Origin of the sequence: Mesorhizobium sp. YL-MeA3-2017, assembly GCF_030814575.1 — a bacterium.
Classification (GTDB): domain Bacteria; phylum Pseudomonadota; class Alphaproteobacteria; order Rhizobiales; family Rhizobiaceae; genus Mesorhizobium; species Mesorhizobium terrae.
On sequence record NZ_JAUSVH010000001.1, the window covers coordinates 1,879,870 to 1,937,540 of the forward strand.

General features: G+C 59.9%; 43 protein-coding genes (2 of these 43 only partly in view). 20 read left to right on the forward strand and 23 right to left on the reverse strand.

Annotation, left to right across the window (positions count from 1 at the left end; all coding sequences use genetic code 11):
* From QFZ88_RS08820 to QFZ88_RS08845, 6 genes are all read right to left on the reverse strand, one after another.
* A protein-coding gene (locus QFZ88_RS08820; protein ID WP_139116421.1) for a hypothetical protein crosses the window boundary here: on the reverse strand, positions 1 to 9,741 show its 5' portion. It extends 480 nt beyond the left edge of the window; the window shows 9,741 of its 10,221 coding nt (coding positions 1-9,741); its start codon is at positions 9,739 to 9,741; its stop codon lies beyond the left edge, outside the window.
* Positions 9,742 to 10,308: 567 nt separating this feature from the next.
* Positions 10,309 to 11,754, reverse strand: coding sequence for an HlyD family type I secretion periplasmic adaptor subunit (locus tag QFZ88_RS08825; RefSeq protein WP_150978955.1), 1,446 nt, complete (start codon positions 11,752 to 11,754; stop codon positions 10,309 to 10,311).
* Positions 11,755 to 11,759: 5 nt separating this feature from the next.
* Positions 11,760 to 13,913, reverse strand: coding sequence for a type I secretion system permease/ATPase (locus tag QFZ88_RS08830; protein ID WP_024926953.1), 2,154 nt, complete (start codon positions 13,911 to 13,913; stop codon positions 11,760 to 11,762).
* 959 nt (positions 13,914 to 14,872) lie between these two features.
* Entirely contained in the window at positions 14,873 to 15,691 is an 819-nt protein-coding gene (locus QFZ88_RS08835) for an IclR family transcriptional regulator (protein ID WP_024926954.1), read from the reverse strand.
* Between the two features lie 161 nt (positions 15,692 to 15,852).
* A complete protein-coding gene (locus QFZ88_RS08840) occupies positions 15,853 to 16,923 on the reverse strand; it encodes a Gfo/Idh/MocA family protein (protein WP_024926955.1) in 1,071 nt (356 codons plus the stop codon).
* Positions 16,920 to 17,369: a MaoC family dehydratase gene (locus QFZ88_RS08845; protein WP_024926956.1), complete on the reverse strand. Its 450-nt coding sequence runs from the start codon at positions 17,367 to 17,369 to the stop codon at positions 16,920 to 16,922. The genes QFZ88_RS08840 and QFZ88_RS08845 overlap by 4 nt, the downstream gene beginning before the upstream one ends.
* 139 nt (positions 17,370 to 17,508) lie before the next feature.
* Here QFZ88_RS08845 and QFZ88_RS08850 point away from each other — a divergent pair, with 139 nt between their 5' ends.
* From QFZ88_RS08850 to QFZ88_RS08925, 16 genes are all read left to right on the forward strand, one after another.
* Positions 17,509 to 18,078 (forward strand): MaoC family dehydratase, encoded by a 570-nt coding sequence (locus QFZ88_RS08850; protein ID WP_024926957.1) that lies wholly within the window; start codon positions 17,509 to 17,511, stop codon positions 18,076 to 18,078.
* Positions 18,071 to 19,198 carry an extracellular solute-binding protein gene (locus QFZ88_RS08855; protein ID WP_024926958.1) on the forward strand — a complete coding sequence of 376 codons (1,128 nt, stop codon included), beginning with the start codon at positions 18,071 to 18,073 and terminating at the stop codon, positions 19,196 to 19,198. Before QFZ88_RS08850 ends, QFZ88_RS08855 begins: the two co-directional genes overlap by 8 nt.
* Positions 19,195 to 20,379 (forward strand): CaiB/BaiF CoA transferase family protein, encoded by a 1,185-nt coding sequence (locus QFZ88_RS08860; RefSeq protein WP_036255099.1) that lies wholly within the window; start codon positions 19,195 to 19,197, stop codon positions 20,377 to 20,379. The genes QFZ88_RS08855 and QFZ88_RS08860 overlap by 4 nt, the downstream gene beginning before the upstream one ends.
* A 30-nt stretch (positions 20,380 to 20,409) precedes the next feature.
* Positions 20,410 to 21,735 (forward strand): ABC transporter substrate-binding protein, encoded by a 1,326-nt coding sequence (locus tag QFZ88_RS08865; protein ID WP_024926960.1) that lies wholly within the window; start codon positions 20,410 to 20,412, stop codon positions 21,733 to 21,735.
* Positions 21,736 to 21,891: 156 nt separating this feature from the next.
* The gene (locus tag QFZ88_RS08870; RefSeq protein ID WP_051504896.1) at positions 21,892 to 22,731 is read left to right on the forward strand and encodes a carbohydrate ABC transporter permease; all 840 of its coding nucleotides are present in this window, start codon (positions 21,892 to 21,894) and stop codon (positions 22,729 to 22,731) included.
* Positions 22,732 to 22,808: 77 nt separating this feature from the next.
* Positions 22,809 to 23,603, forward strand: a complete 795-nt coding sequence (locus QFZ88_RS08875) for a carbohydrate ABC transporter permease (RefSeq protein WP_081766986.1) — start codon at positions 22,809 to 22,811, stop codon at positions 23,601 to 23,603.
* Between the two features lie 4 nt (positions 23,604 to 23,607).
* Complete coding sequence (locus QFZ88_RS08880) at positions 23,608 to 24,702, forward strand: ABC transporter ATP-binding protein (RefSeq protein ID WP_024926963.1); 1,095 nt, start codon at positions 23,608 to 23,610, stop codon at positions 24,700 to 24,702.
* Positions 24,702 to 25,814 (forward strand): mandelate racemase/muconate lactonizing enzyme family protein, encoded by a 1,113-nt coding sequence (locus QFZ88_RS08885; protein WP_024926964.1) that lies wholly within the window; start codon positions 24,702 to 24,704, stop codon positions 25,812 to 25,814. Before QFZ88_RS08880 ends, QFZ88_RS08885 begins: the two co-directional genes overlap by 1 nt.
* A gap of 1 nt (position 25,815) precedes the next feature.
* Complete coding sequence (locus QFZ88_RS08890) at positions 25,816 to 26,145, forward strand: L-rhamnose mutarotase (protein WP_024926965.1); 330 nt, start codon at positions 25,816 to 25,818, stop codon at positions 26,143 to 26,145.
* Complete coding sequence (locus tag QFZ88_RS08895; protein WP_024926966.1) at positions 26,138 to 26,785, forward strand: RraA family protein; 648 nt, start codon at positions 26,138 to 26,140, stop codon at positions 26,783 to 26,785. The genes QFZ88_RS08890 and QFZ88_RS08895 overlap by 8 nt, the downstream gene beginning before the upstream one ends.
* Positions 26,785 to 27,897 carry an enolase C-terminal domain-like protein gene (locus QFZ88_RS08900; RefSeq protein ID WP_024926967.1) on the forward strand — a complete coding sequence of 371 codons (1,113 nt, stop codon included), beginning with the start codon at positions 26,785 to 26,787 and terminating at the stop codon, positions 27,895 to 27,897. Before QFZ88_RS08895 ends, QFZ88_RS08900 begins: the two co-directional genes overlap by 1 nt.
* 2 nt (positions 27,898 to 27,899) lie before the next feature.
* Positions 27,900 to 28,214: a UxaA family hydrolase gene (locus QFZ88_RS08905; RefSeq protein ID WP_024926968.1), complete on the forward strand. Its 315-nt coding sequence runs from the start codon at positions 27,900 to 27,902 to the stop codon at positions 28,212 to 28,214.
* Positions 28,211 to 29,395: a UxaA family hydrolase gene (locus QFZ88_RS08910; RefSeq protein WP_024926969.1), complete on the forward strand. Its 1,185-nt coding sequence runs from the start codon at positions 28,211 to 28,213 to the stop codon at positions 29,393 to 29,395. Before QFZ88_RS08905 ends, QFZ88_RS08910 begins: the two co-directional genes overlap by 4 nt.
* Before the next feature lie 10 nt (positions 29,396 to 29,405).
* Positions 29,406 to 30,143, forward strand: a complete 738-nt coding sequence (locus QFZ88_RS08915; RefSeq protein WP_024926970.1) for an SDR family oxidoreductase — start codon at positions 29,406 to 29,408, stop codon at positions 30,141 to 30,143.
* Between the two features lie 15 nt (positions 30,144 to 30,158).
* Complete coding sequence (locus QFZ88_RS08920; protein WP_024926971.1) at positions 30,159 to 31,001, forward strand: fumarylacetoacetate hydrolase family protein; 843 nt, start codon at positions 30,159 to 30,161, stop codon at positions 30,999 to 31,001.
* A 24-nt stretch (positions 31,002 to 31,025) separates the two neighbouring features.
* Complete coding sequence (locus QFZ88_RS08925) at positions 31,026 to 31,865, forward strand: amidohydrolase family protein (RefSeq protein ID WP_024926972.1); 840 nt, start codon at positions 31,026 to 31,028, stop codon at positions 31,863 to 31,865.
* A gap of 316 nt (positions 31,866 to 32,181) precedes the next feature.
* Here QFZ88_RS08925 and QFZ88_RS08930 read toward each other — a convergent pair whose 3' ends face one another.
* The 3 genes from QFZ88_RS08930 to QFZ88_RS08940 all read right to left on the reverse strand — a co-directional run bounded on the left by QFZ88_RS08930 (position 32,182) and on the right by QFZ88_RS08940 (position 38,525).
* Positions 32,182 to 36,723 carry an autotransporter domain-containing protein gene (locus QFZ88_RS08930; RefSeq protein ID WP_024926973.1) on the reverse strand — a complete coding sequence of 1,514 codons (4,542 nt, stop codon included), beginning with the start codon at positions 36,721 to 36,723 and terminating at the stop codon, positions 32,182 to 32,184.
* A gap of 468 nt (positions 36,724 to 37,191) precedes the next feature.
* Positions 37,192 to 37,590, reverse strand: a complete 399-nt coding sequence (locus QFZ88_RS08935) for a hypothetical protein (RefSeq protein WP_024926974.1) — start codon at positions 37,588 to 37,590, stop codon at positions 37,192 to 37,194.
* A 158-nt stretch (positions 37,591 to 37,748) separates the two neighbouring features.
* Positions 37,749 to 38,525 (reverse strand): helix-turn-helix transcriptional regulator, encoded by a 777-nt coding sequence (locus tag QFZ88_RS08940; RefSeq protein WP_373426381.1) that lies wholly within the window; start codon positions 38,523 to 38,525, stop codon positions 37,749 to 37,751.
* Positions 38,526 to 39,061: 536 nt separating this feature from the next.
* Between QFZ88_RS08940 and QFZ88_RS08945 the strand changes: the two genes are divergently transcribed.
* A complete protein-coding gene (locus QFZ88_RS08945; protein WP_139116405.1) occupies positions 39,062 to 40,033 on the forward strand; it encodes a helix-turn-helix domain-containing protein in 972 nt (323 codons plus the stop codon).
* A 389-nt stretch (positions 40,034 to 40,422) separates the two neighbouring features.
* Here QFZ88_RS08945 and QFZ88_RS08950 read toward each other — a convergent pair whose 3' ends face one another.
* Positions 40,423 to 41,286: a class I SAM-dependent methyltransferase gene (locus QFZ88_RS08950; RefSeq protein ID WP_024926977.1), complete on the reverse strand. Its 864-nt coding sequence runs from the start codon at positions 41,284 to 41,286 to the stop codon at positions 40,423 to 40,425.
* 109 nt (positions 41,287 to 41,395) lie between these two features.
* Positions 41,396 to 42,280, reverse strand: coding sequence for a class I SAM-dependent methyltransferase (locus QFZ88_RS08955; protein WP_024926978.1), 885 nt, complete (start codon positions 42,278 to 42,280; stop codon positions 41,396 to 41,398).
* A 266-nt stretch (positions 42,281 to 42,546) separates the two neighbouring features.
* Between QFZ88_RS08955 and QFZ88_RS08960 the strand changes: the two genes are divergently transcribed.
* The gene (locus QFZ88_RS08960; RefSeq protein ID WP_024926979.1) at positions 42,547 to 43,437 is read left to right on the forward strand and encodes a LysR family transcriptional regulator; all 891 of its coding nucleotides are present in this window, start codon (positions 42,547 to 42,549) and stop codon (positions 43,435 to 43,437) included.
* Positions 43,438 to 43,848: 411 nt separating this feature from the next.
* On the opposite strand, the gene QFZ88_RS08965 is transcribed toward QFZ88_RS08960, so the two are convergent.
* The 8 genes from QFZ88_RS08965 to QFZ88_RS09000 form a co-directional block, all read right to left on the reverse strand.
* Complete coding sequence (locus QFZ88_RS08965; protein ID WP_051504893.1) at positions 43,849 to 44,679, reverse strand: ABC transporter ATP-binding protein; 831 nt, start codon at positions 44,677 to 44,679, stop codon at positions 43,849 to 43,851.
* The gene (locus QFZ88_RS08970) at positions 44,630 to 45,406 is read right to left on the reverse strand and encodes an ABC transporter permease (protein ID WP_024926981.1); all 777 of its coding nucleotides are present in this window, start codon (positions 45,404 to 45,406) and stop codon (positions 44,630 to 44,632) included. Before QFZ88_RS08970 ends, QFZ88_RS08965 begins: the two co-directional genes overlap by 50 nt.
* The gene (locus tag QFZ88_RS08975) at positions 45,399 to 46,253 is read right to left on the reverse strand and encodes an ABC transporter permease (RefSeq protein ID WP_024926982.1); all 855 of its coding nucleotides are present in this window, start codon (positions 46,251 to 46,253) and stop codon (positions 45,399 to 45,401) included. Before QFZ88_RS08975 ends, QFZ88_RS08970 begins: the two co-directional genes overlap by 8 nt.
* A 14-nt stretch (positions 46,254 to 46,267) precedes the next feature.
* The gene (locus QFZ88_RS08980; protein ID WP_024926983.1) at positions 46,268 to 47,323 is read right to left on the reverse strand and encodes an ABC transporter substrate-binding protein; all 1,056 of its coding nucleotides are present in this window, start codon (positions 47,321 to 47,323) and stop codon (positions 46,268 to 46,270) included.
* A gap of 35 nt (positions 47,324 to 47,358) precedes the next feature.
* Positions 47,359 to 47,697 (reverse strand): 4Fe-4S dicluster domain-containing protein, encoded by a 339-nt coding sequence (locus QFZ88_RS08985; protein ID WP_024926984.1) that lies wholly within the window; start codon positions 47,695 to 47,697, stop codon positions 47,359 to 47,361.
* On the reverse strand, positions 47,694 to 49,280 hold the full coding sequence (locus QFZ88_RS08990) for an FAD-binding protein (protein WP_024926985.1): 1,587 nt from the start codon (positions 49,278 to 49,280) through the stop codon (positions 47,694 to 47,696). Before QFZ88_RS08990 ends, QFZ88_RS08985 begins: the two co-directional genes overlap by 4 nt.
* Positions 49,281 to 49,624: 344 nt before the next feature.
* The gene (locus QFZ88_RS08995; RefSeq protein ID WP_024926986.1) at positions 49,625 to 50,215 is read right to left on the reverse strand and encodes a hypothetical protein; all 591 of its coding nucleotides are present in this window, start codon (positions 50,213 to 50,215) and stop codon (positions 49,625 to 49,627) included.
* An 83-nt stretch (positions 50,216 to 50,298) separates the two neighbouring features.
* Positions 50,299 to 52,638: a YadA family autotransporter adhesin gene (locus QFZ88_RS09000; protein ID WP_051512163.1), complete on the reverse strand. Its 2,340-nt coding sequence runs from the start codon at positions 52,636 to 52,638 to the stop codon at positions 50,299 to 50,301.
* A gap of 374 nt (positions 52,639 to 53,012) precedes the next feature.
* Between QFZ88_RS09000 and QFZ88_RS09005 the strand changes: the two genes are divergently transcribed.
* Together QFZ88_RS09005 and QFZ88_RS09010 are read left to right on the forward strand one after the other, a co-directional pair.
* On the forward strand, positions 53,013 to 53,486 hold the full coding sequence (locus tag QFZ88_RS09005) for a pyridoxamine 5'-phosphate oxidase (RefSeq protein ID WP_024926988.1): 474 nt from the start codon (positions 53,013 to 53,015) through the stop codon (positions 53,484 to 53,486).
* Positions 53,483 to 54,814, forward strand: a complete 1,332-nt coding sequence (locus QFZ88_RS09010) for a GAF domain-containing protein (protein WP_024926989.1) — start codon at positions 53,483 to 53,485, stop codon at positions 54,812 to 54,814. Before QFZ88_RS09005 ends, QFZ88_RS09010 begins: the two co-directional genes overlap by 4 nt.
* A gap of 180 nt (positions 54,815 to 54,994) precedes the next feature.
* Here QFZ88_RS09010 and QFZ88_RS09015 read toward each other — a convergent pair whose 3' ends face one another.
* The 4 genes from QFZ88_RS09015 to QFZ88_RS09030 all read right to left on the reverse strand — a co-directional run.
* Positions 54,995 to 55,246 (reverse strand): conjugal transfer protein TraD, encoded by a 252-nt coding sequence (locus QFZ88_RS09015; RefSeq protein WP_139116408.1) that lies wholly within the window; start codon positions 55,244 to 55,246, stop codon positions 54,995 to 54,997.
* 703 nt (positions 55,247 to 55,949) lie between these two features.
* Complete coding sequence (locus tag QFZ88_RS09020) at positions 55,950 to 56,573, reverse strand: cupin domain-containing protein (protein WP_024926990.1); 624 nt, start codon at positions 56,571 to 56,573, stop codon at positions 55,950 to 55,952.
* A 126-nt stretch (positions 56,574 to 56,699) separates the two neighbouring features.
* Positions 56,700 to 57,458 carry an SDR family NAD(P)-dependent oxidoreductase gene (locus tag QFZ88_RS09025; RefSeq protein WP_024926991.1) on the reverse strand — a complete coding sequence of 253 codons (759 nt, stop codon included), beginning with the start codon at positions 57,456 to 57,458 and terminating at the stop codon, positions 56,700 to 56,702.
* A 42-nt stretch (positions 57,459 to 57,500) separates the two neighbouring features.
* A protein-coding gene (locus QFZ88_RS09030; RefSeq protein WP_024926992.1) for a M20 aminoacylase family protein crosses the window boundary here: on the reverse strand, positions 57,501 to 57,671 show its end. 1,002 nt of this gene lie beyond the right edge of the window; the window shows 171 of its 1,173 coding nt (coding positions 1,003-1,173); the start codon falls outside the window, past its right edge; its stop codon occupies positions 57,501 to 57,503.

Sequence of the window (57,671 nt, forward strand, 5' to 3'; positions counted from 1 at the left end):
TTGCCAGATCCGGAATTCACCCCAACGCGCATCGTTGCTGTCAAAGACGTTGTCATGGTTGGTATCGAAAGCGAGCCTGAGTGCTTCCAGATCGGAGATGCCTGCGGACGCACCAGATCCGTCGCCGATCCAAAGATTGAAGGCAAGTTCCTTGGCTTGGTCGATGACACCATCAGCTCCAGCCGAGCCATCGGCGGCAAGATCGATGACAAGGAAGCCATCTTTCGGGCCTGCCCAGGATGTTTGGTCACGCAATCCGTCGCCATTCCAATCGAACCGTGGACCAGATTGCTCTGTCGGCGGCGCCAAGGCACGGATATCGGTATGACCATCGCCGTCGAGGTCCAGGACGACAGGCCGATGTCCACCGCCGCCGCCAGAGGAAGGGGGCTGGTAGCCCGTGTAAACAGTTCCGTTGTCGTAAGTAATTCTGTAAAATGTCGTTCTGTTTTGCCCGCCACCGGAATTGGTAACCGACCACACCTTCCATGTCTGAAGATTGTCAACATCGTAGTCCACTATCGTGGAATCGGTTCCATTCGCAGAGGTGTCGACTGTCCTATAAAGCGCTCCAGACGAGTTCCTATACTCATAATACAAGTTTACATATCTTTGCGGCGGATTTCGGTAATAGACCGCCATCTGCGTCCCGTTGTCGTAGTTAAACACTTCGGCCGTGTTTTGCCCCGATGCGTTGTAGTAAGCGATATAGCTCGCCCAGTTTTGAGCATTGGCGATGTCGTAAGAGGTCGTGACGTAAGAACCATCATCATTGTTTTGCGTCTGATCAGTCTGCTGCTCGGCTGCATTGAAATGCTGGACAATTGACGTCCAGGCATAGGCATTGGTCGGGTCGTAGTAATCTCGATATCTGGAGCTATCATCGTAGATGATGTTGGTCCCAATTCGACGCCCGGCAGTATCGTAGTAGCACGTATAAGTAGACCAGTTTTGTGTGTTCGTCGGATCGTAAGTGACGGAATAAGACGATCCATCATCTTCAGTTCGAGCCATGTATGTCATGGCGCCTGCAGAGTTGTATTTCTCCAATATCGTCGACCAGGGATTGGCATTTGTCGGATCGTAATAGTCCCGATATCTGGTGCCGTCGTCGTAGATGATGTTTGTCCCAATTCGACGCCCTGCGGCATCGTAGTAGCACGTATAGGTAGACCAGGTCTCAGTATTCGCTGGATCGTAAGTGATAGAGTAAGATGAGCCGTCATCTGCGGTTACGACGGTGTATGTCGCAGATCCGGCAGAATTATATTTTTCGACTATGGTTGACCATGATTGTGCATTGCTCGCATCCAAGAAGGTTTCCGTCCGCGTGCCATCGTCGTTATTAAACGTTTTATGCGTAAGCCGCGACGACGTATCATAATATTCAACTGTGGACGACCAGGCTTGAGTGCCAGCTGCATCGTAAACCGTTACAACGTACGAACCGTCGTCATTATATTGCGTCTGGTCGGTTTGCTTATTTGCCGTATTGAAATGCTGGATAATCAGGCGCCATGATTGAAGGTTCGCGGGATCTCTAAAGTCGTGATATCGGGTTCCGTCGCGATAATCATAGCCGACTTCAACTTCTTGACCGGCCACATTGCGCCATGACGTGTAGGTGGACCAAGTCTGGGCATTGGCCACGTCATAGGTGATGTAGATGCCGGTGCCATCGTCCATGAACTGCTTTTCGAGTGTTTTCTTGGTGCCATCCGCACTGAAGGTCTGCTCGACCCGTTGCCATGGCTTAGCGTTAGCCGGGTCATAGAGGATGTTCGTGGAAAGCAGGCCATTCGCATAGGTCGCCAGTGCGATCATACGATTGGCTGTGTCGTAGGTGGTAGCTTGCGTCTGCTTGGCCGTGGCGACATCGAAGGTGATGTCGACGCGGGTATTGTCATCCATGAACTGCTTTTCGAGCGTTTTTTGGCCAGCGGCATTGTAGCTCTGCTCGATGCGGGTCCAGGGATCGGTGTTCTTGGGATCGTAGAACGTGCCTGCGGTCAGCTTGCCGTCCTTGTTGATGCTGTGAACTGAACGAACCACTTCATCGGTACCAACGAAGGTGGTTTGCTGGGCCGTCCCGTCGATGCTGAGGATATATTGCTCCGTCTTGTTGCCAGCGCCGTTTCTCGTGGTGCGAGTGGTCAGTTTGCCGGTGCCGGTTATGTTTTCAAGCGTGGACTGTTTCAGGGTCCCATTAGCGTTGTAGTCGGTCGTTGTACGAACAACGGTGCCGTTGATGTAGAGTTCGGTCTTCTCGCCATGGTCGTAGACACCGTCATTGTCCGTATCCTTTGACAGGATCTTCGTGCGTCCATCGTTGCTGACGGTAAGCGTGCCCTTGGCGGCGACGCCACCGCTGGCATTCAACTCGGTGAATGTGGTGACCACAGAGCCGTCAATACGCGTTTGTGAAACTGCTGTGGTTTCCAGCGTTCCATTGCCGTCATAGTCGGATTGTTCGATGGCGGTGAGGCCGTCGCTCGAGACCGTCGTAACCACCTTGGCCGCGATCGCCTGTTTCCAGTAGATCTCCCCAAGTATGAGGTTTTCGGCTTTCTGTGCCTCGGCATTGTTGGTTGTCGTTGTGACGGTACCACCGCTGGCGTCCAGTACGGTTGATGATACCTGGTCGAAGACGCCGTCGCCGTTGGTGTCGAGCGAAAAGGTTTTGGTCCGACCGTCAGCGCTTGCCGAGGTTGAAGTCACCTTGACGCGCGTGTCAGCGACGCCGGCAGCTATCTTGTAATCAGTCGCGATGCTGGACTGGCTGCCATCGGCCTTGATGTTGTTGGTGACGATGCGGCGCCTGTCGACCGTGCCATCGAGATCCATATCCCACTCAGTGGTCGAAGAGCGGCCGTCCGCGCTGGTCGTGATCGTTGTCCGGTCAATACTGCTGATGCCCGTGACGACGGTCTTGGTCGAACCATCGACATATTTGATCCGTTGCTCGACCTGATCGATGGTGCCATTGCCATCGATGTCACGCTGAATGGTCACTTCACGGCCATCGGCGCTGGTGGTGGTGAACTGCTTTTCAATAACAGAATTGGTCGAGTTGTTGAGTATCTTGGTCTCGACGGTCGAACCATCGGCCAGAACCGCTGTTGAACTGGTGATCGTGCGATTGGAGAATCCGGCCTGGGGGCGCTCCTCGACCGTAGTTACGGTGCGCCCGTCATTGGACGTGGTGATCGTCGTTCCGGAGATTTTTGTCCCACTGGCATAAGCCGAGATGGTGCGTACCGTGCCCCCGTCGGTGATGGCCGTCGTGTCCGTGGCGGTTTGATCGACCGTCCCGTTGCCGTCGACATCCCATTCCTTGGTGGTCGATCGGCCGTTGGCACTTGTCGTGGTCTGGTAACGCGATTTCAGCGTCGATCCGACCGCTGTCTCGATCGTATCGGTTCGTGCATCGGCATAACCGGAATGCGGCCCGAACCCCGTCGACGACGTTTGTTTGTTGTCGACGGTTCCGTCCGCATTGAGGTCAAAACTCTCGGTGCGCGTTTTGCCATCTGCGGAGAGCACCACAACAGTACGCTCGATCGCCTGAGACGCTCCGCTGTAACGGGTCGTCGTGGTCTTCGACCCGTCCGTATTGAGGACGGTTTCTGCAACGGCGCGGTTGTCCACCACGCCGTCGCCATTGGTATCGTAGTCGGTTGTGACGATCAGGCCATTGGCGCTTTCCGTGACGATCTTCTTGGCTGTCACAGCGACACCGTCGGCGCCGAGATCGACATAAGTGGTGGTCACGCTGCCGTCTGGGTTCACGACGCTCGTCGATTTCTGGTCGATCACGCCATTGCCATCGATATCGACAGTCATCGTCACGCTCTTCTTGTCGGCACTCGTCGTGGTGACAGTTGCGCTCTCGAGAGCACCGCCGGCCTTGGTGGTGGTCACGGTTTTGGTGCTACCGCCATCGGTAGCTAAGGTCGTCACCTCGCTCATCGCACGGGTAACCGCACCGCCGGCCCCCATCCAGGTCGTGGTGACAGCCAGGCCATTGGCCGAGGTGGTGACAGCGGTCTTTTCCGTTAAAGCGCCTTGAGCATCAAAGGCCTCCCAGGTCTCGGTCTTCGATCCGTCGGCACCGTGGACGATTTTCTGCACGATCCTGCGATCAGTCATGCCATTGCCGTCGGCGTCCGTGATGACGGTCGTCGTCAAGCCATCGGCGCTGACTGTCGTCAGGGAACTCGAGGCCACCCGGCTTGCGTCCGCCTGGAACGCATAAGTATTGGTGGTCGTGGTGACCGATCCGTCGGCATTGACAGCCTTGACGATCTTTTCGTCATCCGAGCCATTGCCGTCATAGTCACTTCTCACCTCGACCGAGCGCCGGTTGGCCGCGGTCGTGGTAACGGTGTTGTCGACGGTGGTGCCGCTGCCGTTCTTTGTCGTGTTGCGTTCGACGATAGAGCCATCAGCGATATACTGCTTGCCCACCGTCGTCGTGCGATCGACTGTGCCATTGCCATCAAGATCAGCCGCAATCGTGGTCACCAGGCCATTGGCGCTGACCGTAGTTGTGCTCTTGCCAACCAAGGTCGGCGAGGAGCCTGCAGAAGTGGTTACGGTTTTGGTGGTCGAACCGTCAGCATTCAGCACAGTCTTTTCGATCGATTGTTCCTGCAACCAGCCGCGATCGAACGTGTCCGTCGTCTTCTCATAACCGTTGGCACTGATCGTCGCGCTGCTGACCAACACCGCGGCCGACGTACCAGTCTGTTCGGTTATGCGCCTAGTCCGCACGCCATCCAAACCGATAGTGGTTTGATCGACCGTCACTTTGTCAAACGTACCGTTGCCATCAAAATCTTCGCGCAGTGTGGTGGTCAGGCCATCCGCGCTGACCTCGGTCACGGTCCTTGCAATCACGGTTCCGTTGGTGGCCAGATTGGTCACGGTCTTCGAGGTGCTGCCATCGGCGTTGAGCACGGTGGTCACTGTCTGGTCGACTGCACCATCGCCATTGTCGTCAAAGGTTGAGGACCGCGTCCTGGTATCGGCGCTGGTCGTCTCGACCGACCTTGCGAGCAATGTTCCGTTGCCAGATTTCGTCTCGATCGTCAGGGTTTGGGAACCGTCAGATCCAAAAGCCTTGATGGTTGTTGTTATACGGTCGATGACGCCGTCGCCGTCGAGATCAACCTGTTCGGTTTTCGAGAGTCCGCTGGCCGATGTCGTGACAATCGTCTTGCCCGCAATCAGACTGCCATTGGCACTCGTAGTCGTTTTGGTTTCCGTGCGACTACCGTCGGCATTGATCGTCACGCTCGACGTCGTGGCCCGGTCAAAAGTGCCGTCGCCGTTCCAGTCCTCCTTGACCGTCGTCGACAAGCCGTTGGCCGTGATGGAAATCTCCCGCACCGCCGTCAGCGCGCCGTTTGCGGCAAATGACTTTTCGGTGGTGGTCGTGATGCCGTTGATACCTACGACGATCGCCTTGGTCGTATCCGCAGCACCATCGCCATCGCTGTCCGTACTGGTTACGATGCTGTTCTTGTCGGCACTGACGGCAATCGTTGTCTTCGATAGTCGGGCGTTCGTACCGCTCCACTCTTCGATCGTTTCAAACGTCGATCCGTCCGCGCCTAGCTGCTTTACGTCGGTGGTAACCCGATCGTAGTTGCCATCGCCGTCGATATCGTCCACGACCTTCGTATACAGCCCATTGGCACTGGTCGTGATGGTTTTGCGATTGGCTATCGTGGCGATACCGGCCGTATCCGTAATGGTTCGCGTCTTCGATCCGTCGGAATTGTAGACTGTGGAATCCTCTTCCTTCGTGTCGTAAGTGCCATCCCCATCAAGGTCTTTTAGCGTCGTCTTGTTGAGCCCATTGGCGCTGGTGCCCACAACAGCGCGCGACACCTGCGTCGTACCAGCCCATTCGGCTGAAGTCTGGGTTCGGCTGCCATCGGCATTGATGGTCGTGTAATCCATCAATGTCTGTTCATTGTAGCCATCTCCGCCGAGATCAACTTTGGTCGTTTTGGTCAGCCCGTCGGCAGAGATATCGGTACTGGTTTTGCGAATGACGGATACGCCATCCGGCGCGAGCTCCGTCATCGTTGCTGACTTTGAGCCGTTGACATTGGTGGCCGTCACTGTCGAACGATCGACACTGCCGTTGCCGTCAGTATCTTCCATCAGCGTCGTGGTCTTGCGGTCGGCGCTAACCGTGGTGATCGTTTGCGACAGCCTGGTGCTGTTGCCGCTCGACGTCGTCACCGTCTCGGTGCGACTGCCGTCGCTGTTCAAAACGATCACATCGTTCACGATGCGATCGACGGCGCCATCGCCATTGATGTCGCTCGAAACCGTCTTGGTCAGGCTGTCCTGCGAGATCGTGGTGGTGGTTTTGTCGACGAGTGCGCCGCTGGCGGCACCGCCTCGGCTAAAATGCTGCACCGTCTCAGTGCGGCTGCCATCGCCGTTCAAGACAGTGACGTCGCTGGTAGTGCGGTCGAACGTGCCATCGCCGTCGAGATCGTCGTCCGTGGTCTGGGTAAAACCATCCGCAGAGGAAACCGCACGGGTTTTACCGACCAGCGAACCATCCGCATTAAATTTCGAAACCGTGCTTGTGGTTACGCCGTCGGCGTCAACGATGATGGATGTCGTTTGATCGACCGCCCCATCGCCATTCGCGTCCGCTGTGGCTGTGATCGTCTTGCGATCCGCGCTGGTCGATGTCACCTGTTTTGACAGCAGCGCGCCATTGCCGCTGCGCTGTTCGACCGTCTGCGTACGCGAACTATCGGCCGCAACCACCGTCACATTCGACGTCGTCCTGTCAGCAATACCGTCGCTGTCCTGATCCTCAGCCAGAGTATGGGCGAGACCATCGGCGCTGGTCGTGGCGATGGTCTTACTGCGGAGCGTGCCGTCGCCGTTGTAGGAAGTGACCGTGTTGGTCACTGCCCCGTCCGTTCCGGTCGCGGTGACGGACACTTCACGCTCATCCACCAGGCCATAACCGGCACGATCGTAGTCAATCGTCTCGGATCGGCCGTCGGCTGCAGTCGCTGTGACAATTTTGCTGATCAACGTGCCGTTGGCACTCTTTTGGGTGACCGTTTTGGTGCGCGAACCATCGCCTGCGACAACCGTCACCTCGGTTGTTTCGAGATTGAAGGTGCCACCGCCGGTCTCGTCCAGTTTGGTCACCTTGGTCAGACCGTCGGCACTCGACGTGACCATCGTCTGCTTCAAGAGCGTGCCGTCGACGGCAAACTGCTTCACCGTGGTCGTCGTCGACGAGGTCGACGGAGTGGCGCCGTCGGCATTGATGACAAAGATCTGGCTCTGGTCGTCGCGTCCGTCGCCATCCTGATCGACCAGGGCCGTAACCGTTTTGCGGTCAGCGCTGGTGATCGTCGTGGTCTTGTTCAACAACGAACCGTCGGCGTTAAAATTGGCGACAACACGCGTGCGTACGCCATCGGCGGCAATGACTAGATCAACGGTCTGCGAGCGATCGAACGTGCCGTTGCCGTCATCGTCGAATTTGGTCTGCTTGTGCGAACCGTCGGCGTTAGTCGTGATCAGATTGCGGAAGGCAAGGCTGCCGTCTATGTTGTAGGCGAGCAAGTCTTCCGTCGTCGAACCATCGGCATTGGTGGTCTTGGTGCGCTTGACCGTATAGCCGTTCTCGTCTCCCGAGAGCACCGCATCGCCAACCTGCCCGGTCGTGCCATCGGCCTTGGTGTAGGTCGTCGTGCCGGTGATCGCCGAACCATCCTCGAAACTCTGCCCGCTGCCTTTCGGCGTCAGATCGATCGAGGTGATGCCGAGCTGATCCAGCGACACAAGCTGATCGCCGACCATCACCTTGAAATCCGCCCAGCGCGCGTCGCCGACGTCCAGCTTGCCATTGCCGTTGGTGTCGAACACCTTCTTCAGCGCGCGAAGATCGCTGGTCTCACTCTTGTCCCATTCGGTGAAGATGAACTCGCTCGATCGGCTGATTTTGCCATCGCCGTCGGCGTCAAAGACCAACACACCATTGCCATCGCCTGCCCAGGCCGTGCGGTGCTCGTAACCATCGCCATTGAGGTCGACAAAACGCGACGACGAGCCAAGCCCATCAACGTTCAATCCATTGCCGGTGAGGTCGAGAAGAACGGGATGGCCGCCCCAACCGTTGTTCGAGCTGTGGTCATTGCCACGATTGTTGCCCGCGTGATCTCCAACGGCACCAACGCTTCCGCCCCTCCCGGAAGACCCGCTGCCCGTATTGCCGGAGCCGCGCGTGCCGCCGCCGTTTCCTGATGGATAGCCCGCCTTACGATCCATGAGAGCGGAAAATCCGGCGTCATCGGTGTTGACGCCCAACGCTTGCGCCTTGTTGTAGCCAATGGCTTTCGCCTGGGTTGGAGTGGCTCCCCTTGAGAGTGCCTCACTAACAGCCTTTGCTGCCCGCTCGGAGCCGCTGGGGGAAGAGTTGGCGCCGCTAAACCAATCGCCAATCTGGTCCCAAATACTGCGCGGCGCCGGCGTCGGAACGGGTGCGTATTGAGGCAGATCCAGTTGCTTCGGAGGTTCATACTTAGCGACAGGCGCTTTCGTCGGCTTGTTTGGATTGATGCTTGGCGATGGGGTGGCAGCGGTCGAGGGAAGTCCCACGCCGAGATCATCCTTGACCTTGCCCGGGAAGCTCGGCGTCGCTCCTATTCCGAGATCATCTTTGACCTTGCCAGGGAAACTGGGCGTTGCGCCGATGCCCAAGTCATCCTTGGTCTTGCCGGGAAAATTGGGGCTACGTGTCGTAGTTACGCCGCCACCAAAATAGCCAGGAGCACTGCGATTGTCGGGATTGTTACCAGTATTGGTATATCCGCCGCCCGGTGTGCCATAGCCCGTATTGTGACCACTGCGATTACCGCTCTGCGTAGCGCCGTTCGTACTGAAGCCATCGCGTGGCGAACTCGAACCGGGCGCTCCAACTCCGCCCATGTCGCGGCGGCTGGCTTCTGTTGTCGCAGCGTCTGTCCTGTAGCCGCGATATCCCGAAACATTTGTTGTGTTCTGAACGGAAGCCGCGCGATCATCGCGTGCGTCAAGCGCATGACTCCACTGAGCATCAACTTTCGCGATATTCGCAGCGCGATCCGCCAACTGAGCGTTGTATTTTTGGGTCGCCGCCACAGCATCCGGCGAGCCGGCCCACTTGTCGTTGAATGTGGTTTCATATCCCGGTTTGATGGACGGATGAAGGCTATCTTGTGCAGACGACGTAAATGGGTTGTTACCAAACGGCGCCCCAGGAAATGCGTTGGGATTTATTGTAGGCAAATCCCTTATGGTGTCGACCAAAGCCCCTCCGCCTAGGGCTGTGACAAATGAAACGCCACTACCGATCACGAACGAACCTAGGGTTCCATAGAGAGGTCCTGCAACCGACACCGTATAGCCAAGTGACGCGTTAAAAGCCCAAGCTCCAGCTTGCAGGCTAGCATATCCAACAGCGACATTGGTGGCCGCCCCAGGGATGCCGCCACTCTCGTAGCCCAACCCCGCAGAAAGAGCGAGGCTGAACCGACCGGCGACCTTTCCAAACATACTAACCGCAGCATGGACATCATTGACCGACACCCCATACTTGGCAGCAACCCCCAAGATTGCAGCATGTTCGATGTCGAGAGCGAGGCCAATGTAACCATAGTATTTGTCAGCCCTATCCGCGATTTTGCTTCCACTTGAAGTATCAACCATCACGACCTCCCGCGAACGTTCGAATTAAACATATTTGTCTTTACGTAAAGAATAACTCTTTCGATGAATATTCTCAGGAAGAGATAGAAAAATATTATCAATAGCACAGATTTTACGTAAATATGAAAATACCCTATTCTTACATTCAGAGTGAATATAGATTCACCATTGGTTATTTTGAATGCGAAAAAAATATCAAAAATGCAAACCATAAGCGCAAAAAACGAAACCTTCATAAGTCCAGTTATGTACACATACGATTCGCTTCTAGCATCTTGCAAGATGTTCCATAGAAACCATAAAAACCAAATGGCGCCAATCGACGATGTTATTTGAGTTAATTTTGAACCCATACCAGGTGGTAGTGAATTAAATTGCTCAGAGTCTATCAATATTAAATTTGGTGGCCAAGCTGAGACAAAAATAGATTTTTCAAAACCATCACAATGCCAGTAATTTATTAATGCGATAGTTGACATCGTCAACAATAATGCGACAGCCATGGATCTGACAGTCCTGACAAACATTTTCCGATCAAGTTTTATTTGAACATCTTTTTTGCTTTGATCATCTTTCATGGAATGCCTCATCTTTCATCTCCATGAGTGGATCGAGCAGGAATTCGATGACACGGCGATCGCCGGTCTTGATCTCGGCGGTGACCGACATGCCGGGCGTTAGTGGGACGTCCTGGCCATCGGCGCGGATGCTGGTATCCGCCATGGCGATGCGCACCGGGAAGACGAGCGGTCCGGCTGTTTGTTGAGCAGTGTCTGGGGCGGCTTCCTTGGTGCCCGCTGTCGGCTTGGCGGGAATCGCATCGTTGGAGACCGACTGCACCGAGCCATCGAGCGTGCCGTAGCGGGTGAAGGGGAATGCCTCGAGCTTGATGCGGGCACTCTGGCCCTCGCGCACAAAACCCTTGTCCTTGTTGAGCAGCATCGCTTCCACTTCGAGTGCCGTGCCGTCGGGCACCACCACCATCAGGCGCTGGCCGGTCTGCACGACCTCGCCAAAGGTGGTGATTTCCACCTGTTGCACGCGGCCGGAAACCGGGGCTTTCAGCGTGCTCGCCCGCTCGAACAGTTCCGCCTTGGTGAGATCCTGCCGCAGCGTGCCGATCTCCTTGTCCGTATCGGTCAGTTCCGTCATCAGCTTGTCGAGATAGGCTTCGTGGCGTTCGCGCTTGCGCGCTTCGAGCGCGGATTTGGTTGCTCCGAGTTCGGCGATGTGGCCTTCGTCGGTGACAACCGCCAGCAATTGATCCTGCTTGCTCTGGCGCGCGTCGATGGTGCGCGACTTGATGCCGAGGCCACGGCCTTCGAGCTCCTCGAAGACATCGAGCCGGTCGCCGGTCAGATTGACCAGCTTCTGGCGCTCGGCCAGCGTTTTGGCGCCGCGCTCGATCTCGACTTTTTTCGCGGCAATGTCGGCGGCGAGACTGAGCTGTTCCGCCTCATATGCGGCCAGCGACTGGCGCATGCGCTGCTGCTGCAGGTCGATGAGCGAGCTCGGCGCATTCGAAGGCGCGGTGAAGCGCGCTTCGATCAGTGGCATTCTTTCGTCAACCGCCTTGATCATCGACCGCAAGCGGGCCGCCGAGACTTCGGCGATCGCCAGATTGCCGGCGAGTTTTTGGCGTTCCGCCATCTGCTCGGCGGGGTCGAGTTCGACAAGTGTTTGCCCAGCCTGGACATGGTCGCCGGACTTCGCGTGGATGGCTTTCACACGCCCGGTGATCAGCGGTTCGATCACCTGCACCTTGCCGATCGGAATGATCTTGCCCTGCACCGTGGCGAAGGTGTCGATGCGGCCGAACCACGACCAGGCCACCGCCCCACAGGCAAAGACGATGATCAGTCCGGCAAAGACGCGCGCCGTCGGCGAGGCCGGCGTTTCGAGGATTTCGATGCTTGCCGCCTGGAACTGCCGTTCATCGGCATTGAGACGCGGGCGTTTTTCTTGTCGCTCCCTGGCGATCCCATGTCGAACGGCTTGCCAGATGCGTCCCATCGCCCCTACTCCGCCGCTTCTGATAGCGTCCCGCCTTGCAGGCGGTAGAGTTGAGCGTAGCGGCCGTTCCTGGCGAGAAGCTCGCTATGGGTTCCCTGTTCGGTCAGGCGGCCAGCCTCGATGGTGATGATCCGGGTCGCATCCCTCAACGCCGCCAGCCGATGTGCTATTATGAAGACGGTGCGGCCTTGCGCCATCTTCTTCATGTTCTGTTGGATGACATATTCCGATTCATAGTCGAGCGCGCTGGTCGCCTCGTCGAAGATAAGGATGCGCGGATTGGTGACGAGCGCGCGGGCAATGGCGATGCGCTGGCGCTGGCCGCCGGAAAGGTTGGCGCCACGCTCTTCCAGCACCGTGTCGTAGCCGGACTTCAATTTGACGATGAACTCATGCGCGCCGGACAGCTTTGCCGCCTCGATGACCCGGTCAAGCGGCAGCGAGGGATCGGACAACGCGATGTTCTCGCGCACCGTGCGCCTGAACAGCACGTTCTCCTGCAAGACCACGCCGATCTGCCGGCGCAGGCTGCGCGGGTCGATGAGAGCCAGATCGACACCGTCGATCATGACACGACCGCGTTCGGGCACATGCAGGCGCTGCAACAATTTCGCGACCGTGCTCTTGCCGGAGCCGGATGGGCCAACAATGCCGACGATCTCGCCCGGCTCGACGGAGAACGACACGTCGCTCAGGATCTCGCGCTCGCCCGGCCGGTAGCGGAAGGAGACATGGTCGAAATTGGCCTGGCCGACGATCTTGCGCAGCGATCCCTGGCCGGCGCTGCCGGTGAGTTCCGCCGGCGCATTGAGGATATCGCCCAGCCGGTCAACGGAGATACGCACCTGCTGCAGGTCTTGCCACAGCTGCGCCAGCCGCAGCACCGGCCCGGAGACGCGCCCGGCCATGATGTTGAAGGCGACCAGCTGTCCAACCGTCATGTCACCCGCCAACACCGCCTTGGCACCGAACCACATCGTCAAGACGATGACGGCCTTGGAGATGAACTGGGCTGTGTTCGAGGCGATGTTGCCGAGGTTCGAGGTACGGAAACCGGACTGCACATAGCCGGCAAGCTGATCCTCCCAGCGCCGCTGCATCTGCGGCTCGACGGCCATAGCTTTCAGCGTTTCGACACCGACGATGGATTCAACCAGAAAGGTCTGGTTCTCAGCGCCGCGGTTGAAACGCTCTTCGATCCGCCTCCTGAACTCGGGCGTGACCAGAACCGACAAAAGCACATAGGCCGGGATCGAGCAGACGACGATCAAGGTCAGCCATGGGCTGTAGAGATACATCACAGCCAGGAACACAAAGAGAAAGAACACGTCGAGCAGCACGGTGAGCGCCGACCCGGTGAGAAACGCGCGGATGTTCTCCAGTTCGTGCACGCGGGCCACCGTCTGCCCGGTTTGGCGCGCCTCGAAATAGGCGATCGGCAACCCCAGGAGATGATTAAACAGCTTGGCACCCAACGCCACATCGATCCGGCTGGTCGTGTGTGTCGTCACATAAGTCCGCAAGCCGGTGAGCAGCACCTCGAACAACGACACCACGGAGAGGCCGATCACCAGCACTTCCAGCGTTGTCAGGCCGTTGTGGACCAGCACCTTGTCGATGACCAGCTGGAAGAAGATCGGCGAGATCAGGCCGAGCAATTGCACGAAGAACGAGGCAAGCAGCACTTCGGCGAAGACCCAGCGGTAACGGATCATCTCCGGAATGAACCAGGAGAAATCGAAGCGCCGGGCAAACCCGTCGGCAAAGGCACGACTGGTGATCAGGATGGCAAAGCCACTCCATCCCGCCTCGAATTCGCCTCGGGACAGTTCCTGCGCGGCACCGATCGCGGGATCCTGGATAAGCACCTTGTCGGCGGACAGCGCAGCCAAGATGGCAAAGCCGCCGCTTGCCTTCTCGACGATGACAGGCAGCGCCAGCCGATCCAGCCGTTTTGCCGCGGGGCGCACCACGCGCGACTTGAGTTTTAGGCGTTTGGCGGCTCTGACAATGTCCTCGCGGCCTGCTACATCGACAACCAGTCCAAGATCATGCCGGATGACATCGGCATCCGCTGGTCGCCGCAAATATTGCGCGATCAACGCCAAGCATACCACGCCCGTATCGACTGGAGCCGCATGCGGCTCGACACTGTTCACACGCCCGCCCCGCGCAACAGAAAGTTTCCTCACCGCCAACTTCTGCACTTTGAAGAAAGCGATGCAAGCATTGGCTGCAAACAAAAAGTGGAAATCAATTGTGAGGTGTTGCTAATACGATTGGGCCAGAGAAGTCCGATCATATCCTTGAGGAGTGGCAACCCCTTAACATGTCAACAGACAGGATCGAGCATTTGTAAATCCCGTCGACCGACCACACCCAAAAATGATTGTGAATCTATCGAATAGTCGGCGCGAACGGCTTCGACCAATCCTCCATCCCAACTAACCCAGATGGGATTCGAACCTGTCATCAACGACAGATCGGTAAAGATCGTCTTCCACTACTGATACTATCACCTTCCGCAACCATTCGTCGGGAGACAGCCCCAACGCCGCCAAAGCCCCTAATCGTGGCAGCGCTAGTGTCGTCGTGAAAGATTTTCTCGATTTCCGTCGACAAATGACCGCGACCGGTCAGGAAGCCAACAAAGCCGCATTTTGCATTTGATCAACGCGCAACAGCTAGCTGGGGAATTTTGTAGCGCTCTGTATGGTGGCGCTTAGGTTGCGGGCGCCATACCCGGGAAACTTAAAGATCGACGCAAATTGCATGTCTGCTAGAGCCGGGAACTGGCATGCAACCCACAATTCGGGCCGGCGGCTCATCCGTGTCGCAGTCATCAATTAGAGCCAAATAGCGCATCTAGATTGGGGCCGAGAGCGGACTGGCTGGTTTCGGGTGAGAACATCGAGAAAGCGGTCGTCCGGCCGCAATCTCTATCTTTCTGGGATAACTTTGCGCTCATCATGCGGGCATAAGCTTGCTGAAACTCAGGCATATCGGTGAGAGCCTGTCGCGAAAGCAGGAGGGAAAACCGCGCGATCTTCTAGCGTCATTTCTTGCTAATTCGTCGAAACGCCAGAAACAATAATGCAAGGAAGCCGCCTTTCACAACCTAAGGCGACGAGGGTGCTTCGCTTTCGGAAAACCGAGCCCCTCCCCCCAATAAGCGAGAGAGGTTTGCCGCAACGCCCAGAGTTAGCCGGCAACACGTATCGAAACTGGTATGCTCGCCATACCGTTCGATATAGGGGACCGTCAGCGCGGCGATGGCTTCGCCCGTGTAGTCGATAACCGGAGCCGAGATGTTGACCACGCCGCGGATCACGAAGCTGTCTACAACCTCATAGCCACGCTTTCGCACCTCCGCGAGGTCCTCGCGAAGACGCACTTCGCTCACATCTTCAGGTAGCGCTACCCGGTCGAACATGGCAGCGAGGGTCTCTTCGGGCTGAAACGCCATCATGACGCGACCAGATGATGCGCGCCAAAGATCGACCCGTGTTCCAAGGCGCACGGAAAGCACGTGCCTTGCCGGAGGATCGACCTGTGCTGCAATGAGCACCGCGTCTTCCGAAAGCACCGCCAAATGCACGGACTGATTGATTGCGATTGCCAACTCCCGCATTGCGGGGCCAGCCGCTGTTGAAAGTCTGCGAATGATCGACGTCTTGTGCGCAAGTTCGAACAGCTTCGTCGTCAGCACATTACGGTCGGACGTTCCGTCTTGAGCGATGTAACCTCGTGCCTCCAGGACAACCAACATGCGGAATATCTCGGAAACCGAGCGGTCGAGTTCCTTCGCGATCTCGGTTTGAGTCAAACCGCCTTCTGAAGATGCCAGCAGTTCCAGAATATCGAGCCCCTTTTCGAGCGCAGGGGCCGTGTAACGTGGGGATGATGCATCCGGATCGGAGATTGGCGGTCGATTCATTGTTGCCGGCTCCCAAAGCTCGGATCGCCAGCGGCTGGAGGTCTCCGGCACCGTTATACGGAAGCCGGCAGGTTGCGCCGCAAGAGAGGTCGATCCTTCTCCTAGTGTTTGTGACAATTCTCCAGCGAATCGCTGTTCGTCAAACCATATGGAGCGAAATGCTAGTTCAATTGAAGGGGGACGGGCGGACGCTCCATCGCATCGAAACAGGCTTCCACCAGCGCCATGGTTTCGAACGCGTCTTCAACGCCGGAGAACAAGCGGTCGTCTTCGCCCGCGTCGAAGCGCTGGACGTTGCGCATCGGTCCCATGAAGCTCTCAATGAACCAGCTTCCCGTTAGCGGCACCTGTCGCCATTCGCCGCCGTTCGGACAGAACCAAAGCTCGTCGGCTTCGCCACGTGGATAGTCGAAACAAACGCCGAGCTTGATCATCATGGTCGCCTCGGTTCCCTCGATACGAAACCATGCCGACTGGAATTTCCGCCCAGCCTGGTGATTGTGATTGATGCTCATCAGCCCGCGTCGCTGGTCACCCCAATCAAGCATGACACTGGTTCGCGTCTGAGCGAAACCCGGCGCCCGCGGGTCACCCATCGATCGTGCAAACACCCCTTTCGGCGTACCGAACAAGGCACGGATGCTGTCGAGGTAATGGATCGAGTGAACGAGTATCTCCACTCGATCCATCGTCAGCAAGAAGGGAAACAAGGTCCATGGTGTAAAGATGTTCGCATGCACTTCAATCTCCAGAAGATCGCCGATCAGGCCCTTCGCGATCGCCTGCCGCGCCGCCATCATCATCGGCGAAAACCGGAGCTGGAAATTGACCGCAGCCTTGAGCTTTCGCTCCCGGCACAGTGCCCGTATTTCTCTGGCGCCGGCGAGATCCAAGCCCATCGGCTTCTGGATCAGCACGGCGGCATGCTCGGGCAAATCCCGCAACACACTCAAGATCGCAACCGGCGGTACAGCCACATCGTAGACGCAAGTTGTCCCCAGCGCCGCAACGGCGGCCGCCACCGATCCATAGACCTTGCCGATGTCGTGGTCCGCGGCGAGCGCGCTGCGCCGGCCCGCGTCGAGATCGGTCACCGCGCACACTTTCAGTCCGGCCTGATTGTATGCGGGCAGATGAGCATCGCGTACGATGCCGCCAGCCCCGACAATCGTTATTGGCTTGGGGTTGTTCGGTGCCGGCCAATTCTGCTCGGAATGCTCGATCGATGTCATGGCGTACCCTCTTTCTTCACTAGGAGGATGTGTTCGCAGTACATCACCGTCTTGGCGTCCTGATTGGTCGTCTCGCATATCTCGACAACCTGTCCGTATCCCAACCGCTTCGGGTCGTCGGCCTTTCGGCCAATCGTGATCCTGGTTCTGAGCGTATCGCCTGCGAAAACCGGATTGGGGAAACGCAGCCGTTCGTAGCCATAGGTCATTGCATGCGGATTTATCTGGGTCGCGGTGAGACCGATGCCGATCGCAAACGTCATCGTTCCATGTGCGAGGCGCTGGCCGAAGGGCTGCCCCCGGCAAAACTCGGCGTCCATGTGGTGTGGAAAGAAATCGCCGGAGTGTCCGGCGTGAATGACGATATCGGCCTCTGTAATCGTGCGTCCGCCTGACTGACGCACGTCGCCGACCCTGTAGTCCTCGAAGTGCTGGGGGACTTCCATTGCTCTCTCCTTGATTTTTACAAATTTGATATATGAAAAAGAATTTGACAAGTGAAAATACGTCTGCGATGTGTTGCCCATCAAAAGCGGCCGCGCCTGCCACGAAGAGGGCAGACACCATCCTGGGAGGGAGATGCCGATGGCCGAAATCGGCGTTCGAGCCAGGGGATTACCCGGCCTGCCAAAAGAGCACGCCGCCATTCCTGTCTGGAATTCAGAGGACTGGTACTTCGAGGATTTTCAAGTCGGCGATCAAATAAGGTCGATCCGCCGTACGATCGCCGAAGGCGAGTCCATGCTGTTCAACAGCCTGGTCATGGACCATCACCCCTATGTCAGCGATGACATGTTCGCCAGGGAAGAAGGAGTGTTCGGGCGGCGGCTCGTGGCGGGCGCGTTCGTTTTCTCACTTGGCCTCGGACTGGCGGCAACGAACTGCTTGAATTCCTTCTCATACGGCTATGACCGCCTGCGCTTTATCAAGCCGGTGTTCATCGGGGACACAATCTACACGATCCGCAAGAACCTCCATAAGGAGGTTCACAATGAGACGATGGGCAAGCTCAGGGTCAGTTATTCGGTCTTCAAGAACGAAGGCGAGATTGCCCTCTACGCCGAACACCTTTTGACTGCATCCTACCGAAATCCGGCCGATTTTGCCGAAGAGGCCAGGAAAAGACAGAACCAGAAGGAGCCCGCGCGTGGCTGATCTGCGTGGGATGACCTGGGATCATTCGCGCGGCTTTGACCCGATGGTCGCCACCTCGCTCGACTATGCCAGACGGCATCCGGGTGTCAGCATTACCTGGGAAAAGCGAAGCCTTCAGGCCTTCGCCGACCGGCCTATCGCGGAAATGGCTGAAACCTACGATCTGATGGTGATCGACCATCCGCATGTTGGCGAGGTTGCCCAGCAAGGAAACCTGTTGCCGCTGGACGGCCTGCGCGACGATGAGATGGCGCGGCTCGCGGCGTGCTCGGTAGGCTTGTCGCATCCATCCTATCAATTTGCCGGACGGCAATGGGCTTTGGCGATCGATACAGCCACGCCGGTCGCTTGCCTGCGTCCTGACAGACTGAGGCAAGCCCCAGCACTGTGGCGCGAGGTGCTGGACCTTGCCCGTAAAGACGAGGTTGCGTTTGCCCTGGTTCCGATCAACGCGTTGATGACGTTCTTCGGCATCGCTCGAAATCTTGACTACCCGGTCGCTGAGACTGACGACGATCTGCTGGACCGGGAACATGCCGGGCATGTGCTTGAGCTGCTGGCCGAGATCGCGGGCCTGATGGACAAGCGCTGCCTGTCGCTTGACCCGATTGGCATCTATGAATGGATGGGCCGCGACGCAGATGGTCCCTCCTATTCGCCGTTCGGCTACGGCTATACAAACTATTCGCGGGACGGTTTTTGTCCCCATCTCCTGGTATTCCACGACGCGCCCGGTATTTCGCAGGCCACACCGAAAGGCACTGTCCTCGGCGGCACCGGCATCGCGGTGTCGGCCTTCAGCAAACACAAAGACATTGCGGTCGACTACGCCTTCTGGATTGCCGGAGGCGATTGCCAGCGTGGCCTTTTCACATCGAGTGGCGGTCAACCGGCTCACGCGGCCGCGTGGGATGACGACGTCTGCAACAACACGACAAGCGACTTCTTCAGGAATACGCGCCGGACGCTCGAGACGGCCTGGGTGCGTCCCCGCTACCATGGATACATGAAACTGCAGGATCGCGCAGGCGACATCGTCCACGCCTTCCTGCGCCGCGAAGCCGACAGCGCCGCGACAATAGCCTCACTTAACACCGCTTATCGGGAGTGCAGATCATGATGCTCCCCCTCGATGGCATCACGGTCATCGATTTTTCGCAGTTTTTGTCGGGGCCATTGGCCACCCTCAAGCTTGCGGACCTCGGCGCCAGGGTCATCAAGATCGAACGTCCGGGTACCGGCGATCTCTGCCGCACACTCTATCTCTCCGACACCGAGATCGGAGGGATGAACTCACTCTTCCAGGCGATCAACCGCAACAAGGACAGCTTTTCCGCCGATTTGCGTGACCCGGACGACCGGGCGCTCGTGCGCGGACTTATCGCGCAGGCTGATGTCGTGGTGCAGAATTTTCGACCGGGCGTGATCGAGCGACAAGGTTTCGGCTATGAAGACGTTCGCTCGATATCGCCGAACATCGTCTATGGCTCCATCTCCGGCTATGGCGAAGCCGGCCCATGGGTTGACCTTCCCGGGCAAGATCTGCTCGCCCAGGCCCGGTCCGGTTTGCTTTGGCTGACTGGCAGCGCGGACGACCCACCCACACCTATGGGGCTCGCCGCCGCGGACATCCTGGCGGGCAACGCGCTCGCCCAGGGCATTCTGGCCGGACTGGTCCGGAAAGCTCGAACCGGCAAGGGTGCGCAAGTGCAAACCAGCCTGCTGGAAGCTCTGCTCGACTTTCAGTTCGAAGTTCTGACCACCTATCTCAATGACGGCCGTCGAGCGCCCCATCGTTCGGCCGTCAACGGCGCCCATGCCTATCTGGGCGCACCTTATGGCGTATACCGCACCGCCGACGGCTGGTTCGCCATTGCCATGACCCCTTCTCTGGAGCGCTTGGCGACCCTCATGCAGGTTCCGGGCCTCGAGCGCTGGTATGGTGACGCCAAAGGCTTGATGCGCGATCGCGACGAGATCAAGCGCATACTTGCCAAGGCGATCGAGGCGAAGACGACAGCCTATTGGATCTCCATTCTGCAGCCTGCCGATATCTGGTGCGCGGAGGTTACCGACTGGCCTCGTTTGCTCGAGTCGGAAGCGTTCCGCCGGTTGTCGATGATCCAGAACCTGTCAGGACCTGGTGTGAGCCTGGAGACGCTGCGCGGCCCGCTCCGCATCGATGGCGAAGTCCTGACAAGCAGCAAACCCGCGCCCGAACTTGGAGCCGACAAGGCGCGCATCATCGAGGAATTTGGCCTGACGGCCGGATGCGGGCGCAGCAGGGAACAGCGCTCGTAACAACAACACAAACACGTTGAGGAGGAAATAATGTCGAACATGCTTGGAAAATTGGCTGTGGGGTTGCTCCTGCTTTGCGGTACGTCCGTGACGTCGGTGGCGCAGGATTACGGGTCCTTCCCAGGCTATACGCTTCGAGTGAAGCTGATCGGCGGTGCGCAGTACGAGCCGCTCTATGCCGAGATCCCGAAATGGGAGAAGGCGACCGGAGCCAAGGTCGAGATTCTCAGCCGAAAGAACCACTTCGAACTCGACCGAGAGATCAAGCAGGACATCGCCGCCGGCACGCTCAACTGGTGCGTCGGCTCGAACCACACCTCTTTCGCGCCGCAATACGGCGATATCTACATCGATCTCAAGACTGTGATCCCGGCAGACGTGCTGGCTCAGTTCGATCCACTGGCGATCAAAAACTCGACGGTCAACGGCTCGCTGGTCCAGCTGCCGCGCCATTCGGACGTATCCAATCTCTTCTACAAAAAGTCGCTGTACGAAGATCAGGCCAACAAGGATCGTTTCAAGGCCAAGTATGGCTACGACCTCGCGCCGCCTGAAACCTGGGACCAGGTGAAGGATCAGGCGATTTTCTTCACCAAGGCGCCTGACTTCTACGGCACCCAGTATGTCGGCAAGGATGAAGCGATTACAGGACGCTTCTACGAAATGCTTGTCGCCAACGGCGGCGCGCTGTTCGACGACAAGTGGAACCCTACCTTCAACTCGGAAGCGGGCGTCAAGACGGTCCAGTGGTTCAAGGACCTTTACGACGCCAAGGCGGTTCCCGCGGGCGTGATGAACTATCTGTGGGATGACACGGGTCTCGGCTTCGGCTCCGGCACGATTGCCATCAACCTCGATTGGGCCGGCTGGGCTTCCTATTTCAACGACCCGGCGAACTCCAAGATCGCTGGCGATGTCGGCCTCGTGCGGGCCCCGAAAGGTGCCGGCGGCAAGCGTACCGGTTGGGCGGGAAGCCACAGTTTCTCGATCACCAAGGGATGCGACAACAAGGCTGCCGCGGCATCGCTCATCACCTTCCTGACGGACCATGACCGTCAGATGATCGAAGCCCGCAAGGGCTTGCTGCCGACCCGCACGAAGGTGTGGGAGGACGTGACCGCCGAATTCAAGGCCAAGAACAATCCATTCATGGTCAAGGTCTTCGAGACCTACAAGGTTTCGATGTCGGAAGACGCTTTCACCCCGCCGCTGATCCAGCCCTGGATCGAAGTCTCCAACGAAATCTGGCCGCGCCTGCAAAAAGCCATTCTGGGCGAAATGACCCCGCAGGCAGCGCTCGACGAGGCGGCCAAGGAAGCGCGCCGCATCATGGAGGATGCCGGCTACATCAAGTAGCGGCCTATGGCTATCGGACGCCGGTTTTCCGGCCGGCGTCCTCCATCTTTCTTGAGGTTTGGAGGGTGTTTCGTGAGCAAGGCAAGCAAGGCGTTGCCATTCTGGCGTAGCGGGGCGTCCACACCCTTTCTGCTGCTCGCTCCGGCGCTGATCACAATGGCATTCGTGGTTCTCGTTCCGCTTGTCTTCTCACTTTACACGAGCTTCACCGGTTATCGCCTGGTCCGCCCCGAAACACTCTACACCGTCATTGGCTGGCGCAATTACGCTCGGGCCCTGACAGACTTCGATTTCTGGATCGCGTTCGGACGCACGATTTTGTTTCTGACGATCGCGATCAATCTGGAATTGCTGCTGGGGTTAGGCATTGCGCTTCTGATCAACAAGGTCACCTGGGGTCAGCGGACACTGCGAACAATCATGATGTTTCCCATGATGTTCTCGCCGATCCTCGTCGGCTTCCAGTTCAAGTTTATCTTCAACGACAATATCGGCATCTTGAACAACGCGCTGCTCGCTCTTGGGCTGATCGCGACGCCCCTGCCCTGGCTCGTGAACGGAGCGCTGGCAATGTTCTCGCTCGCCTTCGCAGAAATCTGGATGAGCACTTCGGTGTTCGCGATCCTGCTGCTGGCTGGCCTGTTCGCCATGCCCAGCGATCCGCTCGAGGCGGCGAAGGTTGACGGCTGCAATACGTGGCAGGTGTTCCGGCACATCACGCTGCCGTTCATCATGCCCTTCGCCTACATCGCAATGACCATTCGTTCGCTGGATGTGGCCCGTGCCTATGACATCGTCAAGGTGATGACCGGTGGTGGGCCTGCCGGCCGCACCGAGCTTCTGTGGACGATTATTGCCCGCGAAGGCTATGACAACGCGCGGATGGGGATGGCCAATTCGATGGCTTACATCTCCACCATCCTGTCGATCCTATTCACCTGGTATTTTTATCGGAAGCTGGTTTCCGCCCGCCGTTACATGGGAGGCGAGCAGTGAGCACGACCGAGACATTCCATCCTCCGATCAATCAGCGCTTGAAGTCCGCGGGCCTGTGGCTGGCCACTTTCCTGCTGATGATCATCATGTGCGTGCCGGGCCTCTGGGTGGTGCTTTCCGCGTTTCGGCCGAACAGTGAAATTCTGGCCAAGCCGCCGGTGTGGATTCCGCAGAACCTGACGCTGGACAATTTCCGCAAGATATTCGGCCTCGGCTCCGAACAGATCGGCTTGCCTGTCGGCAGCTACTTCATGAACTCCGTGATCATTGCGGCGACCTCGACGTTCATTGCCCTCGTGATCGGCATGGCCGGCGGCTATGCGTTTGCCCGTTATCGTTTCGCAGGCAAAGGCGGGATATTCCTCGGCCTGATGCTGTTCAGGGCTGTGCCGGGCATCGCCCTCTCCCTGCCGGTGTTCATGATCTGGTCGAAGCTTGGCCTGATCGACACGAAACTCGGTCTCGTCATCGTCTATGTAAGCCTCAACGTTCCCTTCACGATCTGGCTGATCGACGGCTTCTTCCGGCAGATCCCCCTGGCGCTTTCAGAGGCAGCACAGGTCGATGGATGCACCCGCTGGCAAGCCTTCTGGAAAATCGAGTTTCCGCTTGCACGTTCGGGCATCGCAGCAGCTGGCGTCTTCGCCTTCCTGACGTCTTGGAACGAATTCGCGCTCGCCAGTCAGCTCACGCGCTCAACAGATTCAAAGACGCTTCCGGTCGGCCTGCTCGACTTCACGGCTCAGTTCACGATCGATTGGGCAGGCATGTGTGCGATGGCCGTCATCATCATTATCCCGGCGCTCGCGCTGACTTTCCTTGTCCAAAAACATCTGATTGCCGGTCTGACATTCGGCGGCGTGAAAGGTTGATCCCATGGCTGAGATTGCTCTCAAGGGTGTGATGAAGGCCTATGGCAAATTCCTCGTTGTTCATGGCGTCGACCTGGACATTGCGCACGAGGAATTCGTCGTACTGGTCGGACCTTCGGGGTGCGGTAAATCCACCACCTTGCGAATGATCGCCGGGCTGGAGAACATTTCCGGCGGGACGATCTCGATCGGTGACCGCATCGTCAACGACCTGCCGCCGCGCAAGCGCAACATCTCCATGGTCTTCCAGAATTACGCGCTCTATCCGCACATGAATGTGCGGGAGAACCTGGGTTTCGGCTTGAAGATCGCCGGAATGGCCCCGGCAGAGGTCGAGCAGCGTGTGAACGAGGCGGCCGGCATCCTTTCGCTCTCCAGCCTGATGGATCGCACCCCCGCAGAACTCTCCGGCGGCCAGCGTCAGCGCGTCGCCATGGGGCGCGCCATCGTGCGCCATCCGGACGTATTCCTGTTCGACGAGCCACTGTCCAATCTCGATGCCAAGCTGCGCGGTCAGATGCGCGCCGAGATCAAGAAGCTTCATCAGAAGGTGAAAACGACCGTCGTCTACGTGACGCATGACCAGGTGGAGGCGATGACGCTCGCTGATCGTATCGTGGTCATGCGCGATGGCCGTATTGAGCAAGCAGGCGCGCCGATGGAGGTATTCAACCGGCCGCGCACCACTTTTGTCGCGACATTTATCGGCTCACCTCCCATGAACATGCTGCCAGGGAAGATTAACGCTGGCGCGGTGCAGCTTGCCGATGGCAGCTCCATTCCGATCCCGGAGAGGCTCAAAGCCAAGACCGAAACAGGCCAGGAAGTGGTGCTGGGCATCCGACCGGACGACATAAGCCCTGTCGGACATGGTCTCTCGCAGGATGGATCGGGAGCGACGCTGAGGCTCACTGTCGAGCTTTCGGAGCCGCTCGGCATGGAAAGCCTGCTCTATACACGCATTGCCGGTCAGGAAGTGCAGGCCAAGCTCTACGGTCCAAGGCTCGTCAAGCCGGGTGAGACCTTGGATTTCCGACTCGCGCTGGATCGTGCGCATCTGTTCGACACGACGAGCGGCCTCTCGCTGGAGGCCGCATAATGGCGCGGATCAAACGTGTCGAAATCCGCATGGTGGACCTTAAACCCAAGGTCCAACGCACCGACGCGATCCAGAGTTTCGTCAGCCAGGAGACCCCCTTCGTGGTCGTCACCGACGAGGATGGCGCGTTCGGCGTCGGATACAGCTACACCATCGGCACGGGTGGACCGGCCGTAGTCTCTCTCCTGAAGGAAACGCTCGCTCCGATGCTGATCGGTCGCGAGGCCGAAGAGATCGAGCGCATCTGGCGCGATCTCCTGTTCAAGACCCATGCGACGGCTGTCGGCGCGATAACGTCGCTGGCGCTGGCAGCCATCGATACAGCCTTGTGGGATTTGCGCTGCATGCGCGCCAGCCTGCCGCTCTGGCGGATGGCGGGGGGTGCCAAACCGAGCATAGATCTCTATTCGACCGAAGGCGGCTGGCTTCACATCGAAACAGCGGCGCTTGTCGACGACGCCCTGGCGGTCAAGGCGCAAGGGTTCGCCGGCTCCAAGATCAAGGTCGGGCGTCCCACACTGATGCAGGATTCCGAACGCCTTGCCGCAGTGCGTGCAGCGGTTGGTGACGATTACCGCCTGATGGTTGACGCCAATCAGGCGTTTCATTTCCATGAAGCTCTCATGCGATCCCGCATGCTGGCCGAGCATGGCGTATCATGGTTCGAAGAGCCTATGCCGGCCGACGATCTCGCCGGGCACATCAGGCTGGCGCAGCAATCGCCTGTGCCGATTGCAGTCGGCGAGAGCATGTATTCGCCAGGCCAATTTGCCGACTATCTGCGCATGGGCGCCTGCAGCATCGTGCAGGTGGATGTCGCGCGCGTCGGCGGAATAACGCCTTGGCTCAAGGTGGCGCATATGGCTGAGGCGATGAACGTCGCAGTATGCCCGCACTTCCTGATGGAGCTGCATGTCAGTCTCGTCTGCGCCATCCCGAACAGCTGGATGCTCGAGTACATCCCCCAACTCGACACGATTGCAGGCAATAGGCTGGATATTCGGGACGGCCGCGCGTTCCCGTCCGATGCGCCGGGCCTGGGTATCGATTGGGACATGCCGGCCATTGTCAGCCAGACTGTTGCCGGCAGTCATTCGGTTCACGGAGGCTGAGATGAAGCGGATGGGAATGGTCATCGCGCTGAAGCCGGAAACGGTTGCCGAATACAAGCGGCTTCATGCGGCGGTCTGGCCCGAAATCCTGGCCAAGATTTCCGACTGCCATATCACGAACTATTCGATCTTCCTCAGGGAACCGGAGAATCTGCTCTTCGGCTATTGGGAATATGTCGGCATCGATTTTGCGGCCGACGCCGCGAGAATGGCTGCCGATCCCCGCACCCAGGATTGGTGGAAGGTATGTATGCCCTGCCAGGAACCCCTTGCGACACGCAAGGACGGCGAATGGTGGGCGTCGATGGACGAGGTATTCCACCATGACTGAACTGAGGCAAAAACTCGAAAGCTGCTACACCAGCGTCCTGCATGATGTGATGCGCGGCGCAGGCTTGCGCAACTTCACCTTGCCGCCAAGAATACGCGCCCTCAGCCCCGAAGGCGTTCTGACGGGACCCGCCTTCACAATCGAAGGTCGGATCGACGAGACCGCCAGCGCGCACGAAACACTGCTTGCTTGGACGGGCCTGCTTTCCAAGGCAAAGCCCGGGCACATCTGGATCAGCCAACCGCACAATCACATCATTGCTCAGATGGGCGAGCTTTCCGCCGAGACGCTCAAAGCCAAGGGCGTGCTTGGCTGTGTGGTCGACGGCGCGCTGCGTGACACGAATTTTATCCTGCGATTGGGGTTTCCCTGTTGGGGTACCCACAACACGCCGCGCGACGTCGTCGGGATGTGGATGCCGACGGCAACCGAAGTCCCAATCCTCATCGACGACGTCCTCATCCGGCCTGGCGATTGGCTGCATGGTGATCGCGACGGAATGATCGTCATCGCGCATGAGCGGCTAGATGAGATCGCCGAAGCGGGCGTAGCAGCCATGAGCAAGGAGAGCCTCGTGCGCAAAGCCATCCTTTCAGGCATGGACCCACAGCAGGCCTATCTGCAGCATGGAAAATTCTGATGCAGATCGTGGCGCTCGACGTTCGCGGTTGCAAGGTTCCGGAGCGGTTTGCCTCTGTGACGAGCCTCGCGAGTGGCTCCACCGGAAATATGCAGTGTCTCGTCTACACGGTGCATACCGATGACGGCCGCAGCGCGTCCTGTTTTGGCTTCGGTGGAAAGTCGGTTCGCGGTGCCGGCGTTCTTGCAGCAGATGTGTTGAGGCCGTTTCTGGTCGGCCGAAATGTCCACGAACGGGAAGCACTTTGGCACGACCGGCGCAAAGCGGACCGCTGGTGGGATCTTCTGCCCGTCTACAGCTGGGGTCCGGTTGACTGCTGCCTGTGGTTGCTCTCGGCACAGGCTGCGGGTTTGCCGCTCTACCGGTATCTGGGAGCAGCGCGCCGCGACGTCCCGGTCTACGCCTCGTCCTTGCTCCTGCCTGACGCCGCGGCCTACGCGGCCGAGGCGCTGGAGGTGAAGCGCGCCGGCTTGCGCGGCTACAAGCTGCATCCACCCTGCCGGTCGGTCGAAGAGGATATCGAGATCCACGAGGCCGTTCGTCAGGCCGTCGGCGACGATTTCGCGTTGATGTCGGACCCGGTTGAGCCGAGCTATGGATTCGAGGGGGCGCTGAGACTTGGACGCGCTCTTGAGGAACTCGGCTACCTCTGGCTTGAGGAGCCCGTTCCCGACGAAGCCGTCGGAGCGCTTGCCGAACTTACCCGCATCCTAGACATCCCCGTCATCGGTGGCGAAATTCTGGCAAAGCACCCCTATTCGCTCGCCGACTATGCCGCTCGCCGCGTCGTGGACGGCCTGCGGGCAGACGTCTCATGGTCCGGGGGAATAACCGGGGCCCTGAAAACCGCCCATCTCGCCGAGGCATTCCATATGCCTTGTGAGTTTCACACAACGATCTTCCATCCTCTCGAGATCGTGAACCTTCATTTGTGCGGCGCGGTGCGCGGCTGCGGATGGTTGGAAGTTCTCTGGCCGATGCAGCAGTTTTCCTTCGGCCTGAAGGGTGACCTGCCCATCCGCGACGGCATAGCGACCATGCCGGAGCTGCCCGGCATGGGGATGGATCTCGATTGGGACGCCATAGACGACGCGACTTTTGAGGTGTTCTGACCATGACCGGCTCAAAAGAAAACGACCCACGCCTCTTGCTGCTCGCCCCCAATGATAGTGTGTTCGTTCTGCGCGATCAGATCGAGGCGGGAGAGAGCATTCTCGTCGAGGGGAAGCGCGTGACAACCGCCCACCGCCTCGGCCTTGGTCAGAAGATCGCGCGCAAACCGGTGGGGATCGGGGAGAAAGTGCTCAAATACAACGCCCCGATCGGATCGGCGACTGCGCGGATCGAGGTTGGCGATCATGTTCATCTTCACAATCTCAAGAGCGACTACACGGCAACCCACGCCTTGAACAAAGGAGACGGAGCATGAGGGGCTGGCTGCGCGCGGACGGCCGCAAGGGCATCAGGAACGTTGTTGCGGTGGCCTATCTGGTGGAATGCGCCCACCATGTTTCGAAGAAGATCGCCGAAGCCGCGCCCGACGATGCGCATCTGATTGGCTTCCCCGGATGCTACCCCAATCCTTATGCCCAGAAGATGATGGAACGGCTTTGCACACATCCCAACGTGGGCGCTGTCCTGCTCGTTAGTTTGGGTTGCGAGAGCTTCAATCGGTTCGCGTTGAGGGAAGTCATTGAGACGTCAGGCCGCCCGGTGCACACGCTGGTCATCCAGCAGAACGGCGGCACGCGCGCCACGATCGCCGCAGGCGTGGAATGGGTGAAGGAGCAAGCAGGCAGACTGACGTTGGAGCCAACAGTCCCGATGGATGTCAGCGAGCTGATCGTCGGGACCGTGTGCGGCGGATCGGATGGCACATCAGGCATTACCGGCAATCCGGCCGCGGGTATCGCATTCGATATGTTGGTGTCGAACGGGGCCGCGTGCATCTTCGAGGAAACGGGTGAACTGATCGGTTGCGAGGACATCATGTCGTCGCGCGCGGCGACACTTGAACTCGGCGATATCCTACGCGAAAGCATCGGCAAGGCCGCACGCTATTATGCGACGCTCGGTTATGGCAGCTTTGCCTCCGGCAATGCCGATGGCGGTCTTTCCACGATCGAGGAGAAGTCGCTCGGCGCTTACATGAAATCCGGACAATCGATGATCTCCGGCTTGATCAAACCGGGTGACATTCCACCGAAAGGCGGCCTCTATCTGATGGATGTCGTGCCGGACGGTGAGGTCCGCTTCGGCTTCCCCAATATTTCCGACAACGCCGAGATCGTGGAAATGATGGCGTCCGGTGCCCATTGCACCTTGTTCGTGACAGGTCGGGGGTCGGTTGTCGGCTCTGCCATTTCACCGGTCATCAAGATTGCGGCCAACCCGCATATGTATGCGCGCCTCTCCGAGGACATGGACGTCAATGCAGGGCGCGTCTTGACCGGCGAAGCGACACTGCAGGAGATCGGCAAGGAAATCTACGACCTCGTCCTAGCGCTGGCTTCGGGAGCCAAGTCCAAATCGGAGGAGCTCGGACATCGCGAATTCATCCTCACTTACAAGCAGTTCGAGCCAATCGGGCCGTCTTGCCTGCCGATCTGAAGGAGAAATCATGCCCCGTCTCAAAGGCAAGACCGCGCTGATCACCGCTGCCGGTCAGGGGATCGGCCGGGCGACCGCCATCGCCATGGCGCGCGAGGGGGCGCGCGTGTTCGCGACCGATATCAGCGAAAGCGCCCTCGCTACACTTTCGGAGTCAGGGGTTGAGCAGCGCCTTCTCAACGTCCGGGACACCGACGCCATCGCCAGAATTGCCGATGAACTCGGAGCCGTCGACATCCTGTTCAACTGCGCGGGCTTCGTTGCCAACGGAACCATTCTGGATTGCGACGAGGATCAATGGGCCTTCAGCATAGACCTCAACCTGACGGCCATGTTCCGCATGTGCAAGGCGTTCTTGCCCGGCATGATCGACAAGGGGAGCGGATCGATCATCAACATGTCCTCTGTCGCATCGAGCGTGATCGCCGCGCCGAACCGCTTTGTTTATGGCGCGACAAAGGCGGGCGTTATCGGACTGACCAAGTCAATCGCTGCCGATTTCATCACCAAGGGTATCCGCTGCAACGCGATCTGCCCCGGAACGGTCGAAAGCCCTTCGCTCGAAGAGCGCCTGCGTGCCACTGGCGACTACGACGCGGCAAAGGACGCATTCATTGCGCGTCAGCCCATCGGCCGGATCGGCAAAGCCGAGGAGATAGCGGCGCTGGTCGTCTATCTCGCCAGCGACGAAAGTTCATACACGACCGGGGTCGCGCATGTGATTGACGGCGGATGGTCAAACACCTGACGGGAAGGAATGGATATGAAGCTGTTGCGATTTGGACCGCCAGGCACCGAAAAGCCCGGTATCCTGGGGCATGACGGAGTCATTCGCGATCTCAGCGACATCATTCCGGATATTTCCGGCGATGTGCTTTCCGACGGCAGCCTCGCAAGGATCGGGTCGGCCAATTTGGGCGTGCTTCCAGCCGTCGATGCTGGTGTCCGTCTGGGGCCCTGCGTGGCGGGAACCGGAAAATTCATCTGCATCGGCCTCAACTATGCCGATCACGCTGCGGAATCCGGAATGCAGGTTCCCCCCGAACCTGTCATCTTCATGAAGGCGACAAGTGCGATCTGCGGACCGAACGACCCCATCGTCATCCCTCGCGGTTCCGAGAAGACAGACTGGGAAGTCGAGCTGGCCGTCATCATCGGCAAGAAGGCGAAATACGTCTCAGAGGCCGATGCGATGGATTACGTTGCCGGATATGCCGTCACCAACGACGTCAGCGAGCGCGCCTTCCAGATTGAGCGTTCGGGACAATGGACCAAGGGCAAGAGCTGCGACAATTTCGGCCAGATTGGCCCCTGGCTCGTCACCCGCGACGAGGTGGCGGACCCACAGAACCTCGACATGTGGCTGAAGGTCAATGGCGCGACGATGCAGAATGGCTCGTCACGGACGATGGTCTACGGCGTCGGGTTTCTTGTCAGCTACCTCAGCCAGTTCATGAGCCTGCATCCCGGCGACGTTATTTCCACCGGGACCCCTCCCGGTGTGGGACTGGGTCAAAAGCCTCCGAGATACCTCAAAGCCGGCGATGTGGTCGAATTGGGAATCGCTGGCCTTGGCCGGCAGCGCCAAGACGTGATCGCCGATTGATTTTCGTCACAAGGATTTGGCGCCATGCAATTGATCGACACCCACCAACACCTCATCTATCGCGACCAACTGGGCTACGGCTGGACCAACGGCATCCCGGCACTTGCTTCCGGCAACTTCACGCGGTCTGACTATGGCGAACTGACGCGCGGCGATGACGTCATCGGAACGGTGTTCATGGAAACCGGCGTCGATGACGCCGACTACCAGAAGGAGGCAAGGTTCGTCGCCTCGCTCGTCGGCGGCGATGGCCTCTTGGCGCAGGTCGCTTCATGTCGTCCGGAGATAGACGAAGGGTTCGACGCCTGGCTCGACGAATGCGATCGGCTATCCGTCGCCGGTTTTCGACGGATCCTCCATGTTGTCGACGATGAGATGTCGCGCTCCGAAACATTCCGTAAGAACCTGCGCAAGATCGGTCGCAAGGACCTGGCGTTCGACATGTGTTTTCTCGCGCGTCAGTTGCCTATCGCGGCGGACCTTGCCAAAGCCTGCCCGGACCAGCGTTTCGTGCTGGACCATTGCGGCGTTCCCGATATTGCCGGCGATGCATTCTCAGTATGGGCTGACGCAATTTCGGAAGTGGCTCGCTCCCCGAATGTGAGCGTGAAGCTGTCGGGTGTGACGGCCTATTGTACTCCAGGCACTGCGAATGTCGAAACCTTGCGACGCTGGATCGATCATATCGTTCAAGTCTTTACGCCGGCACGGATCGTGTGGGGCGGCGATTGGCCGGTCGTCAATCTCGGGTCCGGACTACCGGCCTGGATCGAAATCACCAAAGAACTGCTGGCAGACCTCTCGGCTGACGAACAGGCAGCGATCGGCACAGGCAATGCCCGACGCATTTATCGGTTATCCTGACTGCGGTCCGAAACCTTCTCGCTGGAGTGACCTCCTCGACCGTTCTTAGCGTGGCTTGCCCTCCATTTAGATCTCCGGCGATGTCCGCTTTACGCGGTTGTGAAACTGGCTCCAGAGACCGAGAAGGGTGGGGACCGGCCGTCAACGTGACAGCGCCCCCACACGATCCAGCGCTGTGGCGAAGCCCGGCAACAAGATCCAGAGCGGAGCAGCGGCGCCACCACTGGAAGGTGATCCCGGAATCGAGCGCCAGGCCGAATGGTAGGGCGGTGTATCTGAGAGAGAGACCCTCTTTCGGATTGCCGGCGGTCCTCCGTCAGAACTTGACGTTAAAGTTTGCCTTGACGGACTGGTCGGACATGCCAGAGCCGAACTGCCCGCCATAGGTGACGCCGAGCGTGGCGGCGGGTGTCAGCGCGAAGTCGAGGCCGGCCTCGATCACGGCCGCGTTACGGGCGATCGGAACGCCGCCGATCGAGAAGGCATTGCCGCCGCCGGCGAAGCGCATCGTCGAGAACGGGGTGACGTCGCCGAAGGCATGACGCCAGCCGAGCATGCCCCGCGCCGTCGTATTGACGTCGCCCATCGTGAACGCTGTCGAGGCGCGCAGGCCCAGCGTCGTGAAGGTCGCGTCGCTGGTGGCGCGCTGGCTGCTCAGCGCGGCCGCCCCGCCCTGCTCGGTGAAGCCGTCGGTATGGACGCTGACATAGGCAAGGTTGGCGAACGGTTCGAAACGGGCAGCACCGGCCGTGATTCCATAGCCGAGCTCGCCGAAGACTTGCGCGGTCGCAGCATTGTAGTTGCCCTTCAGACTGTCGCCGAAGCCGGGGAAGATCACGTTCCGCGAGGTCGAGATGTCGTGCCAAGTGTAGGCCGCGGCGGTGCGGAAGGCGAGATCGCCCCAGGTGGTGCCGCCATAGAAGCCGACATGGTAGTTGTCGCTCGCGCCGGAGGAGCGGCGATCCTTCAAATCGAAGTCAGTGCGGCTGTAGCCGGCGACCGCGCCAAAGCGCCAGGTCTCGAAGACAGGAGTGTCGGCGCCGATGAAGAAGCCGCCTGTCTTGCGGTTGAGACGCGCGGCATTGCCGTCACTGTCGGTGTGGCCCCAGGAGCCAAAACCCTGGCCCCAGACCGCGAGGCGATCGGTCGTGGCCGGAGCCATCCCCCGCTGGCCGTCATAGGTCGCGACTGCGGCTTCTGAGGCGCCGATCGTACCGAAGGCGGCGCGCAGGCGATCGTTGACGGCATTGCGGACGAAGCGGCTGTCCTCGATCAACGCCGTGCGAGCCGAAGGATGGATCTCACCCGAGAGCTGGTCGAAGGCGTATTGCGCGGCTGCGTCGGTCGGAAGCCAGGCAACAGCCGTGTAGACAGGATCGCCGATGCCCAGGCTCTCCGCCCCGCCGCCAGTCGCGATCTGGTTCGGGGTCAGCCCAGCCGAGGTGAAGGATTTGGTCTGCGCCACGTCGAGATAGACGTGGGTCGGGTCGTAGCTGTCGACGAGGCCGATAAAGGCCGAGAGCTTGGTGTTGCCGGTGAGCGTATAGGTCCCACTGACGCCACCATTGGCCTGCAGCACTGTGTAGTGCGTGCCAATGACATAGGGCGCTGCGTCGAGCTTGATCATATCGAGGAGCGCGCCATTGCCAATCGTCGCCGCGCCGGTCGCATTGATGCGATCGGACTGGCCGGTCGAGGTCAGCTCGACCTGGTAGGTCGAGCCGGCGGCCTGGGTGAGGTTGCCGTTGATCGTCAGCGTGCCGATCGAGTTGCCCGGGCCGATGATGCCGCCGGCATTGGCGACGACGCTGCCAGCCGTCCCATTGCCGCCGAGGATACCGCTGCCCGAGACTGTGACCGCTGAATTGGCGATCGAACCGTTCACGGCCAGGCGGCCACGGGTCACATAGGTGGCGCCGGTGAAGCCGCTGGAATCGGCAGTCAGGTTTGTGTTGCCGGCGATCTGGTTGATCGTGCCGGCGCCGCTGATCCCCGGCGCGAAGATGTAGTTCGTGTCGGTGTGGTTGAAGTTGATCGTGCCGGTGCCCGAGCCAAACACGACGGACGTGGCGCTCAGCGTGCCGGCGCCCGTAGCAGCCGACCCTGACGCACCGCCGATGTTCAGCGTGCCCACCGAGCCGGGCTGCAGGGCGATCATGGCGACACCGCCCGTCGACACAGTACCTCCGTTGGCGATCGTCAGCGTGCCCGTACCGCCAGCGCCGACAAACAGACCCGAGCTATTGGCCCAGGTGGAGCCTGCCCCGTCGACTGTCGCCGAACCGATCGAGCCCAGATTGACGCCCAGATAGCCGGTTGTGCTGCTGACCTTGCCGCCGTTGGAAACGATCAACGTGGCTGAGCCGTCGAAGCCGATGCCAAGGGAGCCGGTATTGGCCCAGGCGGAGCCGGCGCCATCGACCGTCGCCTTGCCGTTGGAGCCTTGATTGACGCCCAGAAAACCCACGTCGTTGTTGACCGTGCCGCCATTTGAAACGGTCAATGTGCCCGAGCCGTCGAGGCCGACGGCAAGGCTGCCGCTGCTGGTCCAGGTAGAACCCGCGCCGTCGACCGTCGCCGAACCAATGGAGCCCTGTTTGACGCCGAGGAAGCCGGTCGTATTGCTGACTTTGCCGCCGTTGGAAACGATCAACGAGCCGGTGCCGTCGATGCCGACGCTAAGGGAGCCGCTGCTGGTCCAGGTCGAACCTGCGCCATCAACTGTCGCCGTGCCGTTAGAGCCCGCGGCATCGCCCACGTAGCCGGAAGAACTGGTGACGGCGCCGCCGCTCCGGATATTGAGCGTGCCCGCGCCGTCGCGGCCCACAAAAAGGGCGCCGCTGTTGGTCCAGAACGATCCCGCACCCGTGACCGTCGCCACGCCCGAAGATCCGGCGCTGAAGCCGATATCACCTTCATCGCTGATCGCGCCGCCGCCGCCGCTGATCGTCATGCTGCCGTTGCCGCCGGCCCCAACGAACAGGCGCTGAGTTGCTGTCCAGAGCGAACCTGCCCCATCGATCGTCACCGTACCGGTGGCGCCCGCGATCGCGCCGATGATGCCGGCATCGCCGCTGGCCTTGCCGCCATTGGTGATGCTCAACGTCCCGACGCTCGATGTGCCGACTGCGATGCCGGTCAGTGTGTTCCAAGCCGAACCGGCGCCGTCGATCGTCACGGTTCCCGCGGAACCTGTGCCATAGGCGAGATATCCAATGTTGCTGGTGACGACACCGCCATTGGTGATTTTCACGTCGCCCGCGCCGTCGTAGCCGACATACAGATTGCCGGCGTTGCTCCATGACGAGCCGGCGCCTGTGACCGTTACCGTTCCGGCGCCACCAGCGGCGAAACCCACATAGCCAGTGTCGTTGCCAACCATGCCGCCGCTCGTAATCGTCACCGTACCGATGGCCTGGATACCGACAGCAAGGGTCCCACCGTTGCTCACCGCACCACCGTTCGAAACCGTCAGCGTGCCGGCGCCCTGGACGCCGACACCAAGGCCCCCTGCATTGGTCCATGTCGACCCGGCGCCGTCGACAGTCGCGGTGCCGGTGGAACCGGCGAGGTTGCCGATATAGCCGTTGGAGCCGGCGCTCACCGTGCCGCCGCCCTGGATGTTCAGCGTTCCCGCGCCCGAATGACCGACAACGACGTCCGTGTTGTTGTTCCAGGTCGAGCCGGCGCCTGTGACCGTCATCGTGCCGGCAGAGCCGGTCAGAAAACCCAAATAGCCGGTGTCGTTCTTCACCGCGCCGCCACTCGAAATCGTCACCGTGCCCGTGCCGAGGGTGCCAACAACAAGGTTTCCACCGTTGTTCACCGCGCCGCCGTTGGAAACCGTCAACGTGCCGATGCCTCCATAGCCGACAGCAAGGCCTCCTCCATTGGTCCATGTCGAGCCGGCGCCGTCGACCGTGGCCGTGCCCGTGGAGCCGGCGAAATTGCCGATGTAGCCGTTGGAGCCGGCGCTCACCGTGCCGCCGCCCTGGATGCTCAGCGTTCCTGTGCCGGAATAGCCGACCGTGACGTCTGAGCTGGTGGTCCAGCTCGAACCGGCGCCTGTGACGGTTACCGAGCCGGCCGAACCGGCGTCGTATCCCACATAGCCGGTGTCGTTGCTCACCGCGCCGCCGTTGGCGATGGCGAGCTTACCTTGGCCGCCTTTGCCGACAACAAGGGCTCCGCCGATGCCCCAGGTCGTGCCGGCGCCATCGACGAGGGTCGTGCCTGTGGAGCCGGTGAGGTCGCCGACAATGCCAATGACGCTATTCACCGTCCCAGCATTGAGAATGTTGAGCGTGCCGTCGCCGGCTCGGCCGACGGTCAAGCCGCCGTTATTTGCCCAGGTCGAGCCCACCCCGTCGACCGTCACCGTGCCGATTGAACCGGCGAGGTAGCCGACCCAGCCCGCAGCATTGCTCACCGTAGCGCCGTTCGAAATGGTCAACGCAGCCGTGCCTGCCAGGCCGACGTTGAAGTCGCCAACATTGGTCCAGGTCGAGCCTGCGCCGTCAACGGATCCGATGCCATGGGACCCTGCTTGCACCCCGAGATAGCCGAAGTAGCTGCTAACTGCGCCACCGTTCGAGATAGTGAGTGTGCCGGCGCCGTAACTGCCGACTCTGATATCCTGCCCGACAGTCCAGGCCGAACCTGCGCCGGTGATCATCACCGTGCCCGTCGCCGTGGCGGCTTTGCCGATCTCACCGATGGTGCTGCTGACCGTGCCGCCATTGGAGATCGTCAATGCACCTGTGGTGAGCGAGCCGCTACCTAGATAAAGATACAGCGCTGCGGCATTTGCCGCATTCACAACCGTCGGATTCGGCGTGACGGTGTCGATCGTAACCACGTCCGCCGCTGTCGGGACGGCGGAAGTGCTCCAGTTTCCGGCTGTAAACCAGTCGGTGGATGTCGCACCCGTCCAATCGGCCGCTCTGGCAGCATCAGGCAAGGCCAGTCCAGCCGATAGCGCCATCGCGAAAACGGAGGCCGACGACAGAAGGCGGCGAGCACCGAGCGCCCCCGGCCCGAGAGACTTCAAATATGATGCCTTGTGGATCCCGAGACTATCCATGCGAATGTAAACCCCCAAATTCAACAACAGCTTGGCTTCGTGTTCGGAGCTATTGCATCGGGTTTCGAAATGGTCTTGCCCTGTACTGCGGCAGAATTGCCCTGGAGTGCGGTGGGAGTTTTTTTGGTACAGCGTTACCGTCAGGCAACGGTAGAGTTCCGTGCTGTCTGGCGTTGCGCACCACGAATGATGAGCCCCGCCGGGAGCGCGACCAGGTCCTCTGAACCCATCCGGGAACAGTTTTCAGCGGACGACCAATCCGGGAGTTTCGCCTGGGTTCCGGCCGAAGAACGTCCGTACCAGATCGCAATAGGCGGGCAGCCCTTCACCGGCGATCCGCGATCCAACTTCCGCATAGCTCTCGTCGAAGTCCTTGCGGTACCGGCGCTTGATGGCGTCCAGCGTCATACCGCGAGGGTCGATCATGCGTGACATGGCCACCGGGTCAAAGGTCAGGCCGGGACAGGCTCCGTCATGGACACGCAGCAGGAAGCCAATGATTCCAGCGACATCCTCCGGCTTCGGTGGCTTGGCACGGCCTTTCTCACCTTGGACAAGCAGGAGCGCCAGTACCGATATGACGCCGAGAGTGAGGGGAATGCGAAAAAGGCCTCCGGAAATCGGGCAGGGAGCGGTCGGCAACTCAGACTTCGCTGAGGGACGAGGGCGCGCCGAATGCCTCACGGATATCGCGGGTTCCGATCTGTGTCTTGCCCTGGAGAGCGGTCGATTTGCCCTGGAGCGCAGCGATAGAAGAGCGAGCCCACAAGGTCGCGACAAGGCATGTCGAGCCGTTGGCGCTACCGCGCGGAACCCGGTGTGCAGCCGAAACGATGGCGAAAAGCACGGTTGAAATAGGAAAGACTGCTGAAGCCGCAGGAATAGGCGATCTCGCTCACCAGCAACTTGTCATGGGCTCGGCTGGACAGGACCTGCCGCGTTTTCTGCAATCGCAATTCAAGGACGTGCTCGGCAAAACTCGAGCCGGTCTCTTCCAGAAGTTCATGGACATAACGCACAGACAACCCGAGTTCCTGTGCAACCTTCCGTGCGGAGATATCGGGATTGGTGAAACCGTCCTCGATCTTGGCCAGAATTGCCTGTGATCGAGCCGCGCGCAGGCCTCGCAAGCTCGCGATCTCGGCAGCTTCACCCTTGGCGCCGATCGCAAGGCCGACCAGATCAACGACCATCTCGCTGACATGCGCAATGAGATGGGGAGCGACCAGAGGCGGGCCGAGTTCAATCATGCGGCAGTAGCGTGTGAGCAGGCCCAGCGCCTCGCTTTCAGCATCGATGCAGACCGCCAGCCGATCATCGATGTGCTTGAATGCGGCGGCGAGCACATCGCGGGGGATCACCACATTGGTCCAGAGATTTTTGTCGCCGCCGATCATCCTCGACGGCTCGGACGCCGAAACCAACGCCGCTTGGCCAGGTCCGATACTGTAGTCGCGTCCAACCTGCGTGCCGGCCAACGCCGTATCGCCCCTGTTGATGAACAGGAGATAGCCATCATGCCCATCATCGGCGACGTTCCTAGCCTGTCTCTTGGACTGCCTGATCGTGCCGGCCATCTGGCCGAGGATCAGCGGACCTATGATCGTCGCCTCGATTTCAGCCTCGAAAGGCAGATTGTCCGAAGCCCCGAATTCGACCGACCCGATTTTCGCGATGTGCATCTCCTGCCAGCGCGCGAATCTTGCCTTGCCGTCCAGATCGGAAGGCAGGTCGCGTGATGAAAATACCGTCTTGTGCAGCAACGATGAGATCCTAGTCAGACCAGACACTCATCAGCACGGTAAAGACTGAACAGATCCCGGTCTCATCAAGAGCGACAAGTTTTATAGTCAAATTCGATACTTGATCGATGTCGCGGGTATTTGAGCGTTGCCAAATGATCGCTCGTATTCCGTCGAATGCCGCTCGTCTCGCTTAAAACACCCGGTCTGCCCCATCTGCACGGGAGGGTGATAAGCCGCCAGTTGAGGTCAGCCCAGTATTTTGCGATGCTTTGACTGGCGTGTTGGCCGGGCAGCCCTTCTGGGGAGGGCCGCGAACGGATGTCGTCGCAATACGATCCGCGAGCGTGTCGGCAGCCTGTGGGGGATATGTGCAGAGGATCGTTTACAGTTCAGACGCGCTGATTGGTGATGAAACACTGCGGAAAGAGCAGTGGATTTCATCGCTCTCGTCTGGCTACGCCAATCTTCACGCCGATCCGGCCGTTGGCAGATCGTTCCAGGGAGAGCTCAGGATTGCCCGAACCTGTGATGTGGCCGTTGGCACCATCCATGGCACCGTTAAGTCGATTTCGCGGACGATCAATGACATTGCGTCTCACAACACGAACAACGTCGTGCTGCTCCTGAATGCGGGGCTGTCCCGGCTCGGCGTCGACCAATCGGGAAAGAGCGTCGAACTTGCCCCGGGAGCGTCCGTGCTCATCGAGCAGAGCGCACCGTCGATCATTCAGGTGGGCGACGGGCAATGCGGTCTCATCGCCGCACAGACCGAACGCGAGCGCGTTCGTCAGCGATGCGCTCTCTTCGAAGATCGCCTGATGACGGTTGTGGATGGCCCATCAACCGTCAATCGGCTTTTGCGCGCTTATGTCGATGTCCTGGCCGGGGAGATGGAGCCTGCGGGTCCGCCGATCACGCAGTTCGCATCTGATCATATCGCCGATCTGATCGCAGCCGCGGCCTCGGTCATAGGTCCCACTCTCGGCGACGAAAGCCCACGTTTCGGAACCTTGAGCCGCGGACGTCTGATGTTGGCGCAGCGCTACATTTCCCAGCGCCTTGACGATCCGCTCCTCAGCGATAATGACATATCCGTCCACCTGCGTGTGTCCACGAGCCAGTTGCGGAAGGACTTCGAACGCGGCGGCTCGAGCATCGCTCGCTATATCCGCGAACAAAGGCTGGAAAAAGCCAGGATGATGCTGCGAGATCCAGTCCTTCGGCGCCATCGCATTATCGATATTGCCTTCGCATGCGGATTTCAGAATCTCGTAACCTTCAACCGGGTCTTCCGGGCCGCTTACTGCATGACACCGTCCGAACTCAGAGAAGAAGACTAATCGATGCCCATCGCGGAACAGGTTCGCTGTCGACTTGGCGGCATTCAGAGTTGCTGAAACCTGGCCTGCTGGCCATCCGACCGCACGCGATTCGAACTTTTCTCGCCACCAAACATCGCCGTTTCTACGCTTGTCGCATGTCCGCTAGGGGGGCGGCAGCGGACTGTCGGCTTTCGGGAGCTGAGCATGGGGAAGCTGCCGTTCCGTTGCGCTTAGAAACAGTCTTCAGCGTTCCCGCCTCGTCGAGCGTCTGTCGGCGGCGGCGAACTCTTGGCCCTGGCCAAGTTTTCTTCGGCCGTGGCCGAGGCGGGAGTAGTAATCGCGGTGACTGGAATCGAACTTCGCGAACTTATCGTCACTTCGTTTGAAAATGCTTCAAGCGTGCCGAATCATCGCCGCGCTGCCGTCAACAGGAGTTCGTTTGGTCCCACCCATCCGTCTGTCGTTTCAAATCGGCTTAACGCCTGCTCCATATCGGCCCACGCAGCCTGAGCTTTCGCCGGCTCCAGGCGCTGCACGATTTGCGCCACCAGCCCTGCAGACGCTCTGACGAAGTCAACGTAGTCCCGAGCGGTGGGGAGCTTGAACGGCGCAGCGATTCTTGTTGTTGCGATCGCGCGCAGACCAGCTTGGCTGAAGAGATCGTCGATCAATCCCAGCTTGCCCAAGCTGAACAGCCCGCCCGGTTGATACGGATCGCGCGCAGCCAGGCCTGCATGCTGGAGTGCGATTGACATCAAAGTTGCAACACACGGGTTGTTGTCAGGCGCCGAGAAGACCATGGTGCAGACGCCACCGTCCGGCTTCAAGACGCGCTTCATTTCCCGCAGACCCTGCAACGGATCAAGGAACAGCATCAAACTCATCCGGCAGACCACTGCGTCGAATCGGGCGTCCTCGATTTGAAGATTCTCCCCATCCGAGGCGAGTATCTCGACATTCTGATGGCCCGCGGCTGCGGCTTGCCGCTTCGCGAACCGCAGAATGTCCGGCGACAAATCATTCGCGAGCACGAAGCCGCGAGGCCCTACGCGCTCAGCGATATCGAGGGTCTGGCCGCCGGCACCGGCGGCCACATCAAGCACGTGAGCGCCGGGTTTCACGTTGGCCATGCTCAACATGGCCAACGTCGCCTCTCCCAGCCAGCGCTTAATTAGAGGCGCACCGTCGTTCCAAGCCTGCTCCATCTGATTCAACTGTTGGCGCGTCGCTGTTTGCGCGGCGGGTTCGCTGGCGGAAGGTTTGGCGGCCATGACGAAGGTCCCTTTCTTCACGGTTCAATGGTGCAGCGGATCGCGGGCGTGTCGGACGCGCTGGCACAAAGCGCGATCGCGGGAACGGCGCTTGGAGTCGTCGGCAGCTCTAGTGCGGGCGCCTGCCGACGGTAAATCGTGCGAGATGTGGTGGTGTGAACGACTTGATTTCTTCAAAGCCAGCACTGTGCATTTTGCTCTCCACATCCTCGTTGCTCCAAGGATATCCGCCCGACCGCACGACCTTCAATGCAGTTAGAGCCTGTCCAAGCGGATCCGCCGGAGTGGCGAAGAGCCCAAACACCAGCCAACCACCGGGTTTCAGCGCGTTGCGGATCGTTGTCAGTGCAGTCGAAATGATTTCGGGCGGCAGGAACGGCCCCGCAAGCCAGACAAGCGTGAAGACATCGCGCTCGGAAAGATCCTCCAGCCGTTCCGCGCGAAGCTCTATTCGGCTCGCCATGCCGGTATCTGCCAGGTTTTTCCGCGCCAGACTGAGCGACGGCTCCCACGGGTCGATGCCGACAACGCGCAATGCCGGCCAGGTGCGTGCTGCCTCGATCGCAAGCCAACCGACTCCGGTTCCGACATCGAGAAAGGCACCCGGTCGCCGCAACGTATCGTTGAATTGCGGTAACTGAGGTGCCAGTTCGTCGATCACGTGGACCACGCGACGAGACATCTGCCCGTAGGATTGCAGGATGGCGGGGTCCTTGAAAGACCATCCCGGGGTGCGGCCCGGATCGTCGATCAGGTCGACGGCCTGGCGAAAGAATGCGTCGATCGACCCAAGGACCGTTGCCTGTTGATCTCCCGACAAGCCATCTAGGAGCCCTGGCTCGATGTTCTCAATGATGTCCCGCAATCGTGCGCGCACGCGAGGGTCGGCCGGTGTATCCGATTGCCGCAGTCGCAGTTCGGCACTGATGGCTGCAAGCGCCTCCATGGAGGCATTTAGACGCTGCGAAATGGTGAGCAATGACTGGAGGCTCATGGCATGCCCCAACTGGCGCGTTCGAGTTCGAGGCCCATCAGCCCCGTCGGATCAGTTCACAATTTTGATGCTGGCAGCGCGAGCAACATCTCTCCATTTGACGAGTTCTGCTTTCAAGCGCGCAGCGAACGCATCAGCCGAACCGTTGATCGGCGTGTATCCCAACCCGTTCAACCGGAAGGAAACGAGGAAACTATGCGCCAATGGCTGATCCGGGGGGAGCCGCAACATTGCGAAATGGGGCGGCAGAAGTGCATAATCGGAACATGTTCGACTGGACCGACCTCAAATACTTCCTGGCCGTTGCGCGCCACCACAGCACGATCGCGGCGGGAAAGGCGCTTGGCCTCAGTCAATCGACCGTACATCGGCGGCTCAGCGAGCTTGAGCGACGGATCGGACGGCAGTTGGTGGTGCGTCAGCCGAGCGGCTATCGGCTGACCGAGTTGGGTGAAGCCTTGCTGCCCTACGCCGAACGCGTCGAGGTTGCCGTCACCGACTTCGAGCGTCGGGTGACCGACACTGCCCTGGACCTGACTGGCGTCATTCGGGTCACATGTCCGGAGCCGATCGTTTACCGAATGACGCAATCGAAGCTAATCGACCGTTTCCACGCGCGCCATCCGAAGCTGCGGGTCGAGTTCGTGACTAGCGATCGTTATTTGGACCTGTCGAAAGGCGAAGCGGACGTCGCCTTCCGGTCAGGTGACACAGACGACGAACTGGTGGGCCGCAAGATCGCCGAATCGATCTGGGCGGTCTATGCTAGCCACGCCTATATCGAGCACCACGGCAGGCCGGAACGAATCGAGGATTTGTCTCGTCATCATCTGGTGGGATTCGACGACACGCTGAGCAACCATCGGGCGGCGAAGTGGCTCAGGGATGTTGCGCCGCAGGCCAAGATGGCGGCGCGCACCAACAGTGTCCTTGGCCTCATCTATGCGGTGAAGTCCGGTCTTGGCGTCGGGCCACTGCCGGCCGCACTGGGAGATGCAGAGCCGGATCTGGTCCGTGTGCTGGGGCCGGTTGCCGAGTTGTCACGAAGCTGGCGTCTGCTGGCGCATCCTGATCTCAGGCGAACGCCGCGCATATCCGCATTTTTCGACTTCATCATCGAAGAACGCGAGTCGATGAAATCGTTTCTGACCGGCTAGTTGCTGGCGTGACGGATGCACAATGGACCACCACGGGCAAAGAACGATTGCCAGCAACTGGCGCCCCGAGGGTGGCCCCTCGTGCTTTGCCGCAGAGCGGCGCACCATAAGAGATTCGAACGTGCGACTATTGACACCGGAGATGTCCGTTTTTGGGAAAAAATTGGACCGTACGAATAACCGAAACGACGGCTCTTAGCTGCCAATCTCCTTGCGAACTGTTGAACCGCACCGAAAGCGATCGGACAGCCACGGCAAGGCTTTAGATGATTGGACTGGGGCCGAAAGCGAACAATAGGGTTCGCAAAGGCAGGTCAAGGAAATAGATCTAGCTGACGAGGCCGGCACACACACTGTCCCAATTTCGTCAGCGAATGAAGAACATGATCACCGGCAGGCTGGCTCGACAACTCATGAACTGACCCGCGCCGATGGTTCCAAGACCAGTTCCAGGCACTGGCGCTTCAGGCTGGCCATGTGCGGATCGTCCCGCAATCGGGGCCGATCGAGGCCGACATCGATGACGGAATGGATTCGACCGGGATTGGCTTCAAGGATGATCACGCGATCGCCGAGGTAAAGGGCCTCTTCGATATCATGGGTTACGATGACGATGGAAATGTTGTTGCGATCCCAGATGCGCAGGAGCTCGTCCTGCAACCGCAACCGCAATAACGAGTCCAGGGCACCGAACGGCTCGTCCATAAGCAGGATGTTCGGCTCGGAAACGAGCGCCCGCGCAATGGCGGCGCGCTGCGCCATGCCACCGGAGAGTTGCTTGGGATAGGCGTCGATATAGTCGGACAAACCGACGAGATCGACATAATGCCGAATGCGGCCGGCCTTCTCCCTGGCCGAAAGGTCGAGCGCCTCGAGTGCCAGCCCCACATTGCCGGCAACAGTCAGCCACGGAAATAGTCGATGGTCCTGGAAGACCATCGCAACATTGCGGTTCGGACCTTTGGTTTCCTCGCCGGATACGGCGATGCGGCCAGAGTATTCTTTGTCTAAGCCTACGATCAACCGCAGGAGCGTGGACTTGCCGCAGCCGGACGCGCCAAGCACGCCGACGATTTCGCCCTTGCTGACTGCGAAGGAGACATCGCGCAGAATTTCCCTGTGGGTTCCGTTGAGATTGAATGACTTACCGACACGGCCGATCGACAAGGCGGCAGAAGGGGTGTTCACAGAGCTACTCCTTTGCCCAAGGAAACAGGACGGCAAACAACCGTTCGCAGCCATGATTGAGCGCCACGCCGCCCACGGCGAGGAAGAAGACACCGACCAGAACGATATCCATGCGAAACTGGTCGCGTGCGCTGGCGATGAAACTGCCCAATCCGCGGCCATTGCCGATCGCGTATTCAGCGCCAATCGTGCCGATCCAGGCCGAAAGCACGGCGATCCGGATGCCGACCTGAATGGTCGGCAATGCGGCTGGGAAATACAAACGCAAAAGCCGCTTGCCCAACGGCAGGCCGAGTGCCTGTGCCACTTCCTCAAGCGCTTTGGGCGTGGAGCGTATACCTCGCTCCGTCGCCAGGAATATGGGGAAGAAGGTCGACAGGGCGGTAAACACCAGCTTCGTCGTTTCGCCATTTCCGAACCAGGCTGTGAACAGCGGAATCCAGGCGAAGACGGCAATCTGGCGGGCCGTGTTGATGGTTGGCGCGATACCGAGCGAGGCGACGCGCGAGAGGCCGCATAGCGTGCCGAGGATCAGCCCAAGCAGCGCGCCCGTCACACCGCCGCCAGCGATGCGAAGGATGCTTGCGCCGAGCGAGGCCCAGACCTCACGCCCGTCGGGATCGGCGAACGGGACGCGAAGCACCTCGAGCGGGGAAACGAAGAGCGGGCTCGTGGCAACGCCACTGCCTGCGGCAATCGCCCAGGCAGCAAGCAGACCCAAGGGGAGCCAGGCTCCTTTCGGGATTGCCGCCAGGATGCGGGGAAGCGAAGCCTCAGCCATGGCGCAGATCCGGATCCGCGAAATATGCTTCAAGCCGACGCAGGAGGACGTCCAACAGGAAACCGGTGGCGCCGACGACCAGCATGCCGACAATGACGATATCGAGCTGGAACAGCGTGCGGCCCCACACCATCAGGTAACCGATGCCGTCCGTTCCCGCGAGCATCTCGACGACGATGAGCGAAACGAAAGCCTGGGCGGTCGACAGACGCAGGCCGGTGAAGAAGAACGGCACGATGGCCGGCAGCGTAAGCTTCAGGAAGCGGGTCTTGCGCGGCAATGCCAACACATCCGCCACCTCTGCCAGACGCGGCGGAATGTTGCGCACGCCTTCGGCGATGCTGATCGCCATCGGCACGAAACATGCCTTGGCGAGAATGACGATCTTCAGGGATTCATCGATGCCGAGAAGCAGGATCAGGATAGGCAGCCAACCGAGCGACGGCACGGTGGCGATCGCGCGAAAAGTCGCGCCGAGATAAGCGTCGGCACGTCGGGAAAAGCCGATCAGCAGGCCGAACAGAAATCCCAACGACGCCCCGATCGACAAGCCATGGGCGATACGGGTGAAGCTGATGGCCAGGGCCGAGCCGATTTCACCCCCGCCGACAAGGTCGAGAAAGGTCTGCAGTACCCAGGCGGGTGGCGGAAGGACCTGCGCCGAGACCCAGGCGCCATCAACGGCGGCCTGCCAGAGAAGTCCCAAGGCGACCGGCAGCGCGGACGCAACGAGTAGCCTTGCCGCGAGCCGACCGGTTCGATCGGGCAACGGCCTCAGCCAGACGGCTGTGGACGCTGGCCCTCCGAAATCGCGCGCAACGCCTGTTTTCAGATCGACCGAAGCCATCGCCCTGTACTCGACTAGTTGGTCGTGACGCCGGTGGCGTCACGCTCGGCCCAGAAACCATCCAGCTTCAAGTCCGAGATGGCCTTGTCGAGGTAAGAAGAATCGGCCCATGCGGTGAGATCGACGTCGCGGCGCGTAAGCTTCTGCTCCTTGTTGAAGGCAATGGCGCTGGCGTAACGGGCCTTGAAGAACGCATCGAGGCGTGGATTGTACTTGCCCTTGAGCAGGGTGCCTTCGTTCGATTTGGTGATCGTCGCAACTGGCGTTCCGGCCCGCGACCAGATCTGGAATGCCTCGTCGCGGTTCTTGTCGTCGGCCAGCCAGTGAGCTGCCGCGACAAAGCCGGTGACGACCTTCTGCGCAGCCTCGGGATGCGCTTGGCGGAACTTGTCGGTGACGAGGAAGGCACCAAAGCCGTCGCCCGACGGCCCGGCGCTTGATGATTTGTAGAATATCCTGGCGATGCCCTTGTCTTCGAGCGGCAGCAGGAAGTCGGCGCCGAATACGGCATCGACGCTCTTGGCAGCGATCGCGGCGAGTTGATCGGCATTCTTCAAATCGACGATCGTCACGTCCTTCTCCGACAGTCCGGCATTCTTGAGTGCCTGGATGAGTGCCCAGTGAATGATCGTCGCCTTCTGGACTGCGATGCGCTTGCCCTTGAGGTCTGTGACCGTCTTGATGTCGACGTCAGGACGCGCGGCGCCAAAAATGACTGTTCCGCCGTAAGACGCAACAAGCACCGTATCGAGCCCGTTGGACTTGCCGATGATGTTGGGCACGGCGCCGTAAGAGGCGAAGTCGAGTTGGCCGTTGGAAAGAGCTTCGTTGATCGCCGGTCCGGTGCCGGTGAAATAGGTGAACTCAACCTTGGTTTTGGTGTCCTTGAACTGATCGGCAATGAACCCCTTGGCATCCGCGATCGCCAGCAGGCCGACGCCGAACGGTTTGCCGAAGCCGAAGCCGACATCGCCGATGCGGATGACCTCCGGAGCGTCCTCGGCCTGCACCGGGACAACACTGAACAGCGCTGCCGCGGCAACCATGAGCATTGTCAGATATCGTTGCATTGGTATCTCCAGAATTTGCGAGTGGCTTCGGCCGATCAGGGAACGATCGCGCCGCTTTCGAACATCCGGTAGCTGAGGTCGGCGGCCGTGCCGTAGGGCTTGGCGTTCCGCCAGCCCATCTCGCGCCGATAACTACCGAGCACGTTGTTTGCCGCGAGGTCGGCTTCGCTGCGGTTCTCGATCGCATCGATTAGCGGCGATACGTAAAGCGCGTCCACGGGACAGAAGAGTTCGCAGAGGAAACAGGTCTGGCAATCATCCTGGCGGGCGATGACGGGAATGCCATTCTTGACGGCGTCGAACACATTGTCGGGACAAGCCGCGACACAGATATCGCATTTGATGCAGCGCTCCGCGCTGACGAGCTCGATCATGAAGCCGCCCTCACCGTCTCGTCCCGCGCAAGGTCGTAGGCGGCCCAGGGCGTATCGAGGCCGCCGCTCACGATGCGCGTCGTCAGTGCCGGATCACTCGTAGGGGCATCCGTGCGACGATGAACACCGCGGCTTTCACGGCGCAGCAACGCACTTGCCGTCACCCATCGTGCCGTGGCGATCAGCGCCTCGGCTTCGCGGATGCGGGCCGCATCATAGGCATCGCCGGGTCGACGCCAGGCATCGTCTCTCCACAGAGTCTCCAATTTGGTCGCGTTCCGGCTCAGGCTCTCTTCCGATCGGAAAAAGCCCCGGTCGAGAGGCAGTGTCTCGCCCTTGATCTGTTCGATCACCGCCTTGATGTGCGCCTTGCGGCTCCGGCCGTCGACAGTCGGCCGGGCGCGGATGGATTGGATGGGTCTCGACGCCTGATGCGGGCCGACATGCCGCGCAAAGGCGGCCGCATCCTCGCCGGCCCAGGAACCGGTTGCCAGTGCCCAGGACGCGTTCGGGCCGCCGCCCCCGCTTGTCGCGCCCGACATGCCTTCCCGGGCAGCGGCATCGCCCGCCGCGAAGAGACCGGGCACATTCGTTGCTGCGCGCTCGTCGATGACGATGCCGCCTGTACCGCGCACCGTTCCCTCGTGGCGTAATGTGATGGGGAAACGTTCGCTGAATGGATTGATGCCGGCGCGATCGAAGGGAACGAAGATGTTGGGTTGACCCTTGCGGAAACCTTCCTGCAACCGCGGCGAAACCTTGTCCAGGATCGCAAAGACCGGACCGTTCAAGAGGTGCTTCGCTACGCTCTGGCGATCCCCGGGCAGCACGATTTCGTTACCGTCGGCATCCGAGAACGTCGCCCAGAAATAGACGATGCCCTTCGTGACGCCGGAGAAACTCGGCGCGATGCCGTACTGACCTGAGAACTCCATGCTGGCCAATGTCGTGCCGGCCTCGGCTCCCATCAGGTAGCCGTCGCCAGTCAGATTGTTGGTTCCGATCGCGCCGCTGAGGAACGCACAGCCTCCCGTCGCCAGAACAACCGCGGCAGAGCGGACTTCCAGCAATCCCCGGCCATTGCGGTACCGTGCACGCACGCCGGCGACCGCGCCGTCGCGGGTCAGAAGAAGTTCTTCGGCCGGGCAATGATCGATGACACGCACGCCGGCCTTGATCAGGCGCTGGCGCATGAAGCGCAGGCAATCAGGTCCGCGCAGCATGCCGCGATAGGGCCGACCGTCTTCGTCGATTGGGAAGGCGTAGCCCCACTGCGCAAGCAGATCGAGATTCGTGCGCGCCTTATCCAGGACACTCTCGACCAAGGGGCGGCGAACCAGGCCGAGACCGCGATTGATGCGCTGGTTGACCGTAAACTCGCGTTCCGCAGTGCCGCGGACCGTGTCTATGGTGGTATTGTTGCCGGCGGCCATCGCGCCACTGGTGCCAACGTAGCCCTTGTCGATGAGGATGACCGACGCACCGCTGGCGCGCGCATTCCACGCTGCCCAGCAGCCAGCAGGACCCCCGCCGACGACAATAACGTCCGCTGGCGCCGTTTCAATAAGGACGGCTTGCGCCATGATTTCACCCGCAAATTACCGATGCGAGTAAATCTATAAATTTGCTATATATTATCGAGGAAACTCATGCTCAATCTGAGCACGAAAGCGGTATTGATGCCTCGCATTCACGGGCAAAAAGGGTGAATGGCGTGCTGCGCTGCCGATGACGCGCGCTATGTCTATCCCTCCCCGTCTCTACTATCACCACCGGCGGCACGCCTCGACAGCCTTCACGCTGTTTGAGGATGCGCTATGCTTTCGAGGGTGAACCAGTAGGGATGGAAAACGTCCTCGGGCACGATATTCATAGAGATCAGCGCTGCACGGTCACAGCGACGACGCCGGGAGAGTTGGAGCGGAAGCTACGGTTGTGTTGGCTGCGGCGGTTTTTTCGTAGACGGCAGCCGTTGTGATTTCGCTGGCGCTTTAGGCGGCATAGGTTGCACGGCAGGTGAGGGTTCCGGCGGTGTCGGTCCGGATTGGCCCAGATTGAGAGAAATTCCAAAGAGCTTCCAGCGGCCGGCGTCCGGCGCGAACAAGAGTTCGAAATTCACTTGCAGCGGAACCGAGGGGAAAGAACCGGCCATATGCATCAGGCCGTTGGTTTCGATCTGCGGTAGCAGCGAAAGTTGCGGCTCCAACACAGCAACGCCCGAAAGATCGAAATTCCGGCCACGCAGGTCGGCAAATACCTCGGACAGGCGAGCGGCCGTGTTGGCTTGCTGGAAACCGGGTGAGCCGAGATCGCGCAGTACCGTATAGTTGCCGGTTTGATTGGCGTGTTGCAGGGCGAGAATTGTCGATCGCACCAAAGTGAGAACGCCGTTGCGATCGATCTGCGCCGGCTGCGGGCCTTTTTTGTCGTCCGGTTTACTTTGCGCGGATCCGGGTTGTGACGTCAGACACAGAACAAGAGCAAGCGAGACGGCCTGGAAAAAACGAGGTGTCAGCATGGACAATGAAGATCCCGCAGGCGTTGCGATGTCGGCCCCTCGATTGTCAGACTATCGAGCATGGCCATCTCATGAGGATTGAATCAGAATTCGCCCTGTGCACCGACCCGTATGCCGTGGTTGTTGCCGCCGCCCCAGGAATAACCGGCCGTCAACGCTATTGGCACGGTGGTGTCGAGACGATACGCGAAGGAGCCGCCGATCGCGCTTTCTCCCCTGAAGTTGGCGTAGTTCATGGCCCATGTTGTCTTGCCGGGAAGAGAGGGCATCGGCGCTGTCGTCATCGCCATTGCGGCGGCGACGCCACGGCGTCCCTCCCGACGCAATTCGCGCAAGCCCGCGTCGAGGCTGCCGACGCGGCCCTCCAGCGAACCGACACGGCCTTCCAGTGATCCCACCCGTCCGTCGAGTGCCGCGACCGAGGCGGGATCGAATGTCGACGTTCCGAGATTGCCGGCGCTGTCCGCTGTCACGAAGCGCAACGGCCCCGATTGCGCCACGTTGCTCTCGCCCGATGAAACACCTGCAAGCGTGTAGGTGTTGGCGCCTGTGCCAACCATGATTTGATTGGCGCGTGTCGTCTTCGCACCGTTGCCGATCGCGGTCGCATTGCCATGCGTCGAATGGGCCGAAGGCCCGATCGCGGTTGAGTTCGCGCCGCTCGCTTCCGAGAGTGAGCCGATCGCCACAGCACTAAAATTGCTGGCGCGCGCGCCGGAACCGATCGAAATGGCGTCATCGGCTGCCATGCTCGATCCCGCGTTGTCGCCGATCGCGATGTTGCGCGAGCCGGTGACATTCCGGCCGGCATTGTCGCCGAGGGCGGTATTCGACGAGCCGGAAACACTCTGGCCGGCATTGTTGCCAAAGGCTGAATTGCGCGAACCGGTGACATTCTGGCCGGCGATCGAGCCGCTGGCGATGTTCTTGTCGCCGGTGACCTGCGTGCCTGCCAGGATTCCGGTGGCGGCATTGTAGTTGCCGGTGACGCGCTGCCCGGCATTGTCGCCATAGGCTGAATTCGATGCGCCGTTAACGTCCTGACCGGCGAACGTGCCGCTGGCGAGATTGTCGTTGCCAGTGACGCGCTGACCAGCGCTGTAGCCAGAGGCTGAATTCGACGAACCGTTGACGTTCTGGCCTGCGGAGATGCCGCTGGCGATGTTGCGGTTGCCGGTGACGTGCTGACCGGCGCTGTCGCCATAGGCGGAATTCGACGAACCGTCGACGTCTTGGCCGGCGGCGATACCGCTGGCGATATTGCGGTCGCCAGTGACGTTCTGACCCGCGCTGTCGCCATAGGCGGCGTTCGAGGAGCCGTTGACTGTCAGGCCAGCGGCAACGCCGCTGGCCGTGTTGCGATCGCCGGTGACATTCCGGCCCGCGCCGTCGCCATAGGCCGCATTGGAGGTTCCGCTAACAGTCTGACCGGCGGCGATACCGCTGGCCGTGTTGCGATCGCCGGTGACGCCGAGGCCCGCGAACGCGCCGCTGGCCGTATTGTAACTGCCGGTGACGCTCTGGCCCGCGCTGTCGCCATAGGCGACGTTCGAGGATCCTCTGACATCCTCGCCCGCGTTGTAGCCGTTGGCCGTATTGAAACCGCCGGTGACGCGCTGGCCCGCGAACGCGCCGCTGGCCGTATTGTAACTGCCGGTGACGGTTCGGCCCGCGCTGTCGCCATAGGCCACGTTTGAGGCGCCGCTAACGTTCTGGCCTGCGGCGGCGCCGCTGGCCGTATTGCTGTCGCCGGTGACGTGCTGGCCTGCTTCCTTGCCATTAGCCGTATTGTTGCTGCCGATGACATTCTGACCCGCGCTGTCGCCGTAGGCCGCGTTCGAGGAGCCGCTGACATTCTGGCCAGCATTGAAGCCGCTTGCCGTGTTGAAATAGCCGGTGACATTCTGGCCCGCGCTGTCGCCGTAGGCCGCGTTCGAGGAGCCGCTGACATTCTGGCCAGCATTGAAGCCGTTGGCGGTATTGTACGAGCCGGTGACGCGCTGGCCCGCAGCGTTACCAAAGGCCGAATTGTACGAGCCGGTGACATTCTGGCCAGCGGCCGAACCGCTGCCGGTGTTGTAGTTGCCGACGACGAACTGGCTGGCGCTGTCGCCAAAGGCTGAATTCGAATTGCCGTTGATGTTCTGACCGGCGTCCGCACCGATAGCAGTATTATTGTTGCCGGTGACGAGCTGGCCGGAAAAGACACCAAAGGCTGAATTGCGGCTGCCGGACCCACTTAAACCGGCGTTTGGACCAACACTTGTCGAAAATCCACCGTTCGCTTGCGCGCCGGTGCCGCAAGCCATGCTGCCCGGGCTAGTGGTGCTCGCGCCGTCGGCGCCGCCGGGAGTCGTGCTGTCGCAGATGAATTGTGCCGCGGCGGGCGCGGGCGCCAGTGTCAGGAGAGTAAGCAGCGACACCGCCGTGACGGAAGGGACATAAGGCCGACCGCCGAGTCTTGTGCGCCGGCTCCAAGCCAGAAGGCCCGGAGGCGCCAGCTTGCTCCAATTCTGGTGAGATAGGCGTCCAGTTGGCTGGACGTCCGCATCATTCCATTTTCGCTTGAAGACGTGTGTCATCCCTCAGTTCCGTCAGCGAGGTCACAGAGCCTCATTGGCTGAACGCCAAGGGAGGCCCGCTGCCGGATCAGGCGATCTGTCGATTGTCGTCAGGCGAGCACTGACTTTTCTAGCGGGTCTGCCAAACGGGCATTCCTAAAAGGATATGCAAGCCCGTGTCGAATACCCTAAAAGAACACTAAAAATACCTTGGCGCGCTATTCTTGGGGGTACTCATGTGGCTGGATGACAGACTGATCGAGTATTTGCATCGCCCGCTGATGTGCCTCATCGCTGCCACCGACGAGACTGGTCGCCCGATAGCGGGTCGCGGCGTCGGCTTGCATGTGCTCGAAGACCGGGAGACAATTGAGGTTGTCTTTTCTGCTTGGCAATGGCCACGGCTGGAGTCCTCCATCCGGCAGACCGGACGGCTCGCCGTCACCTTTGTCAGCCCTCCGGACTATGTCAGCTTCCAGCTCAAGGGCTCCGCCGCCATGCGGGAGATTGCAGCGCACGATCTCGACTGTGCCGGACGTTTCATGGCGGCGACGACGAATGTGCTTGCGTCCCTTGGTATTCCCCGGAGCAATATCGCGCCATGGTTCACGGACCGGGAAGCGCGGGTCGCCCGGCTGAATGTCCGCGAAATCTATATCCAGACACCCGGACCGCAGGCAGGCATGTTGGCCGGCATGAGGTCACAATGAGCCTTCGGCTGGCCGATCTTTCAGCTTGCTTTGAAGGGGTCATCCCCTCAGTCATCGCCAGCGCTTCGGCCGATGGGATGCCGAATGCTTCTTATCTCTCGCATGTGGTGCGGGTCGATGACGAACATGTTGCTCTCTCCAACCAGTTCTTCGCCAAGACAGCAGCGAATGTGCGCGCCAATCCGAAGGTTGCGCTGGTCCTTGTCGATGGCATTACCGGAGACCAATTCCTGCTCGATGTCAGCTTCGTGCGCTCCGTCGATGTCGGTCCCCTGTTCGACAAGATTACACGGCAACTCAAGGCGAGCAGCGCCCAGGTAGGCATGTCGGATGTCATGCGGCTTCGGAGCGCCGATATTTTCCGCGTGCACCAGATCGAGGCGGTGCCTTCCCCGGTGGAAACCACGCCAAGCAGGCGCAATCCCGTTAGCCTCCCAGCCCTTTCAGAAGCGGTAAAAGCGATTGAACGGCAGGCTGAGGCGGAAGAAATCATCGACAGCCTGCTCTGCAGCGTCCAGCAGGTCTTTGGGTACGACCATGCGCTCGTCCTGATCCGCAACGGTCACCGGGGCTCTCTGGTTACCATGGGCAGCATAGGTTACGAGCGCTCGGGAGTGGGATCGGAAGTCGCCGGCGGCGAGGGATTGATCCCGGCGGCAGCAACGAGCGGCCAGACGATCAAGGTCAGTGACATGAGCCGCGTGCGCCGGCTAAGCGAAGCCGTAGGTCAGGAGGCGGAGACTTCGGAAAGCACCACTCGCGCGGTTGCCTTCCCACATTTGTCTACGGCGATGAGCCAGATCGCCGTTCCCATGACCGACCGCGGTACGGTGACCGGGGTGCTTTTCATCGAAAGCGAGATTCGGCTGGCTTTTCGCGAGGATGATGAAGCGGCTCTCGAAATCCTTGCAGGACGAGCCGCAAGCGCCCTACGGGCAAGTGAGCGCGAAGCAACCGCTGAACCTATGCAAGTTTCACCTCGGCCCGAACCCGCAGCCCCTGGCGGGCAGAGAATCCGCGTGACCTGCCATCGCGTCGACGACAGTGTGTTCATAGACGGAGCCTACATCGTGAAAGGTGTGGCAGGTGCTTTGCTGCGCCTGATGCTTGATTGGCGCAGGAGCGATGGTCGCAACGAGTTCACCAACCGAGAGATGCGCTTTGCTGTTGGAGCACAGATGCCGGAGATTAAGGACAATCTTGAAACCCGGCTCTTGCTTCTGCGCCGCCGGCTCGAAGAAAAGCGGGCTCCCATACAGATCGTTCGAATCGGAAGAGGCCGTGTTCGGCTAGAAGCCGCAGGAACCGTCGTGCTCGAAGCCATCTGAGAATGAAATGCCGACGATCATCATGATCAGTCCCCTTGTCGTCGCTGCGCCAGAACCGGCCTTTCTCAACCCCTTTCGAAACGGCCTCTTAGACAGGAGGACCCTCTCAAACTGCGCATAATTTGTCTCGACAGCAGCTTAGTTCAATCCCAAATCAAATCAGCTCAACCCCATTCGACTTTAATCTCCACGTTCTCTTTCGCGGTGCGCACCGACTTTTCCGTCGCGAAAACCTCTTTCCCCCTTCCGGCCCAGAGTGTTTTGGCGCTCGTCGTCGTCGCTTCTGAGTTTGCCGGCCATCCAGGGGAACGCGCCGAGGATGGTGGCACGGTCATCACGGGCAACGTCCACGATGTCGGATTTGACGATAAGACCGCCCAGTTCAACTAGATGACGCGTGCGCCTTCGGCGCTCGACTTGCCGGGTGCGCATGCCCTGCCCGCGCCGCTTGAGAGCGATTGCGCGTCATCTGGTTGCGCCTGAGCGGCCTCGAGGTGCAGTGGCGCGGGATCGTGATGGCTGTTGGTAGTCGATGCGGTGAGGCTCGGAGCGAAATCGCCCCTCCCAAGCCAGCTAAAGGGTAACGCCAACACGATGCCGAGAGCCGCAATCGAGGAGGCGCAAAGAGGAGCTTTCTGGGTCGCCAATGAGGAACTTCGCCACGTCGAGTGGCATAAGCGTCGAACTCCGGTCCGTCGTGGGTCCGCGACGGACCGGCTTTCGGAAACCGCGCGGCAATCCTCCCTCGGAACGTGGCGTTGAAGTTTGCCTTGACGGACTGGTCGGAGACGCCAGATCCGAAATGACCGCCATAGGGGACGCGGAACGTGGTAGCGGCGTCAGGGCGAAGTCGAGGCCTGCCGCCAACTATCGGGATCAGGCGGACGATTTCTACACATCGCAGCCCTCGGTAACGTGCTCGGCTCCGTCCTGAAAAGTAGCGTCATCGATGCGTACCAAGCCCGCAACTAGATGCCGTTGGGCCGGAGGCATCTCCTAAGGCGTCGCAACAGCTTGCCCGGGGCGGCCTCATAATCCTCGACCTTCGAAAAGTCGGCGTAGAGCTTGCCCTAAGGAGTTCAGGCAGTCCGCATTCCCCTTAGAGTAGCGGCAGCACCACAACCTCGGCCACGCGTCAGAAAGTCGGCGGCGTGCAAGTCCATAGAATACTTGCAGGCTCGACGCCCGTGTTCCGGTAGGAATGTGGAATGTGCGAGCGGAAACAGAAGGAGTCGCCTTCCTTCAGGCTGTAGACGACGCCATCGAGGATCAAGTCGATTTGGCCGCGCAAGATATAGCCGGTTTCCTCGCCCTCATGCGAGATGGCGGCACCACTTTTCGCCCCTATGGCGATGTGGTGGATATTGCTCTGCAGGAGATGTCCGCCTTTGTAGGGTATTATCCGCTCGAAGGAGATGCCCGCCCAATCGCCTGGGCGATCGTCTAGGGTCACAATTGGGCGTGTGCCCGCTCGAAACACCGGTGAGTCGTCGGGCTCGCCTTCTTCGAAAAGCCAGCTGATATTGGTTTCCAGCACGCGAACCAGCCGATGGATGAGCGGTAAAGACGGCAGCGCACGGCCGTTCTCTGCCTTGGAAAGCAGGCTTTCAGAACATTGGCTGCGCTTTGCCAGTTCCTTCAGCGTCAGACCTTTGGTCTGACGCGCCAGCTTCAGCTTGATACCGAGCCGACGGCGCGATTCAAGCAGCTCGTCCGACTCGGCTTCGCCATCGTCCGTCAAAAGGTTCGCTTCGCTCATCCTCTCCGCTCTCTACGCCGCCCGAGCGCATACGTCATTTCCATTTTTGCCGTTGTTACAGGTTTTTCAGCGTCTTGCTCGACTTTTCCCGAGACGACAGAGAAGACCCGCACATCGCATCGCGGTTCAGTGCGCCATGCCGCCGTCGACCATCATCGACTTGGCGGTAATGTACCGCGCTTCCTCCGAGGCGAGGAAAGTGTACATCGGCGCAACCTCCGCCGGCGTGCCCTGCCGGCCTAGCGGAACGATACGCTTGACGATCTCGCCATGCGAGCCCGACCCGCCCATATAGTCGATCGCCGGATTGTTGAACGGCGTGTCGATCCAACCCGGCAACACCGAGTTGACACGGATGTTGGAGGGCGCGAGTTCCTGCGCCAACGCAGTGGTGAAGGCAATGACCGCGCCCTTGGCGGCGGCATAGGCAGTCATGCCCGGCGCGCCGCGTAGGCCTGCCAAAGAGGCAGTGGTGATGAAGCTGCCACCGCCGGCACGCTGCAGGGCCGGAGCGCCATATTTGGCGGCGAAGAAGGTGCCCCGCGCATTGATGTCGAAGATCGCGTCCCATATCTCGGCTTCGAACGCGTCGATTGCGCCGGTCCGCATCAGGCCCGCGAAGAAGGCCAATGTATCGAGCCCACCAAGTTTCCTATCGGCAAACGCCACGGCGTCGCGAACCGAAATCTCGTCGCGGACGTCGCAGCGAATGCCGTGAGCGCGGGCACCCAGCCCGCGGGCGAGTTCAACAGCTTCCGCCATTGCCGCTTCGTTGATGTCAGCGACAACCAGCGCAGCACCGTTCCTGGCAAAATCCTCTACGCAGGCGCGCCCGATGCCCGTTGCCGCCCCGATCAGAAGCGCGCGTTTCCCGGTCAGTCTCATATACTTGTCCTCCTCAGTTGTTAGGTCTGTCGGCGGGCGCCGTCAGTTACGCTTCTTGACCGTCGACCAATTGGTTGCCACCGATGTCCAGTAGAGCGCGCCCAAGGGGATCAGCGCATCATTGAAATCGAAGGCGGGATTGTGCAGCGGCGTATCGTTGCCGTTGCCGATCCACACGTAGCAACCGGTCTTGGCGTTGAGCATGAAGGCAAA

Bases quoted from the DNA above. Each gene is read 5' to 3' on its own strand.
- QFZ88_RS08825 (WP_150978955.1), bottom strand. From the start codon at position 11,754: ATGGGACGCATCTGGCAAGCCGTTCGACATGGGATCGCCAGGGAGCGA.
- QFZ88_RS08835 (WP_024926954.1), bottom strand. From the start codon at position 15,691: ATGAATCGACCGCCAATCTCCGATCCGGATGCATCATCCCCACGTTAC.
- QFZ88_RS08840 (WP_024926955.1), bottom strand. From the start codon at position 16,923: ATGACATCGATCGAGCATTCCGAGCAGAATTGGCCGGCACCGAACAAC.
- QFZ88_RS08845 (WP_024926956.1), bottom strand. From the start codon at position 17,369: ATGGAAGTCCCCCAGCACTTCGAGGACTACAGGGTCGGCGACGTGCGT.
- QFZ88_RS08850 (WP_024926957.1), top strand. From the start codon at position 17,509: ATGGCCGAAATCGGCGTTCGAGCCAGGGGATTACCCGGCCTGCCAAAA.
- QFZ88_RS08860 (WP_036255099.1), top strand. From the start codon at position 19,195: ATGATGCTCCCCCTCGATGGCATCACGGTCATCGATTTTTCGCAGTTT.
- QFZ88_RS08865 (WP_024926960.1), top strand. From the start codon at position 20,410: ATGTCGAACATGCTTGGAAAATTGGCTGTGGGGTTGCTCCTGCTTTGC.
- QFZ88_RS08870 (WP_051504896.1), top strand. From the start codon at position 21,892: ATGGCATTCGTGGTTCTCGTTCCGCTTGTCTTCTCACTTTACACGAGC.
- QFZ88_RS08875 (WP_081766986.1), top strand. From the start codon at position 22,809: ATGATCATCATGTGCGTGCCGGGCCTCTGGGTGGTGCTTTCCGCGTTT.
- QFZ88_RS08880 (WP_024926963.1), top strand. From the start codon at position 23,608: ATGGCTGAGATTGCTCTCAAGGGTGTGATGAAGGCCTATGGCAAATTC.
- QFZ88_RS08885 (WP_024926964.1), top strand. From the start codon at position 24,702: ATGGCGCGGATCAAACGTGTCGAAATCCGCATGGTGGACCTTAAACCC.
- QFZ88_RS08890 (WP_024926965.1), top strand. From the start codon at position 25,816: ATGAAGCGGATGGGAATGGTCATCGCGCTGAAGCCGGAAACGGTTGCC.
- QFZ88_RS08895 (WP_024926966.1), top strand. From the start codon at position 26,138: ATGACTGAACTGAGGCAAAAACTCGAAAGCTGCTACACCAGCGTCCTG.
- QFZ88_RS08900 (WP_024926967.1), top strand. From the start codon at position 26,785: ATGCAGATCGTGGCGCTCGACGTTCGCGGTTGCAAGGTTCCGGAGCGG.
- QFZ88_RS08905 (WP_024926968.1), top strand. From the start codon at position 27,900: ATGACCGGCTCAAAAGAAAACGACCCACGCCTCTTGCTGCTCGCCCCC.
- QFZ88_RS08910 (WP_024926969.1), top strand. From the start codon at position 28,211: ATGAGGGGCTGGCTGCGCGCGGACGGCCGCAAGGGCATCAGGAACGTT.
- QFZ88_RS08915 (WP_024926970.1), top strand. From the start codon at position 29,406: ATGCCCCGTCTCAAAGGCAAGACCGCGCTGATCACCGCTGCCGGTCAG.
- QFZ88_RS08920 (WP_024926971.1), top strand. From the start codon at position 30,159: ATGAAGCTGTTGCGATTTGGACCGCCAGGCACCGAAAAGCCCGGTATC.
- QFZ88_RS08925 (WP_024926972.1), top strand. From the start codon at position 31,026: ATGCAATTGATCGACACCCACCAACACCTCATCTATCGCGACCAACTG.
- QFZ88_RS08940 (WP_373426381.1), bottom strand. From the start codon at position 38,525: ATGGCCGGCACGATCAGGCAGTCCAAGAGACAGGCTAGGAACGTCGCC.
- QFZ88_RS08950 (WP_024926977.1), bottom strand. From the start codon at position 41,286: ATGGCCGCCAAACCTTCCGCCAGCGAACCCGCCGCGCAAACAGCGACG.
- QFZ88_RS08955 (WP_024926978.1), bottom strand. From the start codon at position 42,280: ATGAGCCTCCAGTCATTGCTCACCATTTCGCAGCGTCTAAATGCCTCC.
- QFZ88_RS08960 (WP_024926979.1), top strand. From the start codon at position 42,547: ATGTTCGACTGGACCGACCTCAAATACTTCCTGGCCGTTGCGCGCCAC.
- QFZ88_RS08965 (WP_051504893.1), bottom strand. From the start codon at position 44,679: ATGGCTGCGAACGGTTGTTTGCCGTCCTGTTTCCTTGGGCAAAGGAGT.
- QFZ88_RS08970 (WP_024926981.1), bottom strand. From the start codon at position 45,406: ATGGCTGAGGCTTCGCTTCCCCGCATCCTGGCGGCAATCCCGAAAGGA.
- QFZ88_RS08975 (WP_024926982.1), bottom strand. From the start codon at position 46,253: ATGGCTTCGGTCGATCTGAAAACAGGCGTTGCGCGCGATTTCGGAGGG.
- QFZ88_RS08980 (WP_024926983.1), bottom strand. From the start codon at position 47,323: ATGCAACGATATCTGACAATGCTCATGGTTGCCGCGGCAGCGCTGTTC.
- QFZ88_RS08985 (WP_024926984.1), bottom strand. From the start codon at position 47,697: ATGATCGAGCTCGTCAGCGCGGAGCGCTGCATCAAATGCGATATCTGT.
- QFZ88_RS08990 (WP_024926985.1), bottom strand. From the start codon at position 49,280: ATGGCGCAAGCCGTCCTTATTGAAACGGCGCCAGCGGACGTTATTGTC.
- QFZ88_RS08995 (WP_024926986.1), bottom strand. From the start codon at position 50,215: ATGCTGACACCTCGTTTTTTCCAGGCCGTCTCGCTTGCTCTTGTTCTG.
- QFZ88_RS09005 (WP_024926988.1), top strand. From the start codon at position 53,013: ATGTGGCTGGATGACAGACTGATCGAGTATTTGCATCGCCCGCTGATG.
- QFZ88_RS09010 (WP_024926989.1), top strand. From the start codon at position 53,483: ATGAGCCTTCGGCTGGCCGATCTTTCAGCTTGCTTTGAAGGGGTCATC.
- QFZ88_RS09015 (WP_139116408.1), bottom strand. From the start codon at position 55,246: ATGCGCACCCGGCAAGTCGAGCGCCGAAGGCGCACGCGTCATCTAGTT.
- QFZ88_RS09020 (WP_024926990.1), bottom strand. From the start codon at position 56,573: ATGAGCGAAGCGAACCTTTTGACGGACGATGGCGAAGCCGAGTCGGAC.
- QFZ88_RS09025 (WP_024926991.1), bottom strand. From the start codon at position 57,458: ATGAGACTGACCGGGAAACGCGCGCTTCTGATCGGGGCGGCAACGGGC.